Source organism: Alteromonas sp. G4i13 (assembly GCF_054960505.1).
On the sequence record NZ_JBHNYX010000029.1, the window covers coordinates 1 to 57,671 of the forward strand.

Consider the following 57,671-nt stretch of genomic DNA (forward strand, 5'->3'; position numbering starts at 1 on the left):
ACCATTTCTTCTTCAGACAGCGCTTGGTTGGCAACGATCATATAAATGGCTGCTTTTTCTTGCGCTTGCTGCAGCGTTTTCTCTTTATGAGCCGCAAATAGCGCGTTAATAGTGGCAACATCTTCATTTAACGCTTTATCGTTTGCTTTTGTACCGCTTCGATTAAACCCAAGGGCTGTAGCGCCTGCCGCTGAAATAACGGTGGTATCGATGTCGGGCAAACTTAATAAATATTCCACCGCGGGAATATTTCTGTGCCACACGGCCAATAGCAGTGGCGTTCCGCCCAGGCGTACTGACTGCAAGTTTACGAATGCTCCCTCTTTCACAAGCAGTTTAACAAGGTCTAAGTTTCTTCCTTGAACAGCCAGATGAAGCGGCGCTACCCCCATTAATCTATCGAGTCCGTTAACATCTGCGCCGCTGTCTATAAGTGCCTTAACACGCTGTATATTGTTATCCAACACTGCTTTGTGCAGCGGTGTTAGGTTCTGATTTATGTTGCTTTCAAACTTACTTGTATAGAGCGCCCCTATTGCTTCGTTTGCCACGGCTTCGCTAAACGAGGTGGTAATGCCCATGCCAGAGAGCACAATTAACGCCAGAGACTGACACGCTTTTCTGTAAACGGGATAGGTTTATTCATTGTCTCGCCTAACTTTTTAAATGCTTTTTGCCTTGGTTTTAAATTCTGGTTTTGAGTTTTTAGCACGTTGTTAATCCCTACAAAGGACTAACAACGTAACTGTCGATGGTTACTTTACCTTCGGTATCAATATGCACATGCCAGCGCTCTTTTACCTGTACCTCAACCGATTCCCCTTTAAAGTCAGACGATTCAAATGTGTCAGCGCGAAGGTTAATTCGAAGGTCTACTATAAACCCATTGGGCTTCGCTGAATCAGCATCGGGTTTGATATCAATTTGATCTACGCGGTGCTCACAGTTAGGTTTAAACGTCTTGCGTGCCCACGCGTACCAGTCGTTGAATCCAGCATGGCCTTGAAATCGTCCCTCTGGCGCTTGCCAGACAACCTCCTCGCTGAGATTCGGTAGAAACGCTTCACTTGACGCCGGTAATTGATCGAACTGCCCAAACCACGTCGTTACAAACTGTTTGATACGCAATTCTGGAGAGTTCATCAAAACATCAATAGCATCGGCTACCCGCTTACCATGTTGATCACCACGGGCCTGAACGTCTGAAAGCGTGTTGTAAACACCTTCAATGTACACCATGCGATGGCTGTAAATTGGCTTGTGGTACTGCATTTTTGCAAGGTAAGCGAGCTGTTCTAGCGGGCGTAAGAATTCTTCCACACTGAAATGGTTATAGCCTAGCGGTCTATAAGACTCTTTTGGGCCACCTACCGAAATGGACAGTAAAAAGTGCTTATTCGCCAGCTTGTCTCCTTCAGGGCCAAACGCAAAATTATAAGTAAATACTTGGTCAATCCAGCGCTTAAGTAAAGCTGGTACAGAATACCAGTAGAAAGGAAACTGCAGTACAATCACCTCAGCGTCAAGCAAGGCTTTTTGCTCTGCCTCTACATCAATTGGGTTGTTAGAATAAAGGGTGTCCAAGCGTCTAACTTCAATGTCATTTATGCGCTTAGTCAGGCTTTGCAAAATAGCGCTATTAGCATTGGACTGGTCTAAATTAGGATGGCCGGAGATAACTAATACTTTACTCATTACTTCTACCTTTGCGTGATAATTTTATGGTTGGTTCAAAGTGAACAGATAGAAGTTTATGCTTGAATGACCTTTAGTTTTATATGATGATTAACTCAAAGATTATTAGTTTAAAACTAACAATTAAATTCTAGATATAATTTTGGGCTTGAAACCCCTCGACCAATTTGTCACTTAGACTTTCAAGAGGCGCTACAAGTGAACGGCACCACATTTCAACAACTTATTGTTTTTCATGCTATTGCCGATGAAGGCAGTATTAGTGGCGCAGCTCGCCAGTTAGAAATGGCACCGCCGTCTGTAAGCCACGCGCTTAAATCTCTAGAAGCAAGTGTGGGCGTTCCTTTGTTCAATCGAACCACGCGTAGAGTTGAATTAACCGATGCGGGAAAGTTACTTAAGCAGCAAACTCATCATGCTATCGACACGTTAGATATTGCATTTGAAGAGGTCAACGCCCTTAGCTATACCCCTAGGGGCACGGTTCGTATTACCACTCCTCGCTTCGCCTTCCAACAGCTTTTGGCGCCTTATTACCAAGAGTTTTGCGAGCGCTATCCAGACTTAAAGCTTGAGGTATCGATAAACGATGCAGCCGTAAATTTGATTACCGATGGGATGGATGTGGGTATTCGCTTTGGTGATAGGATAGAAGAAGGTATGGTGGCAAAGCGATTAACTAATGCCACTAAAGAATGTTTGTTCTGCTCACCTCACTACGCTAAAAAGTATGGCCTTCCCTCGTCTATTGATAGCCTTCAGCAACACAAGCTCATTCAATATCGTTTTATTACCTCTAACAAACTTGCGCCACTTCATCTGTGGCAAAACCAGCAAGCTGTGAGTGTTTCAATGCCGATTGCTATGGTAGTCAACGATACAGATTTGATGATTGATGCTGCCAAAAAAGGGTTAGGTATAGGAAGAATTGTTGAACCTATGGTGGATGAATTATTTGAAACTGGCGAGCTTGTTCCCGTACTTAAAGAGAACTGGTTTCCTTATTCAGGGCTATTTATGTATTTTCAGCAACATAGTCAAAAGGCCCAAAGAATTAGGGCCTTAATCGACTTTCTTGAAGAAAAACACGCAGTTTTACGCTAGCGCCTGTTGGTTTTTACTGTGCATCAAATCTCAACAGGCGTTAGTAACTTGTTTGCTTTCAGTGCGCTAGGGTATCGTTTTTAACTTTCTGCAGATCCGCCAAGCGGTCTTTCGCATTTTCTGGCGCAATCGCTAAAATATCGCGACTGCCCGCCTCCTCTGTTTTTTCTAATGTCACTGAAGTAATCAGCCATTGCCCTTCTATCTTTCTAAAAGTGAAGTGGTAGATGCCCGAAACTTGCCAAAAACCATCATGCCCTAGCCAATGACTGGCAGTAAATGGCACGTTAGCAAACGCTATATCTTCTTTTCGATTAATACTTGGGTTTCCCAAGTTGTGGAATGTTTTTGTCAAAGCCAGGCAAGAAAGCCGCCCAGTTTTGCATTAAGATCTCACGTTTTTGGGTTACCGCTTCGCCCCCAAACAAACTGGTGTAGTCTGTTGTTACATGTGGGGCAAACAGTAAGGTTAAGTATTCATAAGCATTGTTGTCAGCTAATGCTGAAAAGCTATTCAGGTTGCTGTGAATACTTGCAATGTCTTTATCACGGTTCGAATGGGATATGGCGGCATGGCCCATAGTAAAAACTCCAACTAACATGACACAAATTATGGCTTTAAATTTCATTTCTGAGCCTTTAATAGGTAAACACTCGCCCTACAATGCGCTGTCGAAGTGAGAAACTGCGGCGTTAACGGCTTTTTCAACGGCTTCAGGTTGGTCGTAGAAGTCAAATTGATTGATGTTATCTAGCCAAATTGCATTTACCGAATCAGTCGCGTTTTCCAAATACTGATGTGCACCTTGTGGCAGCGCCATCGCTTCTGATGCAACCATTAAAACCGGTATAGTCTGTTTTGATGCACTTAACTGCGCATTATAATTAAGCCAACCGCTCCATGACGTCACGTTGAATTTGTTGTCGTAGGCAGGCAACAAACCTCGTGATTGCTCAGTGTAGTAAGGTGCGTTATACATCAAGGCGTTTTCATTGGTTAAACTTGCCGCTTCAATAACTAATGGCTTGGATTTGTCTTTCTCTGCCGCTGCTAACGCAAGTAATTGATTGCGATTTTCTTCACCGCCATAAATGGCTGTTGCCATTGCTTCATCATGTAACCAGGGGGCCACTACTGCCACCGCGCCTAACCGTGTATTTTGGCTTAATTGAGTATTTTGAACCGCAGCATCAAGCATATAGCCCGCTGAGGCACAAATGGCCAAGCCAGCAATACGGCTGTTGTCCACCTGCGCGACGTTTGATAGCGCTTTGATAACAGCCTGTATATCTTGCGTTTTACGAACAGGATCTTCAAGGTACGCGGTTTGGTTGTCATCGGTATCTCTTGACGCTCCCCAACCTCTAAAATCAAATGTAACAGCAGCGTAGCCTCGCTCGGCTAGTGCCTTTGCATAAACAGCTGGCATTTGCTCTTTTACTGATGTCCATGCACCTGTAACAACGACCACTGGTGGATTAGCAATACCTTTTGGAAGGTATAAATTTGCAGCCAAGTTGCCCACTTCTGTGTTTAACGTGATATTTTCCATTTGAAATCCTTGCTGGTTGTATTGACGATGACTATTTTTGTTTTCACTGCTTAACTGCGCATGATTAGCGCTTAGTTGTTCAATGCTTGTTCGGGCTTGGTTTAGCGCGTCTGTTTGCGATGGTTGTTGAGCGTGTGATATGCCCGGTTGTAATATGACCAGTGGCGATATCAAAAGTGACTGTGCAATTACTGTTATGGTAGTTTTAAGCATTTGGCTGTGCTCTTTAAGTGGGTAATCAATGAGCACAGGATATGAAATAGTGCGCCTTAGTTATTGCACATTAATGCTAATTATTTGTAGGTTATTGCTAAAGGAAACATAAAGCTTGAAGTCACGTTTAGCCTTTTTTGATCATGCGACACATCAACCTTCATCGTGCAAAGACGTACTAGATATTGCTTTTTCAAACGACGGTCTCGATTGGAAAGGCATCATTTTAGAGAAAGGAAAGTCGCCTCACTTTTACCCTCAAAATGTGTATACCCCTTATTTCTATTTCGCACTCGCTCTTGAAAGCGACCTGAATTGGAACATAGAAGCGAATGGAAGTATGGTTTCTTTAAAAACCAGTCCGGGAAACATTTGGATTAATCCACCTAAAACGCCGTTTACACACGACATATCCGAGCCTTGTTATTTTGTTATTTTAGCGGTTGAAGAGCGTGTATTTTTAGACGCATGTCCGTTTAAGGTAGAACAAGAACAGCTGCAGTTTCTGAACAACTACAATGTGGAAGACGAGACCATAAAGGGGCTAATTGAGCTTCTGTTATTAGAGACACAAGCAAAGGGTCGTAATGGGAAAGCCTATTTAAGTAACTTATTGTCTGCACTTTCTGCTCATTATATCCAAAATTATTCAAATTACCGCGACCTTCAAGATTCCTCAGCAAAGAGTGTCAAAATAGGCAAGTCACAGATAGATAAGATTGAGCAATACATTAAAGAAAATATAGGCAGTACCATTAGCGTAGATGCGCTGGCCGAACTCGTTTTTTGCAGCAAGTTCCACTTTTTAAGAGAGTTTAAAAAGAGTGTTGGGGAAACACCGTACCAATTTATTACCCAATACCGTGTTGAGCAAAGTAAAAAATACTTACTCGCGTATACTCATTCCATGAGCGACATCGCGTTATTACTGGGATTCAATGACCAATCTCACTTCAGTCGTGTTTTCAAAAATCACGAAGGCATTACCCCAAGCCAATTCATTAAACAATACAGCGCGTAGAATAAACTATTTTGGACATTACCTACTCAATAAAGCCCTTGCTAAGACTTTATGGGTAATTGCCCTAATGCCGCTGCGCATGCCAAGCCAATGGCAAACGTCATCGCCACACTGGTGAAGGTGCCCAAAAGTACATATTCAGTTAATTTTCTGTCTTGGTGTTTAGTAAGATCACCGAAGCGAAATATAGATTTCGCCGCAATAAGAAAACCTATGGCAGAAAACTGATTTAACAACACAAACGTTAACATGAGTACACGTTCTAAATAGCCAATTCGTTGACCTGCCAGTGATAAAGTTTGCTGTGCCTCTGTACTTATTGTGGGCGGATCATTGGGGTGAGAAGACGGCATTTTGTTAGCTAATACTTCATCGCTCCAAGGCGACAGCAGCTGTTTAATAATAACTGAACTGGGCTTGAGTACCGCCAAATAGGCCAAGACCACTAATAGATGCGATGTACCTATCTGCTGAAGTAGTCCCACTGCCTCGCGCCACTGATTAGTGGCATACAAAAATACGCCTAAGATCACGACAATGTGCGCTATTTGATCGATAACAAAAGACGTGGTGTTTTGCTTACAATACGATTTAATCACGTCAATTTTGAAGTGAGAAACGGCGACTACAATTGCCCCAATACCTATACTTGCGATACTTATCGTTGATGAAAACAAGAACATTGCTGCTGCCGCGAGTATACCGTGTATGATTGCGTGTAGGTATAAGGGCAAAGCCAGTGCGTGTCGTTCGTTTCTTTGCTGTACCCAGGTAAACGGTTGAAAATAAAAGTCTGCTAATAGATGCGCTAACACAAGTGCCACCAGCAGTTGAGGTTCAGCAAGCATTTGGTTCTCCTGTCACAAGCATTATGTTTTTTGCATAACCCGTCATCACGTTAGTCTTCCTTGGTCAATTGTTCCGTTTTTAATGAGGTTCCACCTTGAACCCATAACGTGAGCGCTCTCTCCATATAGTCGAGATATTCTGCTATCAGTTTATAGTTACTGGCATTGAGAATTCGACTTACATTACTGCGATTTTTATCTAGTATGGCCGCTACACTTTCATGGCTCTTATCCGTGGCTTCAAGATACGCGAGTAAGGTTTGCGACTGGGTTTGTGTCAGTCCATTGATATGCGCGTCGGCAAAACGTGTTAAGAGCTGCGTTTTGTCGTCGAGTGTTTGTTCACCGCTACAAAAAGTAAGATGGTGCGGCTTTATGTTATCTAACCCTCGTCCTGACAACACAAATGCGTCTCCAGTGCCAGTTTTTACTTCTGAAGGGCGAAATTGCGCTTCTCCCACAGCAACACTCATTCGCACGTCCACACCTGAAGCGTGCGCCTTAAGAGCTAGCCGCAATCCAACTGCGGCTGCAATGCTATGCTGTGGTTGTGCAACAACTAGCTGGAATGCGTCTCCTCGATAAATATCAAAGTCTCCACCGTAGTACTCGGCGTAGTATGTTAAACGCTCTCTCAGCGTAGCAATTATCTCTCTGAATTCAGCATCAGAATAAGACTGAGAGTTGGAGACGTCACCGGTAATCACACCAGCGCGCTTTTTTGTATTGCTTGTTAAAGCACTCTTTCTTGTCATTTCACTATGCGCCGCGTTGTCTTTTCTGCTTTCAATAGACACTTTTTTCCGTTCAGGGGTCAACTATGACACGCTACCACCTCAAATTCAAAAACAATCACACAGCAAAATGTGATTATTATTAATCACAAATTCACATGTGACTAAATTTCGTAACGGAAAGCAAAATATAATAAAGAACGTATAGCGGCTGTTGATTAAGTAGAATACTTATTCTACCCTAGAGTAGAATATTCATTCTACTTAACATCTGTTTAATTGGTTAACAAGCGATGTGCCAAGCAGACGAAAATAACAACCGTTTTCGAGGAGACCCGGTATGACCGCGCCCAAACAATTTGAGTTAGCTTCGAAACTAGAGCAAGCTTTTGCCCTTTACGGATTCGCAGAGCCTAATGTGGCTAAACTCAAGGACTACACCGGCACCACACTAAAAACCTTGTACAAATACTTCCCTTCAAAAGAAGACATGATTATTGGCGCGCTTGACTATCGTCACAGCCGTTACATCGCGTTTCTGGAAGAAAACTGTCCCTCGACGCGTAACGAAGCAATTAACCACATATTTGAACGCTTGTCGGTGTGGCTAACGACATTCGCTCCCAGAGGTTGCATGTCATTGCAGGCTTTGGCGAGTTACCCCAATAATCTTCAAATTGAAACCGCTGTGAACAACCACAAACACGCGGTGCTAACGTGGCTGAATGAAAAGCTCGAAGACCCAGCCCTTTCAAACAGCGTGTTCCTGCTACATGAGGGCATGTCATCAGCATGGCCAACGATTGGTGATAAAGCGTTAACCGCAGCGAAAGGCGCACTAACAGTGCTACTTGATTAGCCCTTCTTAGCACTTGCATCAACCATTACCTTTCTCGTCTAAAGCAAAAATTCTGGAGGACAATATGAAATCATTGCCAAATGAAATGTACGGCGTGCAGTTAACTAAACATGGCGATCTCGACGCGCTTACATTTAACGAAAACATACCTTTGCCTACACTCAGCGACAACGATGTACTTATTGAAGTACGCGCTGCGGGGGTAAACAACACCGACTTAAATACGCGAAAAGGTTGGTATTCCAAAGGCGACAACAATGCAGAAGATGCTGGATGGGCCGGCAATGCGTTAAACCTACCTCTAATTCAAGGCGCCGACGTATGTGGCTATATTACCGCTGTGGGTAATAACGTGAGCAAAGAACGTATTGGTGAACGCGTCATCATTGAGCCTTGTTTGGTAGAAGTTGACAGTAAACCGCTAAGTACCCCTTGGTACTTCGGCTCGGAATGCAATGGAGGTTTCGCACAGTTTACTAAAGTCGCATCGCGCCACGCCCATGCAATAGATTCAACGATGACAGATGTGGAACTAGCCTCGTTCCCGTGCTCTTACTCTACAGCCGAAAACATGCTGCACAGAGCTAACGTAAAAAAAGGTGAGCGAGTATTTATAACCGGTGCCTCGGGCGGCGTAGGCTCAGCTGCCGTACAACTCGCTAAAGCACGTGGCGCCTATGTTGTTGCAGTAACCAGCGAACAAAAGCAATCAGCCATACAAGCATTAGGCGCCGACAAGACCGTTTTGCGTGATGAAGATTGGCAACACATGGCAGAAAGCGAGCCGTTCGACGTTGTTATCGACCTTGTTGCTGGCCCACGATGGCCTGAGCTACTTGAGATCCTAAAACCGTTTGGTCGCTACGCGACGTCGGGCGCAATTGCTGGTCACGACGTCTCTTTGGATGTACGGACTCTGTATTTGAAAGATTTAACTCTATTAGGCTGCACTATTTTAGGACATGATGTATTTGCCAACTTAGTAAAACACATCGAAGCAGGCAATATTAAACCACTTGTATCGAGCACATTCCCACTAAGTGAAATACACCAAGCGCAGCAAGAATTTGAGAAGAAAAAACACATTGGTAAGATGGTATTGACGTTACAGCCCAAATAACGTCGATATGCCCGAGAGAACGTAAACCAAAGTCCTTTAACGACGGGCGCTCCTATGAGCTTCGCCGAGTAAATGCTTGGCGAAGCTCTTAACACTAATTCTTACACAACTGAGCATAATTTTCTGCCAGCATATCTTGCGCGATAACGTGCTTCGTCGGCTCGTTCAACAAGCCAGGGCATTATAAGAAAAGCCACTGCTAATCGCGTTTTCAAACATAGGTATTTGTTTTTGTACTCTTTGTAACATTAGGTACTATTTCCTGACATTTTAGACCTGTACTTTGGTACAGCCTGTAAAACGCAGGCGTCTAAAAACAAAAGGAAATATAATGAAAAAGCTCATCGCGTTCACACTAATAATTTGCGCATTTAATGCGTTTGCTGATAACTGTGTTTACAACTGCCCCACCGGTCAATCTGGACAAACCATTACCCGTTCCATTTACACCCTCAACAATAATGCACAAACAAAGTTCGCCAACTGGGTGGCCTATCATGTAACCCCAAGCACTATTGACGGCCCATCAAGAAGTCGTAATTGGAAAGCTGATCCTTCAATTAACTCTGCGAATACTTTAGAGCCGAACGATTACAGCGGAGCATGGGCTACAATTGGTACTGACCGCGGCCATCAAGTTCCTCTTGCTTCGTTCAGCAACACAGCCGATTGGCAAATGCTAAATTATTTATCAAACATTACACCTCAAGATTCAGACCTAAACCAAGGTCCTTGGGTGGACCTAGAAAATGCGGTGCGTGATGTAGTGAGAACTGGGCAAGACGTCTATGTGGTTTCTGGACCGTTATATGAGTGGTATTTCGCTACTCTGCCAGAGGCAGATGAGTCGCACAGCATTCCTAGTGGATATTTTAAAGTCGTCATTACCGATGTTAACGGCTGGGTGGAAGCCTCTGCTTTCATCCTAGAGCAAAACGCAGCTCGCAGTGATAACTTTTGCGCAACTGAGGTAACGGTTAATGAAGTTGAATCCAGAACAGGTCTAAACATTATGCCGTCACTACCAAGCTATAAAGAAAATGCTGTTGAAGGGGGATTAGGAGGCTTAACCGCTGCGCTCGGCTGTTAATAACCCATCTAAAAAGGCAGGGATGCCTACCTCTTTTTAAATGGCTGCTGTAAAAGCGCAATGATACTTGCGTTCTTCTTAGTGGCTGGCACGTCTTTTTGACCAATGGGCAATGTTTCGTCGCTAAACGCAGCGCGAGGCGTAAAACTATGAAACAGCCTATCCCACCACGATACGCTAAAGCCATAGTTAGAATTAGATTCATTTTTAGCCTGGCTATGGTGAATGCGATGTAAGCGCTGTGTGATTAGCACAAGCCCAATTCTATCATCCCACTTTTGTGGCAACCTAATATTGGCATGATTAAAAAGGGCAAAGCCATTTAGCGCTACTTCAAAGATAACAATAGCAATAGCTGGCACGCCTAGTATCACTACCGCCGCGGCTTTAATCCCCAAGCTCATAGCAATTTCAACTGGATGAAAGCGAAGGCCTGTAGTGGTGTCGACATGACTATCGGCATGATGCATTTTATGAAAGCGCCACAACATAGGCACGGTATGAAAAAGTCGGTGCTGCCAATAGATAAGCATATCAAGTAGTAAAACACTTAAGGTTACGATGGCTATATGAACAAGATACGTTGAAGAATTACTGAGAGGCTCACCACTGTTTAGCAGTTGATTGGAGCTTGAAGCATCAGCCGGCACGGCATCCAGTAAAACGTTGAACACACCTATGCCTTTCTGCTGCGCCCATAAAGACACACCAACGAGTGTGGCCGGAAGCAAAATACGCGATACCAACGCCCCCATTACCACCATGGACAAGTTACCCAACCAGCGTGTTTTCCTACTAAGCACGGCTTCTCGCGCTGGCAACAGTGCTTCAAGTACTGCCATAAGCACAAAAACGCCAAGAAATACGCTTAAGCGAATAATCGCGGTATTATCCAAAGCAAATTACCTTTATCACGTTAATTACTTCCAAAATTCAGATTACTTTTACTGCAACGAGAACTTTCACCATCATTCATAACCTGAAGAAGGCACTGTGCGTTCTGACTTTGCAGCGTCGCGCTCTACCCTGTGAAGCGTAGAAAAGCCCCCTGCTATGCGAGTAATGACTGTTACGGCACAAGCTGCAGCGAACACATAGGCAAGCGTTGCAAAATACTGCGGCCAAATACAGAACGCCAAAAACACCAAAATGGTTTCAGTGCCTTCGGTTAACCCCTGCATATAATAAAAGCTTTTGTTAGCAAACTGGGGCCTATCTATTTGAAACTTCTCTGCTGCAATGGCAAAGGCTAAAAAACTGCTGCCAGTGCCAATAAAAGTAGCTAACAGCACCATAGCTGGCATGCCCCACTCTTGAGGGTTAGCAATGCCAAACGCCAAAGGAATAGAAGCGTAGAATAGAAAATCTAAGCAAATATCCAAAAAACCACCCGCACTGCTGCTGCTTTGCTGATAGCGCGCCAGTTCACCGTCAATTCCATCAAAAACACGATTCAATATGATGCAACCTAGCGCCATATTCCACCAGTTAAGAATAATAAAGGGAAACGCAAGAATACCGACGACAAACCCGGCAAGCGTAACCTGATTTGGGGTAACACCCTTGCTGTCTAGCGCTTTTATCAACGGTTTTAAAAGTGGCTTTATAAAAGGGGTAACTTTGGCATCTAACATGACATGTCTCTTTACTCGCTCTGCAGTATTTTTTTACTATTTCAGTACTACCTTCGGCAGCACCTATGTAATACCGCTATAAAATTTCTATGACGTTGCCGCCTGCGGCTAGCGCATCATCTTTATCGTGTGTCACTAATACTGCGGGAATATTACGTGCTTTTAGCTGCGAAAACGTCCAGCTGCGAATTTGACTTCGAAGGGCTACATCTAGTTTGCTGAACGGCTCGTCAAGCAATACCACATCAGGCTCAGAAGCTAACGTTCTGATAAGGCTTACTCTGGCCTGCTGACCACCAGAGAGCGTATTCACAGTCCGGTCAGCGATGCCGTCAAGTTCGACGGCCACTAATAACGCGTTTATGGCGTCGTGTTTCAATTGCTTGTTTTTATATGCCTTATCAGGCATAGCGAACGCAATGTTTTCGCCCACGGTCATGTGTTCAAATAAAAGCGCATCTTGAAACATAATGCCCACTTTGCGAAGGTGCGCATCGATATCGTTTATCACCACGTGGTTAATTTTAATTTGTCCAGTAACGCTAAAGGGGGCCTGAAGCTGTCCGGCGATGGCTTGAAGTAAAGTAGACTTACCTGCGCCGCTAGGTCCCATAATGGTCAGCACTTCTCCCTTTGCTACCTCAGCACTTAACTGAAGCAGCGGCTTGTCATCGCGATAAATAACGATGTTTTCTAAACTAAGCACTATAAATTACGCCCTTGTAGTTTTTGTTCTTATGTTAGCCATGCGCTTTTACTGCACCGGGTCTGCGGAACGATTGCTGTGAGTATCTGATACCAGCATTTGCCTACTTCGTCTTCTCGTTGCAATTGCAGGCATGTACCAAGCGATCATAAAGCCAATTAACGGCATTACCGCTTGAATAATGACATACACCGCAGTAAGTCGCGTACTGCTCCCCGATACCGACGCTACAGCCTCGGTAGTAACAGTAGGGAGCGTCCCGCCAGACGCCAGCAAGGTAGGTAAATACTGGCTAAAACTAATCGCCAGCCCCAACGCCCATGCCACCATAATGGCGCTGAACAACGAAGGCAGCTTAACATGATAAAACACCTGCCACGGCGTTTTGCCCAAGCTCTGCGCCACCATGGCGTATCGGTTGTCGAACTTCCTATACGCCACAGCCATCGATAAAAACACGTAAGGCACAACATAAACCATGTGCGCTATATAGGTGTGAAACCATACGGCGTTTTGAAAAACAAGCTGCTGGAACCAGACCAGACCATATAGAAAAGCAACGCCAGGTACCAATAGTGGCAAAAATAGAGAGACAGAAAATGCATTCGAAGCAACAACACGCGCTGGCTTTAACTGCTCGCTTTCCAGGGTAAATAAAACAAGTACCAATGAATTTGTACTCACCAGCACGCCAAGTAATAAGGTATTAATAAGCGGTGTTGTCAGCGCACTTGTTGCCGTACTCCAGTGCAGTAGTGTTAGCCCCTCTGGCAATAACAGCGGGAAATGCCATTGCTTAGCAAAGGAGTACACAACAACCGTGTATACCACCGCGCAGATCAAGATGATGTAAACTGCCATAACGGTAAAACCACATGCGCGTAGCGCAGTATCTGCAAAATATCGATTTCCACCTGAAAGGCTGCGCTTACCGGTGTATGCCACTAATCGCTCTATCCCCAAAAACAATACTACCGCCACCGCTGATACTGCCACTTGAACCACAGCAGCGCTACTTGCAAGCAGTCGCATGGACAAATCAATATGATTAAACCAGTGCATAATGGCGACAGCCAAAGTGCTCGGGTTATTTGGGCCTAGAATAAGTGGAATTTCTACATTTGAAGTGGCGAAAACTAGTACTGCTAAAAGCGGTAACTTTATCTGGGAAAAAATTGTCGGCAGCACCAGTTTAAAAAAGCTCGCAGTAGGCGAATAACCTAACGCTGTCCCCACCTTTACATACCCTGTGAGTTTCTTTTTCACCAGCGGCTGAGACATAACGCTTAGCGTCATTAACAAAATAAACGGCAGCTCTTTCAGGCTAAGCGCGATAAGTATACTTAGTCCTAGACCGTCATAAAGTAGCGTTCCATCATTCGCAGCGGGCAATGCCATTTCGCTGATTTCATTAACAAAGGGGGTTGTGAAAGCATGACTAAAATACGCATTCAAGCGCGTGGTAGTTGCTGCAAATATACCAGAAGGGCTAACTACAAATAAAAGGGAAATGGCCGCAGCCGCGTGGGGAAACACCAGAAACGGGCTTAACACACCCTGAATTTTTCCTAGCAGGGAAGATTGGTAAAACGTGGCGAGAATACAAAACGCTGCTATTACGGCTAAAAGGGTTGAGCCTACGCCCGTAAAAAGCGACAACCACATCATTTGCCAAATATCTGGGAGGTCGAATAGCGTAGCAAACACTTGCGTTGAAAAGGCGTTTGCGCCGATAGCTGGGAAATAACCTAACGCAGGAAATATTACCCCTACCAGCCCTGCCAATACGGGAATACAAAGTAAAAGCAGCAAGCACCAGCGTGCAACAAGTGTAATGTGAGTAAACATTAGTAGCGTGCCCCGTAACGTTCATACCAGGCTTCGCGCAATTTATCAGTCCAGCTTGCATGGGGTTCTGCTAACAGCACCGCTGACTGTGATTTGTCGAGGGCAGATTTGTGCACAGACTCGTCTTTAAACAGCATCGCTTGTGCTTGTGTCAGCGATGCCATATCAAGAACCGTATCATCGCCCCACACCGTCAGCTTTTGCTTCTCGGCCTGAGCTTCTGGCGAAAGCAAAAAATTTACTACTGGCTTTGCTGCTGTTTTGTTTTTCGAATTGTAGGTCAGCCCCACAAAATGGACATTAGCAAGGCTACCGTCTTGCATGGCATAGGTGCGAACATCGTCGGGTAGATCAAAGCGATTTACCGCTGATGGAATTTCAGCGGCGGTAAATGAAAACGCGAGTGTTAACTCACCTGTGCCAACCAAGCGTTGAAGTTGTGAGGCTTGGCGAAGCATATACTCACCTTGCTGCCACATAGTGGGATGCAATTGGTCCAAATAAGCCCAAAGTGCGGGCAATACAGCCTGAAGAGACGATTCGGTAACAGGTAGGTAAAACAAAGACTGCTTATCGCCGTTAAGTGCAATTGCTGCGTATTTTATAAAGCTAATGCCTAAATAATCGCTCGGCACTGGATAAGTGAAGCGTCCTGGCGCTTTTTGAGAGAACCGAAGCAGTTCATTAATGGTTTGCGGAGGTGCAGTGCCTAACGCTTTCATGTGCGCGCTACGATAATAAAACACCATCGACGCCTTACCCCACGGCGCTTCCATACCAAGCGTGGGTTCGCCAAAATCGGTTACCATGGCAGAGTTCTTTTCCGGGCGGGTTAGCGCGAAATAATCAAGTTCTTTAACCCAGTCTTTAGAGAGCAAGCCATGCTTTTTCATTGCCGCAAAGTTTTCGCCATTTATCCATATTAAATCTACGCTGCCGTTATCGTGATTACCGGCCGCTTTTTCTGCTAATACGCGTGACACGGCGTCACTGGTATCAGCAAGCTTAACGTGCTGCAGTTCAATGTTAAAACGCTGGCTAACTTGCGCCGCTACCCATTGCAAATAACCATTCACTTGAGCGCTTCCCCCCCATGCATGAAAACGTACCAGAGGTTTGCTTTGTGTGTCGTCTTTAGGCGATTGCGCTGAGGTGCGCTTGAGCACCGTTGACGCACGTGTTGGCGATTGATGCTGGCTCTGTATTTCATTGCCAGAAACATCAACAATAGAACCATCAACACTGGCAATATCAAACGGCACCGCAAATGAATGCGAAGCCGTAATTAGCTGAGAACTGAAAACAGCTGACGCCAGTGCCAGCCCCTTAATGAGGCGACTAAACTTGCCAAAGCGGCGTAAACAAGCCGCTTTCGTGCTAACTGAAGCGCTATTGCGTGGCATTGAGTGCCCAGTCGTAATCTAAGAATTCTAACTCTGCGTTATCTTGCTCAAGCACTGAAATCTGCTGACTCGATAGGTTTAATGCATCCTTGTATAACAGCAAAAATTGGCTGAGATTTTCCGTGTTTACGTTTTTAATGTCTTGCCAACTTTCACTTTTCCGATTGGTGTTTTTTTCAAAATCTTCGCTGTACCAGTCGAGTATTTTTGAAAGCTTCAAGGTGTTACCGTCCATTCTGTTGCGAGACGTATCGGCTAAAAAACGCTTGGTTTGTGCGTCAAGCTGGCTATCTAGCCTTGCGCCAACATACGCTTCTTCTCGCAGCGCAGGGCAACCAATACTGGCACAGTTTACGGCAAAATGAATTCGAGGCTCGTTATATCCTTCCGTGGTTTTGTTTTGTCCACGAATAAGTTCGTGCTCTATTTCATCCAGCGTACGGGTTTTACCAAGTAGCGGCGCAATTTCTTTTTTCCATGGCGACGAGAAGAAACCGCCTAAATCGCGAATAGACTCAATCTTAGGGTATTCGGTAAGAATAAGGTCAACGGTGTAGGCATTGTAAGCATTTATGAGAAATGCCAGTTGGTCGGCCCTGCTCCAGCCGTCAAAGGTACTTTTTTCTACCTTAGCTAAGCTATTTAAATACTGAGTTAAACGTTCCCTATCTTGTTTAAACCCATGGTAATCAACTTGCGTGCTGGCACCATTGTCTATGGTTTTCACATGCTCGCTTAGCAACGCACTAAACGGTTCGTGTATCCTGTTCAATTGCTTTGGCACCGCTTCATCAGAGAGAGCAGAAAAGCTTACGCTTGCAGCAAGCAGCATGATGCTGCTTACTGCCAATCGACCAAATTTTCTAATAGTGATTCGTCTGGACATCGCGATTACTCTTGTCATTACTTGTTCGCTCGCCATCACCAATGCGTTTTTCACCGCAACTGCTTTTGTCACCGCTAATGCTTTTTTCACATTAACTATCCTCTGCGCCACGTGTGGAATTTCTCTACATAGCTGAGCAATTTTTCAGGCGCGTTTGCGCGCTTCCAATTCCCTGCTGCATACTTTGCGCCTTCAGCCCATGTTGGGTAAGCGTGGATAGTGCCAAGGATCTTGTTTAACCCTAGATCGTGCTTTATCGCAATAACAAACTCAGCCAGTAAGTCTCCTGCGTGTTCCGAAACGATAGTAACGCCCAGTATCTTGTCTTTACCCGGTGGCGTGAGTACTTTAATAAACCCTTTTCTGGCACTTTCCGCAACAGCACGATCTAACTCTGCAAACTCGTATCGCGTTACTTCAACGTCAATGTCTTGCTCGCCAGCGTCACGCTCGTTAATGCCCACGCGCGCTACTTCCGGATCGATGAAGGTTGTCCATGGGATAACGCGATAATCAACTTTGAATTTTTTAAACGTGCCGAAAAGTGCGTTGACTGCAGCGTACCATGCCTGGTGGGCGGCCACGTGGGTAAATTGATAAGGCCCTACTACATCGCCAGCGGCAAAGATATTAGGCATCAGGGTTTGCAAGTATTCGTCTGTTTCAATTGTTCTATCAAATTGAATACCTAGGTCTTCCAGACCAAAACCATGTAAACGGGCTTTTCGTCCCACAGCCACAATGACTTCGTCGTAGGCTATAGTAGATTCAACACCCTCTTTCGCTACAACCAGTACTTTTTCACCGTCTTGTTGTTCAAAGCGAAGCGCATCATGGGACGTCAATACGTTTACGCCGCTCTCTCTAAGCACAGACTCAGCATACTCCGCCACATCCGCATCTTCTCGGCCCATTAAACGCGGAGCACGCTCAACTTGCGTTACGTCACTGCCAAGGCGTGAAAAGGCTTGGGCGAGCTCACAACCAATAGGTCCGCCACCTAATACGATTAAACGTTTTGGCGCGTCTTCAAGTTCAGCAAACTTGGTCCACAAGGTATCAGAGGTGACATAGCCGCTTTGCTCAATGCCTGGTAATTCGGGAATAAATGGTGCTGCACCTGTAGCAACCACAATATTTTTTGTGGTTAGTGTTTGGGTACCGCCATCGTTCTTTTTTATTTCAACTGTCCAAGGGTCGATAATTTTCGCATAGCCTTTTACAACATCAACACCCAAGCTAGTGTAACGCTCTACACTGTCATTAGGCGCGATTGCCGCAATCACTTCGTGCACACGTGCCATCACCCTTTTAAACGACATAGCGGGTGTTACCGGCTCTAAACCATAGTTATCAGCATGACGCATTTGATTGGCCACTTTTGCCGTTTTTATAATGGCTTTGCTCGGTACGCAGCCGTAGTTGAGACAGTCGCCGCCCATTTCGCCGGCTTCTACCAGCGTGACTTTTGCTTTCACCGCAGCAGCAATATAGCTGGTAACCAAACCACCTGCACCCGCTCCAATAACCACTAAGTTGCGATCAAACTTCTTTGGCTTGCTGTAGCCTTTGTAGACGCGACGGCGATTGACCACTGCTACGATAGCTTTAGCTATCCAAGGGAATATGCCTAAAAGTACAAATGAAAAGATAAGCCCAGGTGAGACAATGCCAGACAAACTGTCTATTTGGGCAAGTTGAGTACCCGCATTTACATATACCGCGGTGCCCGCAAGCATGCCCACTTGGCTTACCCAGTAGAATGTCCAGGTTTTAAGCGACGTTAACCCCATCAACAGGTTGATTAGGAAGAACGGGAATACTGGCACTAGGCGCAGGGTAAATAAGTAAAACGCACCTTGCTTTTCCACGCCCTCATCAATCTTTTTAAGCTTTTCTTTAAACTTATTTCGCACGGTGTCGCGCAATATGAAGCGTGAAACTAAGAACGCCAGCGTTGCCCCTACGCTCGAGGCAAACGATACAATAACTAAGCCTTGAACCAGGCCAAACAAAGCCCCTGCTGCCAGGGTCAAAATAGCCGCACCCGGCAAAGAAAGTGCAGTTACGGCAACATAAATGGCAAAGAACACACCTATACTTAATACCGGGTTTTGAGCAATCTGCGATTGAAACGTATCGAGTGAATCCTTCATACCTTGAAGGGTTAGATAGCTATTTAAATCAAAATAAAAAAAGCTAAATATGGCGGCAACAATAACCCCTAAAAGCGCTATTTTCTTAAACATAAATATCCTTAGCGCTTAAAACGCGTATTGCATGGTAACTTGAGCGTGACGAGGTACGTTTGGCATGACAAGTGTCGCACCGAAATACCCACCTTCAAACAGCGGCTGCCAGTTTTCTTCATCGGTCACATTAATGATATCTAAACGCAATCGAAGGTCATCTGTTACTTGATAGTCTGCATTTACATCAACCGTATATTGGTCGCGAATATGCACCGTTTGCAGAAAGTCTAGTGGGAATGACTTGGTATAGAGCGCACTTGCCCCCACTTGCAGGTCATCCGTAATTTGCCAGCCAGCGTTAATAGAAGCAATTTGTGGCGGGATCCCCTGAACGCGACTGTCTGATGCAGGGAACGCGGCAAAAGAAGGTGATCCTACTCCTGTACCTTCAATAATATCAGGACGACTATTATCAAACGCATCAATAACCTGCGCCGTACCTTGAAACGCCGCTGAATCATCAAAACGCGCGTCTAAGTAGCTATACGCGGCATTGATCCAAACATCGTCTGCTTGATAGAACATTTGTAGTTCGAAACCTTGCGTTTTCACACCACTGTTACTGCCATCACGGTTACGTAGGCTTCGGGTCTGGTCAAACACAGCGGCCTCTGCATACCAGCTGCTGTTTGGCGCATATTTTACACCCACTTCGTACAGCGTATTTTCAGTAGCAAAGTTAAGCGGGTTAATCTCGTTATTACCGCCTAACACCGTTCCACCCGCCATGCTGTTCGATGTTGCGTCGTTTTCTGAAAACGCCGCGTAAACATTTACATCACCCGTTAATTTGTACACTGCACTTAACTGGTAGCTGGTTAATGTATCGCTGTACGAATCTGAAGCTGCTTCAACACCAATCGGCGCTAGTGGGTCACGCGCGTCTACGTCATAGTAATCAACACGTACGCCAGCAATCGTTGAAAATTTATCGGTCCACGTCGAGCGCTGCTGAAGCGCCAGGCCTGTTTGCCATGCGGTAGAGTCGGTGGTGTCTGATAAATTAAAATCGCCGTTACCATCGCCGTCTACGTCGTACTGCGCCCCCGGTGAAACATATACGCCAGGACGCAGCTCAACTAATCGGGCTTTTTGGGCATCGGTAAGCGGAATAACGCGGTTTGAGATAGGCCCGGTTAAATCAATCGGATTATCGGCCTCAGTGGTAAACTGGCTATAGCCCAACACGTCGTTGTAACGTAGCGCTAACCCTACAGTCGTGGTTTGGCTGTCGTTCCACTTATAATCTAGCTCAGTGCGGTTTTCGAACGTGTCAGCCCCGTCAATGATCTCAACAAAGCTATTTTGCGCTATTTCTTCACGTTCAAGATATTGATAATATGTAATGTTGCGAAGCGCCACGTTATCAGTCATTTTGTATTCGACACTGCTTCGAATAACCGTAGTTTCAGCACCGTTAATGTCGTCAGGATTTGTGAATACGCGGTTGCGAGGAATAACCACTTCTCCGGTAGGAGAAATGATAGCACCTGCCCCCGGTACTGTACTGCCATTCGGCTGAGTGCCTTGCCCAGTAATATAAATACCGTTATCGATAAGGTCTTGCGTTGGGCGGTTGATACCTGCGTTGTCTGGATAGTCTGTGTCATAATACTCCGCGCTGATATCCCACGTCAGTACATCGCTTGGCGTATAGCGATAGGCTACAAAAAGGTTCGTGCTATCGCGCTCGGCAAAATCGTAGAAACTGCCATGGTCTAAGTACTCTGCACTAAAGCGAATACCACTTTTACCTTCTTCTATAGCTGTGCCGTAATCCACTTGCGCTGAATACTGATCCCAGCGCCCGGCGCGAAGGGTGACTTTCCCCTTGCTTTCTGTAGTAGGCGCAACCTTTGTTTGAAGGTTTACAAAGCCACCGTTGCGCTGCGTACTACCAAACAACACTGGCGACGGCCCTTTCACCACGTCAATTTGCTCAACGCTATTGAACGACAAAGGCAAACCAAAGCCATTGTTGCCCGCTTGACGTCTAATACCATCTTGAAAAAGCTCACCTAATTGGCCGCGTATACTGGGCAGGCTTGGCGTGCCAAAGCCGCTAGAGGCGTACGCGTTGGGCGCCGCTTTTACGATGTCGTGTAAATCGTTAATGTTAAGTGCCTCTATCGCTTGTGCCGACAGTGACGTCACCGCTCTAGGTGTCTCAGCTGCACTTAAACCGCTACCGAAAATGCCTTTAAGTGTATTATCACCAGGATTTAGCGTATCTAAACTCTGCTGGTTTCCGGTTACCTCAACCACTTCAATATCTGCCGCTTGCTGGGCATAGAGCGATTGACTGATTGCAAGTGCGAGTGTGCTAACGGCTAGGCCGATTACTTTTTTCATTAACAGATCCGTATTTTTAATTCTTGTTCGACAAGACCGATACGCGTCACAAAAAATTTCAGTACATTTAATTTTCAAAAAAATATTAAAAAACACAAAATTAATTGAAATTTTTATTTTGAACGGTCGTTCTAGTATGCTTGCACTATTATACTTTTGGAGCATGTATGCAAAACAACACCGATATTCAAAACCGACTACAATGGTCGCTACTTTCTCTTCGCGTAACAATATTTATCGTTATGTTCGTATGGACACTCGATAAGTTTGTTAACCCAGCCCACGGCATGGCCATTTTTGAAAAGTTCTATGGTATCGGCGGCGTGCCTGAAATGGCCGTTTACGTTATGGGCGCACTGCAGCTTGCGCTGGTTTTGGCATTCTTAGCGGGACTTGCGAAAAAATACACCTACGGTCTTATTTTTATCCTTCACGGTGGGTCTACCCTGTCTTCATTCCCGCAGTATCTAGATGCCTTTAATCACCTACTGTTTTTTGCTGCATGGCCAATGTGGGGCGCGTGCTTTGCACTTTTCCTATTGCGCGATGCCGATACTAAATTTGCCTTTGGCAAGTAGCAGCTATTCGTTAGCTAATCACGCTAGATAATACCGCTAGATACACCGCACGCTAGAAAGTTAGCGCATAGCGATAGTCCTTATATTTATTCTTTAGCAAGCTAACAAGATATGACGGCTACGCTTTTTAGCATTTAACTTACTGTTTGGCAGCAGCATACAGTTGCTGCCATTCAGCCTCTTCTACAGGCATGATTGACAGTCTTCCACCTTTTTTGACCAATGGCAGTTCATTAATACCGTCCATCGTTTTAATCACTGAAAGCGGCAGAACGCTTGAAAATTTCTCTACAAATTTCACGTCAACGCGATACCAGCGGGGGTTATCCTGACTTGATTTAGGATCGTAGTATTTTGATTCAGGGTTAAACTGCGTAGTGTCCGGGTAGCCGTCTCTTACCACTTCAGCAACACCTGCAATGCCGACCAGCTTGCAACTTGAATGATAGATAAATACTTTGTCACCCCGTTTAACGCCGTCTCGTAAAAAGTTACGCGCCTGGTAATTTCTTACGCCGTCCCACGGTTCCGTTTGTTCTGGGCGATTTGCCAAGTCATCGATTGAAAATGCATCAGGTTCTGTTTTAAATAGCCAATACGCCATAGTCGTCGTTAATTCTCTTCGTTGTAAATAGACAAGCCTGTCATTCGCTAAATGCGGGCATTTGAAGCGCTTATAAAAAAATGCGCTCATGGCTAGCTTTACAGCTTGTTGATTTAAGTGAGTATACAAAGCTCTTTAATTTAATGACAGTGCTATACCTTAGCTTGGCCAACACTGTTATAATTACGCACTTATTCTGAGCTTTAGCTTAATTTAAGCTCAGCAACTCTCTGATTTATCTAGATGTGATTACTATGCAAGCCACCATTAAGGCCGATCGCGGTCTGTTTTCTTACCCTAAATATTGGCCACACTGCCTGGGTACTGCGCCATTTCTTCCCATGTCGAAGGAAGAAATGGATGCCCTTGGCTGGGACAGCTGTGACGTTATTTTGGTAACGGGCGATGCGTATGTAGATCACCCTAGTTTTGGTATGGCGGTGATTGGCAGAGTACTTGAAGCGCACGGTTTTCGCGTGGGTATTATTTCTCAGCCAGACTGGACCAGCAAAGACGATTTCATGAAGTTGGGTAAACCCAACCTGTATTTCGGCGTAACAGCCGGCAATATGGACTCTATGATCAACCGTTACACGTCTGACAAAAAGCTTCGTCACGATGACGCTTACACGCCAGGCAATGTAGGTGGCAAGCGCCCTGATCGTGCGGTTACCGTGTATTCACAGCGCTGCCGTGAAGCGTTTAAAGGTGTGCCTGTTATTGTTGGTGGCATAGAAGCCAGCTTACGTCGCATTGCGCACTACGACTATTGGAGTGAAAAAGTACGCCGCTCTGTACTGTTCGATTCCAAAGCGGATATGCTCTTTTTCGGTAACGCCGAACGTCCTCTTGTTGAAGTCACTCATCGCTTAGCGGCAGGTGAAGATATTGCCGATTTGCGAGACATTCGCGGTACTGCGATTATCGTTAAAGAAGCCTTACCAGAGTGGCAAGGTGTTGACTCGACCTCTCTAGACAGGCCGGGCAAGATAGACGCCATTCCAAGCCCCTACCAGATGGAGCCCGAGTGCGATTCGCAGGATAAAGACGCCAAAAGCAGTGAAGCGCCAGAAGCCGCCCCCATTGTGATTCAGCCTGCGCAAAAAGAGAAAGAAAAGCGTAAGCCTTGGGAAAACGTGTACGTTAAGCTACCTGCGTACGAGACGGTGAAAGACAACAAGGTGTTATACGCACATACCTCTCGTATTTTGCACCAAGAAACCAATCCAGGTTGTGCGCGTGCGCTAATGCAGCGCCACGGCGACAGACACATTTGGATTAACCCACCGGCCATGCCGCTTGAAACCGAAGAGATGGACGCGGTATTCGATTTACCCTATCAGCGTGTGCCTCACCCTGTGTATGGCGATGCAAAAATTCCTGCATACGATATGATCCGCTTCAGTATTAATATTATGCGCGGATGCTACGGCGGCTGTACCTTCTGCTCTATTACTGAACACGAAGGGCGTATTATTCAAAGCCGTTCTGAAGACTCTATTATTCGAGAAATAGAACAAATACGCGATACTGTACCGGGCTTCACTGGTGTTATTTCAGACTTAGGCGGCCCGACGGCGAACATGTATCGCCTGCGTTGTAAGAGCCCTAAAGCAGAAGCAACATGTCGTCGCCCTTCTTGTGTGTACCCTAGCATTTGTGCGCACATGGACACGGACCATAAGCCAACTATCGATTTATACCGCCGTGCTCGTGAGTTGCCTGGAATTAAAAAGATATTGATTGCTTCAGGCGTGCGTTACGACCTAGCGGTAGAAGACCCGGAATACGTGAAAGAACTGGCTCTTCACCACGTAGGCGGCTACTTAAAGATCGCTCCAGAACACACCGAAGATGGCCCACTTTCAAAAATGATGAAACCGGGCATGGGCAGCTACTACCGCTTCAAAGAGCTATTTGATAAGTACTCACAAGAAGCAGGTAAAAAGCAGTACTTAATTCCTTACTTTATTGCATCGCACCCGGGTACCACCGACGAAGACATGCTAAGCCTTGCGATTTGGCTTAAAGAAAACAAATTTAAGCTCGATCAGGTACAAAACTTCTATCCGTCGCCAATGGCAACGGCTACCACCATGTACCATACCGAGGTAAATTCCCTTCGCAAAGTCACTAAAGACAGTGAAGAGGTGCCTTCTGCAAAAGGTGAAATTCACCGTCGATTACACAAGGCGATGCTGCGTTATCACGACCCGAAAAACTTTGCGCAAATTCGCGAAGCCCTTACGCGTATGGGGCGTGAAGACTTAATAGGCCGTGGTCCTCAGCACCTTGTTCCGCCAGAAACGGCAGATGAAAAACGCCAAAAAGCGCAAAAAGGCCGTCGTGGTGAACGCGCACTGACCAAACATACTGGGCTTCCTCCTACCTTTCAGGGCAAGAGCAGCAAAGGCGGTAACGGCGTAAATAAGAGCCGACGTAATTCCAACGCTAACAAGCAAGCTCGTGGTAACACAGCACAGCAGCGTAACGACACCGGCGGGAATAAGAACAGAGGCAACGCTTCGAAAGGAAATAATAGTAGTGGCAACAGCCGCGGCCGTACGCAAAAGCAGCCAAGTATGCACAAACGATAGCAGCACAAACGATAGAAACAAAAACGCCCAGAGCTTGTAGACTCTGGGCGTTTTTTTAAGGCCTATTGTCAACGATGACATTGCGCTTTCGTCGATTTATCCCGACTTATGCCTCGTCCACTATATAACAGGTCACATTTTCAAGCTTGGTAAGTTCCCCACTTTGGTCGTTACGCAACACGCACTGTTCACCATCACTTAGCAGCGTAAAGCTATAAACAGGGTTGTCGTGCCTTCCGTCAAAAGGTAATCCCCTGCCATCTACCTTTGCTTTACGCTCAATCGTAATGCTCGCGGTTTTACTGAATGCATCCTCGGCTATCGTTATGTTTAGACCACCAAACCAGTTGCTGATCTTACTTTCAATAGCTTGCTTTTGACTCACACTAATGGATTTGGTTACTGCCTCGTGTAACTCAGCCTCCTGCGTTGTCGCGCATCCGCTCGCCGAGAGCAAAAGTATGGCGAGAGGTGCTGCTAGCAGTCTTCCTTTTAGCAGTTTTCCTTTTTTATTAAGAAGCGACATTACTTGCGCTCCTGAATAACAGGCTGATTTATTTTGTTGTGTAAAATAAAGTTCTCTTTGCGTTGTTCAGGCTTGTCGATAGGAATGAGCTTTTCGTCCCCTAACGCACTTTGGTTACTGCGCAGTGCTTTGACATCCGCCACGCCGTTTGACGTGACAACTTCGGGACATGAGCCTGTAGCAGCATATTCCAATGCAGCTGACAGCATCCCTTCATTTGGATCACCCAAGCTTGCGGTAAAGTCATCTTCAACTTCACACCCCGGCAACTCAAAATCGAAATTAGGCGTGGTGGTAGGCATGAAACCATCAGCATAATCACCAAACCCTTTGTTATTCACCCCTTGGAACTGGATAGTAAAGTAAGTCTCACCACAATTGTCTGTTGGGTAGAACCCATACGGCTTACCACAAGTAGTAGAGCCAATTTGCACTACTTCTACATCAATACCACGAAGTGCATTCATTACCGCTTCACTTGCTGAACATGTCGCGCCCGTGGCTAAAACGTAAACCTTCGTCAGCGAAAGGCTAGGCAGAAGCGTGTCGGTAAGTTGCCCTGCGTTATAGTCAATAACATTGCGGTAAAACGGTGTTGGACGAATGGTCTCTCCGGTGACAGGGTTGGTGTTTGGGTTTTTATCGTTAAAACGCAATGTTTCAAAGGTTGCGTTATTGGTTTGGTTCGGACCCGCTATCATATAGGAAAGCTGTGAAGCTAGCGCCAAACGTCCTCCGCCGTTGTAGCGAAGGTCAATAACGAGCTCGGTCACATTTTCTTCAACAAACATATCGAACGCATCAATTAATCCTTCTTGCGCGGTAACGATAAAGGTATTGAATTGGAAGTAGCCCGTTTTGCCGTTTTCGGTATCGAGTACCTTTGCGTTTTGAACCGGCGTTACGCTGATATCGCCGGAGGTGATGTCTACTGAGAGAGTTGAACCATCAACCTGCACAAACTCAAAGCTTGTAACCGTACCTGCGTCTTCCGGAAACAGCGCAGCATTAATCGCGTTGACGCCCTGCTGCGTGTTGTCATTGACAAAGTCGACGCCGTTTATACGCGAAAGGGTCGCACCGCGAGGCACGCCAGCAGTAGCTGCAGGTGAACCCGGCTCAGTGAATCGCACTGTTAGTTCTCTCGGCACGGTTGTTGAACCAAATTCCCAATCAAACCCATAGCCCGATGAAATCCCCGATTGAGACAGTTCGTTATATTCGGCAGTGTCCTGTGAAAAGTGGAAGTTATCTTTTGGCGTACCGCTTGGCGTTAGCTCATTGGTTTTAAGCTGATCAAAATATCCCAACACTGAGAAATTTGCAGGGTCATTGTCATCTACATCGTCGTACCACAAGTAAGTGTCATTAGTCCAAGTACGTAGCCACAGCTTTTCATCCATGGCGGTACCTTGTGTATCTGGGTAAGCCCTATTAGTAAAAGGATCAATACCGCTTCTAGGAGTCTCACATTTCGCTAGATATTGAGATTGCGGTTCATACACCCCCGCTTCCCATTCTGGCTCTGTTGTTACAGGTGTCGTTGGCGTGGTAGGCGTTGTCACCACAGGAGGGGTATTAGACGAGCCTGAGCCGCCTCCACATCCAGCTAGAAGAGAAATCGTGACTGCAAGTGCAACAGAAGAATACGTATACGCTTTCATGATTTAGAAAATATCCTTTTAAAACGGCTAGCCCAAAACTACTAAACTTGTGCTAAAAACAACTTTTATTAGCATAGCCGATAGTGACATATCCTTCTAAGCGTAACTACATAACAAAAGTTTAAAATGTTTCGAAATGTAAGAAAACGTGTTGCAGAGTTGATGAGTAAGTTTCATTCGTGACGCGTATCGCTCTATCGCGGTAGAAAAGAAAACTACTTATTCTGCCGTAACAATATGCTTATTATCGTCTCTAGTTTAACTGCAACACACCTACCGACCGTGCAGTTAAGCTACTCACATATACACCTTCATCTGTCTGTATTGCGCCTGTAACAAAGGGAAATGCACCACTAGGGTCTTGATAACTTTGTAAAACCTCTCCGCTTTCGCTTATTTTAACAAGGTGCCCGTATGCTTGACCTTGTGGGCGCATGAACTGTGGCAGACGCTGTACAATTTTACGAATGAAAGGCTTGTCAGATAGAGCGTCAACGGGAGCGGAGCGAGGCGAAGCAAGACCCAGAAAGTACGCGCCGCTATTTGCCTGACTGATGTTGTCTGGGAATCCCGGCAAATTATCAATCACGACCTCTACTTGACCCTGTTTTGGCCCAACTAGCCAATAGCGCAACACGCGATATTTACCGGTTTCGTTGACCAACACTGAATTTTGATCATGGCTTATTGCGACACCATTCGCAAAAACCAAACCATCCATCAGTACATTACTCGTTCTACGTACTGGGTCGTACTCTATAAGCCTGCCATTGCCTCTATGTTCCAAAATTTCTAGCAGGCTCGCTTGCAGCGTTCCCCCATACTCTTTGGCGGAGAACTTGGTGGTTGCGTCAGTGAAGTAAATATTGCCGTTGTCGGCAACATCCACATCGTCCGCATATACAACTTTAGTGTTTTCTACTTGGTTAACCAATACCGTTAGCTCACCTTCAGGGTCTGCAATTAGCAATCCGCGATGTGCATCGGCGATTAATAAGTTGCCGTTGGTATCAAACTCGATACCGAGCGGGCGTCCACCAGTGTTAATCCATGGAGTAAATGCTGCCTCACCTTTTTTCTTGAGTAATACCGCACCAGAATGAGTAGCGGTTGCAATAGTTCCCGCAACGTTTATCGCAAAATCCTCCGGCCCTTTATCTGCGCCTAATTCAATAAGCGAAAGATCTGCCAGACGGTTGTTTTCCGCAAACTCCCCCGAAAATCCGCTACTGCTCGGTGCTTGCCAGCCTATTGGCGCAATGGGAACTGGCCACAATAGTAAATACCCTATGACAAGAATGACAACGCCACCGAATACCTTCATTTATGCTCTCCTGCAAGCAACGCATGTTGTGTATCTATCAAGCATAGCAAGCAACCCTCCGATACTCTGCTTTCGTTTATAAATAGAACACTATCATCCAGAGCTTTCTAAATAGCGCATATTTGAATATGCATTACAAATTCGTTAGGTAGCATCCATTCCCCCCTTCAGATCGTTTGTTTATAAAATGCTACAGAGGTACGTCATGCCATTTTATGCAAAAACACTCGGAGATAATCACGCTAAGCAAGTAGACAAAGAACTACGTGCGAGCCACGCGGGAGAGACGGGAGCCGTTTGGATATACCGTGGTGCTCTATTTGCCGAATGTGTTTTAAAACTGGTTAATTTTTCTGGCACAAACAACGAGGCACAACCCTTCATACATGAGCACCTTAAAACGGAAAGACGACACCTCGCCGTCTTTGAAAACGAAATGCCGCTTTTCAGGGGAAGTTTTATTTTACCTGTATGGATAGCTTCTGGGTTTATCACCGGCTTTATTCCAAGACTTTGCGGTATAAGTTGCTTTTACTACACCATTTACCGAGTAGAGCAGTTCGTAGATTCGCATTACGAAGAACAATGTAAGCGCATTTCTGCGTTAGCCATCCCCCCTTCAAACGTTATAAATCGGTTTAGACAATGCCAAGCAGATGAACAACATCACAGAGATGAAGCGCTGTTCCTAATGACAAAAAGGCCGTCGTTATTAATGAAATTATGGGGCGCAGCCGTTGAAAAAGGCTCTTCTATTGCCGTTGCAATCGCAAAAGTGATTTAAGTTTTCGAGCTTATGCGCAGTGACCTGTGATAAAAAATAGGCATCAGAGAATTTATTAATTGAAAAAAAAGAGACGCTTTTAGAGTGGGAAAAAAGGACAGAGTTCGGCTACCAAAACCCTGTGACAACTGCGGTATCAATGCCAACACACAGTTTCGTATTCGATGTGGTGATGAAGACACGTGGCGTATAGTATGCAAAGCTTGTCAAGAACGAGCAAAGGCCAGCAATGGCTATATGTATGGCGGTACGTGGAAAAGAAAGAAGCGTAACTAAGGGGCTTCCTGTGAGCCCCTAATAGTTACGATAAGATTTACGCATTCACTCTTTTTTCTTGCGCTGATTGAGGCGCGCTGTTACTCGCGTCGGCTTCAATCTGTGTTTCTGCATTTTTAGCTCGCTTAATCAGCGTATTAGCACGATAAACACTCCACACCACGTACACCACCATAGGTATATTAAGCTGAAGTGACGCAACCGATAGCGTCGCGCTTTGGTGCACAGCCGCATAGGCTATGAGTAACACCATTACGCTTAGGCCTGATATAAGCAACCATATCGGCTTTGTGAGTGATTTAACTCCCACTGTAATACCGGTATTAAGTAGCATAAGGCACCAAAAAACGGCGATGAGCGAGCCTGTAAAAAACATATCTGCTACAGCAGTTAATGCGAGTGCACTCACACTACCCCACACCGTGCTGTACCAAAGCCTGCTTGCTAACGGCGGATGCGCCTTCTTAGACAGCCAAATCTCCATACCCGACACGCAAAGCATGGTCAGCATTACACCAAGAACAAAGTACAGCCATTTGCTGGTAAGGCCGGCGAAGTCACCGAAGTGCAAACGGTACATCGCCCATACCAACTGCTTACCCCATTCACCGAATTCATAGCCGGCCACACCGATAAAGTTACCCGCCGTATCGAATCGATAGCCTTCTGCGTAGATCATTCTATTGGGTGCCTTGGCATATATTTCGATGAACTGCTCTGGTTCACCGACTTCGTGTACCGTTAAAAATATTGGCGACTTTTCTGGCGCTAGCGTTTCCATTTGTGCAAACGCCCTACCAATAGCCGGTTTACCTTCCTGTGGCGCTAATACAGGGTCTGGCGTAAAGATTTTCTGGATAACCGCGTCGCGATCGCCTTCGTAATTTAGTGAGGCAACAACCACCAAAATGATCCCTGCCATACCAAAATATGCGCCTGTTATACCTATAACTAAATGAAAAGGCGCTGCCCATAGTCCAAAACGGTTGTGCAAATCAATTTGTGCTTGCTGACCGTTGCCACCCCGTCGAAGTTTAAAAGCATCTTTTGCTATTCGTTTGTGAGCAATAATTCCAGTGACGACAAGAGTACAGATGATAGCGCCCAAAGCGCTGACCAAAATCATTCCCCAACTTTGTGGCAAATTGAGATACAAGTGCAAGTTCACGAGCATTTCGGTAAAAGACACGCTTTCTTGCTCTAATAAGTTACCTTCACTGTCGGCAAAGTAAGCAGCATGATCGTTTTCTACCACCAACCGAGGGATATCTGATGTAGGGAAAACCACATAAAGATGGTGAGACTCCTGCGTATTCTGAGCCAAAAAGGTGTCCATCGCCTTTTCAACAACATCAGGAGAAACATTCTTCATTTCTTCAATATGCGGCTGTTCCCACCTTTCAAACTCTAAGTGAAAAACCGCAACGGTCCCAGATAAGCACACCAAAAAGAGAAGTACACTTAGAAAAACGCCTACCCAAGTATGTGCATTTAATGCATTTTGTTTTGTTATTTTATCCATCGATATTCACCTACATGGGGAAGAAAATAAGTATTGGTAGGCAAAGCGCAGCCAAAACTGCGTAAGCAACAACAACTTTAATTTTGTGGGCGGTAGCAAGGTAGTGATAAACAATAAGACCCCAAAAAATTGGCAACAGCACGATACCTGTAGCCAACTTCCCTGCTATTGAGAATGGAAGTAGCGCACATAGTCCTAGCGTCAATAACACGCTCACAACCAATAAAACAACCAGCACCACGATGTAGTTTGCGATGTTCCCTAGAACTGTACGTCGCGAGAAATCAAAGCTCCTCGGCTGAGGTACATTTTTTGGCTGAGGCAAATGCGTTTGGTTAAACGCAATAAAAGGCCACACTAAAATGGAAGGGATACACAGCACATACAGCACGCCAAACTCCCACCCCTGAGCATAAGACCAGCACACTGCTGCAACTAGCCATACGACAAGACCCAAATAAAGATACGTTGACGCTTGAGCGCGCCAACTTTTATAAATAACACCTAAGGCTGCAAGTGTTAAACCACCCGCTGCAACTGAAAGCATGATAAATCCTTAAAACGAATAGGTTAGCGACGCGTTCACTGTTCTGCGTACACCAGGGAAACAGTCACCTCTGAATAAGCAAGACGTGAGATATTTTTTATCGGTCACATTTCTTACATTCAGCTGCAAATTCAAATTATCTGCTAGCTCGTACGACACCATCAGGTCACCAAGGGTGTAGCTAGGCGTGTCGTATCTGATGATACCATTCTCAGAAACTGATTCTCCCACGTAGCGAATACCAGCTCCTACCGTCAGCGCTTCAAGCTCAAGTGGAGAATAATTTACCCATAGGGATGAATTGCTGTCTGGCTGTGCTGACAACGAAAAACCGTTAGGATCTTCTGCATCCAAGACCGACGCCGCAAACTGCGCTGTTATCTGGCCAAAGTCTACGCGCCCTTCAAGCTCAATCCCTTCAATGGTCGTTACGCCTTGCTGTTGCGCCGCTTCGTCTGGTAATCCGTTAGGATTAGGAAGGTTTGAAACTTCAATATCGTAATACGCCAGCGTGATAAAACCAGGTACTGACGAGAGTTCATACTTAATCCCTGCCTCGTATTGACGACCTTCTTCAGGCTTAAGCTGGTTGTTATTGTTATCTAGTCCCACTACCGTCTCGAACGACTCAGCGTAACTAAGGTAGGGAGAAATGCCGTTGTCAAAACGATACAAAATTCCAGCTGAGTATGATGTTTGCGTGTCATCCTGCTCAGTTACGCCCGTATCATTATCAACGCGGTCGTGACGTAGGCCTAGCGTTACCCGCCAGTTTTCATAGGAAATTTGATCAGACAGGTATAACCCCGTGTCCGTGACTGTCTGTTCAGGCGCATCGTTGTAGATTGTGTCGAAAATGGCTTGCTCTGGTGCGCCTGTGTACTCAGGGTTAGCCAAGTCCAGAATGTACCTAAAATCACCTTGTAATACCCCACCACCAGCATAGTAAGCAGAGTTGGCGTCAGTCTTAACATGTTGATATTGTACACCCGCTAATAATTCATGTTCGAAAGCGCCTGTTACAAAGCCCTTGTTTACACGAATATCAAAAGCGTGTTGATTAAACGTATTGTCTGCTTGATAAAACGTTCTTGGCACAAAGGTATCGGTAGGCGCGACCGGTGCCCCTACAAAAGCGTTTAGATAGCGAGTACCGCCCGTAAAAGTGGGCCACGCTTGGTGGTAGTCTGCCTCACCATCTCGCCATAAGGCAGTAAATGAAAGTGACGTTGTATCGTTAATCAAGTGCTCGCCAAGCAAAGTAACTTGGTCCGACTTAGTATCAAATTTATTAAACCCTGGTTCACCTGCGTAAACATCTTGGTCGGGTAAATAAGTGCCGTCAGCCAAAGGCAATAATGTGCCTTCCACAGGAATAAACTGCGCTGCTGTATCGCTATCAGTATCTTGGAATAACCCGATAAGCGTTAGCGTTGTATCGTCAGAAGGCATGAAGGACAGTGACGGCATGAATACTTGGGTGTCATCGCTAACATAATCAACCTGAGAGTCAGCATTACGATATATACCAACAAAACGCCCCATCCACTTATCATCTTCAGACAGGCTGCCGTTTACATCCACCCCAACTTGCGCGCGGTCGAAGTTTCCGTAGGACAACACCACTTCGCTTCCTTTGCCTAACGTCGGCGTTTTTGACACATAGTTCATTATGCCACCGGGAGAGCCCTGACCGTAAAGTACAGAGGCAGGCCCCTTAAGCAGCTCAACCTGTTCCATTGTGTAAATTTCAGCTCGCGTAGAATTATAGCTGCCAAACAACTCTTGAATTGAGTCGCGATAGCGCGGAATACTTAATCCTCTGGAAGAGATTGAATCGACTCGGGTGGCGTATCCGTAAGACTCCCCCGTCACACCCGCCATATAGGTGGCAGACTGAGAAAGATTTAACACACCTTTTTGCTTTAAATCTAATGCGGTTTCAATGGAAATTGTACGGGCGAGTTCGACAATGGGTGTATTTGTTTTTGTTGCGCCAAACGGAGAACGCATGCCCACTACTTCAATCTTTTCTACTGCATTCGCTTCTGCTTTTTCCGCTGTTGCTTCTCGCTTATCTATAGCTGAGCCAGCGCCACTTTCATCTTCCTGAGCATGTGCGTGAGACACTAAGATAGCCGCTACCGCCAAGCTGAGTAATTTCTTATTCATGTTGAGTGTTTTCTGTTATTAATTTTTAAGACCCATCAATTCACCTATTACAAGAATGAAGTGAACTGAAGGCTGCATTAGTACTTTCGTCTAATTTAGCAAAAATTTACACAAATGATAACCAGTATCATTCACATTAACATTAATAAGTAACAGAAAACGCGTTAACCGAGGTTGTTAAGTAACATAAAGATACGCGCATACAAAAAAGCCGAACTAACAGCGTTAGCTCGGCTTTAACTCTCATGAGAAGTGAAAGGCTAATGACTATGCCGCTTCACTTTCCTGTTCAGACTCAACTACTTCATGGCTTAATAAGTATTCAAATGCAGCAAGCGATGCTTTCGCGCCCTCGCCCATCGAAATAACAATTTGCTTATACGGTACTGTTGTTACGTCACCGGCTGCAAATATACCCGGCTCAGATGTATGACACTTAGTATCAACAATAATTTCGCCATACTGCGTCATGTCTACCGTGCCCTTCATAAACTGACTGTTTGGTACAAGTCCAATTTGAACAAATACACCTGCAAGTTCACGGGTGTGCACTTCGTTAGTTGAGCGATCTTGGTATTCAATTGCGTTTACTTTGCCATTTTCAGCAGTAATTTGGCGCGTTGCCGCGTTCTTGATAATGGTAATATTATCGCGCTTTTGAGCTTGATCGATAAGTACCTTATCCGCTTTTAGTTCTGGCATAAATTCAAATACCGTCACCGATTTTACAATGCCTGCAAGGTCAAGTGCTGCTTCAATACCTGAGTTACCACCGCCAATGACCGCTACGTCTTTACCTTTGAAGAAAGGGCCGTCGCAGTGTGGGCAGTACGCAACACCATTACCGATGTTCTCTTTTTCGCCCGGAACACCAAGTTCTCTCCAGCGTGCGCCTGTCGCAACAATAACCGTACGAGTGCGGATCTGTTCGCCAGAAGAAAGCGTAATGGTTTTAATGTTGCCTTTCTCAATGCTATCAACACGTACGTGCTCTTTAAGCGTTATGTCGTAATCGCGTACGTGCTCCATCAAGTTACCAACAAGCTCAGGGCCCGTTGTTTTAGGTACTGAGATAAGGTTCTCGATACCCATGGTATCTTTAACTTGGCCGCCAAAAGTTTCAGCAACAATGGCAACTTTAAGGCCTTTACGGGCACTGTAAATCGCCGAAGCAACGCCTGCTGGACCACCACCGATAACCGTTACGTCTTGAAGTGGTAACGCATCGCCTTTGTTTGCTTCTTTAAGGCTAGGGTCGCGTTCAATTAACTTGTTGATAAGCACAGAGGCATCAACTTTACCATTCGCGAATAGCTCGCCATTAAGGTATACGCTAGGAACACCTTGGATGTCGCGCTCTTGAATTAGATTTTGATATAACCCGCCGTCGATCATTTCGGTCTTGATGTTAGGATTAATCAAAGCAAATTGATTAAGTGCCTGTACGACTTCAGGGCAGTTGTGACAGCTTAAGCTAATGAACACTTCAAAATTAAGTGGTTCATTCACCGCTTTCACCATCGACTTAACGCTATCGTCTAGCTTAAGTTCAGTACCCGCTGCATGCAGCATGGCAAGTACAAGCGAGTTAAACTCGTGACCGCCAGGGATACCAGAAAAACGAATTCCCGTATCTTCGCCGTCAGCTTCCAACAAAAAGCTGATTGCACTGCGCAACTCATCATTTGTGTCACGCTCTTCTACGTTTAATTTTTCGCTTACTGAAGCAATGTCGGACAGAAACGTCACAAGCTCTTCACGCTTGCTATGTTCACCGGTCTGTACGACAAAGGTTACGTTTTTTTGCATTGACTCTGCATATGATTTCAATGCTTGTAAAATTTCTTTAGTTAACACGGTTATTCTGCCTTATTTTCGACACGCCGATCCCCGCCAACCTTTTGAAGGGTCAACAACATAAGCGGAAATTGGAAATTAATATCAGGGAGTGGAGACCCACTCCCTACAAATTATTTGCTTAATACTGTGCAATGCACGAAGCGCTAAGCGTGCTGCTTAGATTTTGCCTACTAGGTCAAGTGAAGGTGCTAGAGTTGCTTCGCCTTCTTTCCACTTAGCTGGGCAAACTTCACCTGGGTTGTTTGCAACGTACTGAGCGGCTTTAACTTTGCGTACTAGGTCATCTGCGTCACGGCCGATACCTTCAGAAGTGATTTCCATCGCTTGGATGATGCCTTCTGGGTCAACAACAAATGTAGCGCGGTCAGCAAGACCCATAGTTTCACGCATACAATCGAAGTTACGAGTGATTTCGCCTGTTGGGTCGCCAATCATTGCAAATTTGATCTTGTTGATCGTGTCAGAAGAATCGTGCCATGCTTTGTGAGTGAAGTGAGTGTCAGTAGATACTGAAAATACTTCTACGCCACGTGACTGAAGTTCTTCGTACTTGTCAGCGATGTCGCCAAGCTCAGTTGGACAAACAAATGTGAAGTCAGCTGGGTAAAATACGAAAACTGCCCATTTACCTTTGATGTCTTCGCTGCTTACGTCTACGAATTCGCCGTCTTTAAATGCAGTTGCTTTGAAAGGTTTGATAGCAGTATTAATCAATGCCATGTTTAATTCTCCATTTGGTTTAAATTACTTTCGCACGTTAAACACATGCGAATACAAACTTTACGTTTATTGTGTCGACATGGTTTTGCAGTTTTGTGAAGATAATCACGTAACGCGAAATTCATGTCTCTCGAAACTGGTGATAAGAATAGCGCGCACAATCACAAAAAACTAATTGGTAAAAATGAATCGCTTAATCAGGTTATTGAATTGAACGATGAAAATTGAGCCAAAATAGATTGATTGTTTTGCAATACGGTTTCACCGGCTAAACTCTGCTGAATGAGAAAACTATGACCCATTCCCGACTACAGCGCATCTCCCACGAAATAATGCTAATCGATGGACACGCGCCATCTCGCACTTTGGCAAAGCATGCAAAAATGGAGGCCAGCCCCTTTGTTTTCTACAGAGGCAGTGCGCAGTTGTTTTACGCTGATATAAAAGCTGGCCTTATCAATTTTCCTAGAGAATGCGAGACAGTTCCCCTCACCAGCGTGATGGGAGACTGTCATACTTCCAATTTTGGCTTTCTCACAGAAGAAGGGTCTCACGGAGATACAGTGATCTTCTCACCCAACGACTTTGATGATGCGTGTGTCGGCAAAGCACATTGGGATGTGCTTCGTTATCTCACTTCATTGCACCTTGCCCAGATACATTGCCTAGGCACCGTTGATGGAAAGTATGCGTGCGATAACATCGACATCACTAAACCTGTTGTCAGCCACCAGCAGGTTATTAATGCGCAATACGCATTTATTGAGCGTTATGTAGAAATCTGTAGCCAAGTAGTAGAAAACGCCATGGTGATCAATGAAGCCATAGACTACTGTCCAGATGCCGTGCCAAGCAAGCTGACCAAACTATATAAAAAAGCCAAAGCTCGCAGCGCAGGAGGAGAAGACTTCACGGTTAAAAGTGCGCTGGCTAAAGCCGTTCATTTTGATGGCAAGACCTTGGGGTTTAAGGCCAACAGTGAAAAATTTTCTACCCTAAGCCCACAAGAATACGCCACGCTACTAGAAGCTTTTGCTCCCTACATGGACGATGCGGTAGTCGATATAGTGAAACGCCTGGACGCGGGCACCGGGTCGGTAAATATGGCGCGCTACTACTTTTTAGTAGGACCAGCAAAACCACATAATTCAGCAAGCTTTGCGCATTGTCATATTGTCGAGGTTAAGCAACAACGTGTTGCGGCGCCTATTTATTACTTTCCAGATTTTAACGGGTATACGGATTTAATGGTTGATGGGGCACCTTCACCCCATCAATCTGATACCACCCTCAGATGGTTGATAGATCGACTCCGTAGTTGAGTTCCTCTGCGAAGTCCGGCAGTCCGTAACCGATGGTTTTCTTGTAGAAAGGAGAGACCTTCGCAGTCGGTGCCTTCTTCTTGTGCTTCGTGGTGTAGAGCATTCGTGCCCGCATCACCTCGAAGGAGTAACCGCGCCCTTCACGGTTCTTGTCCTTGGCCAGTCGGTTGATGGACTCCGTGTAAGCGTTGGTGACGGGCATGTCCGTCTCGAAGTAGGTCATGGTCTCTTCGCGCCAGTTTCCCACTGCCCTGACCAGATCGCTCCAGACTTCCTTTTGGCCCTTCGGGATGGTGGCTATCCACTCGTCCAGGGCGGCTTCTGCCTGGAGCCGTGTGGTGGCGTCCCAGATGCCGTAGAAGCGCTCCTTGTGCTCGTAGGCGGCCAGCAGTTGCGGGAACGCGCCTGTCCAGGTCTCCATGATGAGGCGCTCCCGGTCTGAGACTTCGTGAGCGCGTTTCAGCAGGATTTTCCGGTCTCCCTTGAGAGTCCGACTCTGGGACGGTTTCAGCTCCTTTCTGAGGCCCTTGCGCACTCTCTCTAGGGCATCGTTGGCCATGCGCACCACATGGAACTTATCGACCACGATACGGGCCTGGGGCAGCACAGCCTTGACCGCTGCCCGGTAGGGGTTCCACATGTCCATGCTGACGATCTCGACCTTCTGCCGGTCTTTCAGCTTCATCAGGTAGTTGGTCACCACGTCCTGGCGGCGGGTGGCCAGCAGGTCGAGCAGGGTTCGCTCCTCAATGTTGGTCAGAATGCAGCGGTAGCGCTTGTTCAGGTATAGCTCGTCAATGCCCAGGATGCGGGGCGTCTCGAAGCGGTGCCAGCGCCCCAGGAACTCGGCGCGGGCGTTGAAGATGTCGCGCACCGTCTTCTCGTCCAGGCCGGTCTGTGCCGCCACAAAGGTGTAGGGGTGGTTGAAGGATTCCTTCTCCACGTACTCATGCAGCCGCAGTGTCATACGGAATCCGTCCACCATCTCCGGTAGCTGGGGCCTGAATGTTGTCTTGCAGGCCCGGCAGGTGTATCGGCGGCGGACCACCCAGAGAGTGACCCGCTTGCCGTGGATGGGCAGATCACGATAGGGAACGTCACGCTTGCCGAACCGTACGAACTCACCCTGCACGCCGCATTCCTCGCAGGCGATGGGATCGGGCACGTCCACCTGGAAGTGCATTTCGTCGTCGGTTGATTTGCAGCCCAGTACTTGGTATTGCGGCAGGTGAAGGATGTTGTCGGGAAGTTCGGTCATGGTGTTGTATAGGCGTAGGTGTCAGTCAGATCCATCCGACTCGGCATTGGTGTTTGCTTTTTTACCCAACAAGCTGCTGGAAACGAAAAGTAAGGCACCGAGGACAATTGCACTATCAGCCAGGTTGAAGGCCGGCCAATGCCAGTCTCGCCAATAGAAATCAAAGGAATCCACAACATAGCCGCGAAAGACCCGGTCAATCAGGTTACCCATGGCGCCACCGAGGATAAGACTGTAAGCGATGGCTTCTCCTTTATGACGATTTTCAAGGATCAGCTTGATCAGAAAAATCGAGACCACTACCGCGATTCCGATAAAAAAGTAGCGCTGCCAGCCTCCACCATTCGCAAAAAGACTGAATGCGGCACCGGTGTTCCATAGGTGCACCCAGTTAAAGAACGGGGTCACCGAAACATACTCGCCATAGGCCATTGATTGCTGCACCAGCCACTTTACAGCCTGATCAGACGCTGCCAGCAGGCCCGATATGGACAATAGGGCATACGGCGAGAGCTTTTTGCCAATAATGAGCATTATTTAACCCTTCAACGCCAAAATGCGTCTGGCACCGTTAAGTACAATGCCCCCCGCGATGGTGCCGATAATCAGATCCGGATAATTGGAACCGGTCCACGCGACCAGGGCGCCGGCGGTGATGACCCCCAGGTTGATCACCACGTCGTTGGCCGAGAATATCCAGCTTGCCTTCATGTGCGCCCCGCCTTCCCGATGTTTGGATATGAGCAGCAGACAACTGGTATTGGCAATCAATGCGACGAATGCGATAGCCATCATCACCAGCGATTCAGGCTCACTACCGAATACAAAGCGTCTCACCACCTCTACGAGCACGCCCACAGCCAAGATCAGTTGCAGTACACCAGCAAGATGCGCGGCACGTACCTGCATTTTCACGCTATGTCCAACCGCATAAAGGGCAAGCCCGTACACCGCCGCATCGGCAAAATTGTCCAGGGATTCTCCAATCAGGCCGGTGGACCGGGCGATCAGACCGGCAGTCATTTCCACCACGAACAGAAGTGCATTGATGCCGAGCAACCAGCGCAGGGTCCCGGATTCTTGCTTAGCAGAAGCTGCCGAAAACTCGGCGGCCTTGATGGTCTCCGGATTTGCAGCGACGGTTTCCTGAAGCGAGGCGCCTAGCCCCAAGGTCTTCAGTTTCGAGGTGACGGGCTCGACCTCGCCGTCATGCACGACCTTCAGCCGGCGGTTCGACAAGTCGAAGGACAGCGCCCGAATCTCCTCAAAGCCGTTCAGGGCTAGGCGAATCATTCGTTCTTCTGATGGACAGTCCATCTTCGGCACGGCATAAACACTGACCCATCTCCCTGGCGCCTCGGAGGAGGCCTGTATATCGGTATCCGCTGCGGACGTTGCATCAGCGCCACAGGCGCCACCACAGGATTTGCTCATAATACGACTCCACTTGAACAATGTTGTGGTACCATTTTAAACTATAAAGCTACTATAAGGTCAATAGAGTAAAGAATCCGTTGGGGAGGAGGCTGATGCGCATTGGTCAGTTGGCGCAGTTGGTAGGGGTCGAAACACAGACGATCCGCTTCTATGAACAGCAGGGCTTGTTGCCGCCGCCTGATCGGCAGGACAACGGTTACCGTGTCTATACCGAGAAGCATGGTGAGGGGCTGGCCTTCATCCGCCGCTGCAGAATCCTGGGCCTGTCACTGGCTGAGATTCACGAACTACAGAGCTATCAGGACGACCCTCATCAGCCTTGTACCGCCGTCAACACCTTGCTCGATGATCACATCTCTCATGTGCGGTCGCAGATAACCGCTCTGCAAGCGCTTGAGAAACAACTCGTTTCACTGAGAGCGAGTTGCAACGATGACCGGGAAGTTGAGGCGTGTGGGGTTCTTGCTGGAATTAGCGAAGGAAACATGCACCAGCAGTAGGTGAAGCATCAACCAGATAATCCGATGAGATGCCGGTCTGTCTCACTCTCATGCAAAGGTAAGATCAACCATTTAATCCGCTTACCCATTTTAACCCGGTTAATCGCCTAAATGCGGCACACCTTACAGCTCGATGCCAACGAAGAATGCAAAGAAAACCCGACTTAGTGCTTGATGAAGTTAAGTTTGAAAATGCGCATTACCTGATTCGCTCCCGACATCACGCTAAAGTGGGAATCGACCCACAAGATATTGCAATGGGAAATAAAGCGATAAATGGTGGCTTTGAGTATAATACCAATGCACACAGATAATCGCCCACTCAGAAGGCGCTGGCAAGTTTCCTAGCGAAGCGTGGGAATGCAGGAATGGCTGTTCCCTTTCAAATTCCCAGAATGAAGCTAGGAAGCTTGCCAGACCTTCCCGAAGGGCGAGTTTAAAATGTCCGTACTCTTTGTTGTGTTACCTTGATGTAGAGCCACTATACCTGCGGCAACACGCCGCGATTACGAACATTTTAAATCTCGCTGCGTGGGTGATTATCTGTGCGGATTGGTATCTTGCCGAATTGTGCGGGTATAGCCTTGCGCTAGCTCACTGCCGAGGCGATAGAAGAAGTACACGATTCGCGTCGTCAGCATCAACATCTTTTTCTCAAGTAAAAAGCCTGCTCGTAAAAATAGCAAATCTTTATACAGAACAAGTAGTTGATGATCATGCGCTGTTCACTCGTGCGCTGAAATAAAGATATCAATAAAAAGCGTATTTTTTACCAGGCGAACTGTTGTCATAGTCGTGTCGTTAGCATTACTTAACACCTATATTAGCTTTTGGTTAAGAGTTAAAGGTATGAGTAAACTTACCTGTAGATGATAAGAACTTGATATTTAAGCAATATTTTAAAAACAGCTTGAATAAGGTTAAGTCATTCCTATCCTTTACAAATGCCCTTAGTGTAGTTCAAGCAATAAGAAAATTGCGCTTCACATATCACTCTGTTTTTTCTATTTCGGCAAAAGCAGAAACAGTAATTATGTGAATTAAAAATAATGAAAACTACAAAGGGAAAATGACGTGAAAACATCATTAACTTTACTATCTGCAGGAATCATTTCTGCACTTTCTTCAACCGCCATCCAAGCTAACGATTTAGTCATTAGCGGTGTTATTGATGGACCGTTAAGCGGTGGTGTTCCAAAAGCAGTTGAACTTTTCGTAGTCAATGACATAGCAGATTTGTCTACCTATGCCCTTGGAACTGCAAACAACGGCGGCGGTACTGATGGCGAAGAGTTTACGTTTCCAGCTGGTGCGTCTGCAAGCGCTGGTACTTATATCTACGTAGCATCAGAAATTGATGGATTTACTGCGTTTTTCGGTTCTGCACCAGACTACGATACTTCATCAATGGGTATTAATGGTGACGACGCTATTGAGCTTTTTAAAGATGGCAGCGTTATTGACACGTTTGGCGATATCAACACCGACGGTAGTGGCACCGCGTGGGAGTACCTAGACGGTTGGGCATACCGGACGTCAGGTCAAACAGCAAATGGCGGCAGTTTCGAAGCATCTAACTGGACTTACAGTGGTGTTGACGCGCTTGATGGCTCGACCACTAACACTGACGCTGCAACGCCGTTTCCAGCGGGTACATTTACCACTGAAGGTGGCGGTGACGTTGTAGAAGTTCCAGAAGAGCCTGCTGTTGAGCTAGGTATTTGCGGTGCAGACGCGACACTTATTAGTGCTATACAGGGCAGTGAAAGCAGCTCTGCTGAAGTTGGCAATAACGTTATAATTGAAGCTATTGTAACTGGCACACGTGCTGGCGGCTTCTTTGTCCAAGAAGAAGCGTCTGATTACGACGCTGACGACGCCACGTCTGAAGGCTTATTTGTAGAAGGTTCTGTTGACGTTGAAACAGGTAACCTGGTTCGCCTTTACGGTGAAGTAGAAGAAAACTACGGTATGACCACACTTGCTATGGATAGTGATGTGGCTGCACTTGATTGTGGTACAGCGGATGCTGTAGCAGCGGTAGAACTTTCTATGCCGTACGAACTTGACCTTGAAACCGTTGAAGGTATGGTTGTTAGCGTGACTGATGCAACAGTGACAAGTACAAACAACCTGTGGCGTTTTGGTGAAATCGTTGTTAGCGACACAGTTAAACGCCAACCAAGCGACGTAGCTGCGCCTCTGTCAGAAGCTTATACTGCGGCAGAAGAAGCGAGCGAGACAAGCCTTCTTACAATCGAAGATAACAGCAGCTCGCAGTACCCAGATGCTCTTAATTACTTCCCTACTTTCAGCTACGTTAATGCCATTCGCATTGGTGATTCGGTTTCTGCTGCTGGCCCACTAAACTACAGTTTTGGCACTTACAGAATTAATCCAAGCGACGTTATCGGAGTAACGTCTTCTCGCGAAGCAAACCCAGTGGTTACAGAAGGCAACCTATCTATTGCTACGTTCAACGTGCTTAACTACTTTAATGGTGAAGTAGATGCAAATGGCGACGTAACTTTCGATTATGACGAAAACCGCGGCGCAGACGATGAAGTGGCGTTTGAATTGCAACAGGGTCGTATCGTTGAAGCTATCGTTAACCTTAACGCAGACGTTGTCGGTTTGATGGAAATCGAAAACGATGGTTTTGGTGAAAATAGCGCTATCCAATCTCTAGTTAATGCTATTAACGCCGAACTTGGTGAAACCGAGCAATACTCATTCATCGCAACCAGTGATGGCAGTGAAATTGGTACGGATGCGATTACTGTAGGCTTGTTATACAAAGCTACAGTAGTGACGCCAGAAAATGATGCCATGGTAGTTGCTATGCCAGAGCAACAAATTGATGAAGATAGCCTGGCACGCATGCGCCCAAGCCTTCTTCAATCGTTTGTACACACTGAAAGCAGCAAATCGTTCCTTGTTGCCGTGAATCACTTTAAATCAAAAGGTTCACAGTGTGCAGAAGATGTGGCAGAAGCGCCTTCTGAAATCACCTCGATTCAGGGTAGCTGTAACGCACTTCGAGTATCGGCAGCTATCACATTAGGCAACGCATTAAGTGATGAGAGCCTGCCTGAGCGCAAGGTAATCTTAGGCGACTTAAACGCTTATAGCGCTGAAGATCCAGTAGCTGTACTTACCGATTACACACCTGAGTCTCGTGGATACACTATTACGACTGCGGTCAATACAGGTATGGATGAAGGCTCGTCAGTGGACGTAGAGTCTAGCTTCGGCTATCACAACTTGGCTGAAGAGTTTGATGCAGAAGGCTTCTCATATTGGTTCTACGGAACTGAACAGGTAGGTAGTTTAGATCACGTACTAGCAAGTGATGCCATGCTTGCAGACGCCATTGACGGTGCTCACTGGAACATCAACTCAGTTGAAGCTTACCAGTTGCAGTACGATCAAGCGCTTCGTTATTACCCAGATGAAGACGGTTACGCCTTTACTGATGTTGGTCCATTTAGAAGCTCAGATCACGACCCATTCATCGCAACCTTTGACCTACAAGCAGACGTAGTTGAAGAGGAAGAAGAAGAAAGCAATGATAGCTCAGGTGGAGCAATGGGAGGAATTCTTGCCCTGCTAGCTGCAGCGGTTGGCTTTCGTCGTCGTTCGACTACTGCTAAGAAATAAAAAGTGAAAGAATGAAGTCCACGCTTAACGGGTGTGCTTCATTCACATAAAAAAAGCTGCCTCAATGGAGGCAGCTTTTTTGTTGGTACTCTTTTCAATAACAGTCTGTGCAGTAACCGTTATGCTTTAACGGCTACCACACCGACTAAGTCAGCAGCGTTACTGTCATCCACCTCAATGCCGATTCGGCTTATATACTGATCGCGCTTTTCAGCCTGGGTTGGCGACAAGTCACTACTTAAAAGAAGCTTCGCCGCTTTATGGGCCGCTTCCATCTGCTCGTCTGTTAAATTATCCCCTAAGTGGATTTGAGTAATAACTTTTAACAAGCTCAGTGCAACTTGTTTGTCTTTCGGCGACAGTGTTAGTGCCTGGCGTAAATTGTTGAAAGCTGGCGACAACCGATTCTCTTTGTAGTTAACCGCAGCCATTTGCTTAAGCTCTTTTGTGGTAAATTGAATTTCAGTACGTTCAATCGACTCTTGATTCAGGTATTCATTTACCACTTGAGAAGTAAACGTGTCCCCTTCAATTTGCTTTCTAAGCTTATCTAAAATACTCACACAGTGTTCACGCATTCCTAACTCGTGAAATGCTTTCATTTTATCGAGGCTATCTTCCATCGAGAGTCCGTCGGTAGATGCCGAACGATCCTTCATCAACTTTTCAGCCCCTTTTTTGTCGTCTCGCAAGCACAAGACACGCGCTTTTACGACGTCAATCTGCTCGCCAAGCTGAGACTGCATGCCCTTTTGTTGTTTCAATTCTTCCAGTTCAGATTCTGCGCGTTTCATATAGCGTTCGCCTTCTGTACTGCCAAGACTTGTGGCTAAATCAATGGTTGAACGAATAACATTGAGCGTTAGCTGAGGTGAGTCATGGATAGAATTTTTAGCAAATTTTGCCATATTTTGAACGGCTGAAAGTTGCCCTGCCTTATCGTGGTTCAATCGAGCAAGATCCCATAACCGTTTGTTACGCTCAATATTGCGAGGTGCTAGCCTACTCGCCTCTTTCATTTGTTCGTAGGCAATATCGAACTGCTCTTTCTCAATAAAATACTGAGCAAGCAAGTCAAAGGTTAAGAATCGCGTGTCGTGGCGCTGCAATAAGTCATCAACCAGTAGCTGGGCTTCTTCTAATTCATCTTGTCGAAGCAACGACCGGGTTAAACCAATGTGAACCCACGCATGATCCATGCTCTGCAATAAGCTTCTAAAGTAGTCTTCCGCAGTTTGATAATCGCGAAGCTGCAATAAGCAATCACCAATTAAGCGTTTAATTCTGGTGTGATACTCCGATAGCGAAGGATCTTTTAACTGGCGCTCTGCATAGTACATAGCGGTGGAATAGTCCCCCACCTGCATACAATGAAGCATTTTATGTAGCTTTAACCTTATTTGGATAAGGTATTCCAAACGCAGCTCAATTTTGTTGCGCTGAAGAGGTTTGACCCAAAAGTCATCCGGTTGCAATTCAACAATACAATTAACCAATTCAGGCGATGTCTCTGCACTGAGAAAAATGACCGTGGTGGTGTCGTTGATGTGATTGAGGTGTTTTAATTCTTCAAAAAGGTGAAAGCCATCCTTGTCGTGACTGACGTTAAACGCCAGTAAAACAAAGTCGTATTGTCTTGCAGCACACAACCTTTTCGCGTGAAAGGCATTAAAAGCACTGCTTACGTTTTTTATTCCAATTTCATGCAAAGCTGATGACACTACATCATGTACAAGCCCCTGGTTATCGATAACCAGCACATGTAATTCTTCTCTTGGGGTTGGGGCAGGTATTTTTTCCAGCATTTACCAATCACTTCTAACGTCTTTTCCCTAAGCGTCGTAATAGAATACTTGCTATTGCGACGGCACAATGTTGCGCGAGCTGTGCGCGAGAGGAGCTGGCCCATAATTCAAACCAGTTTTGTAATAATAGCGCGCATACAGCCTAAACTTATTATACATAAGTCTTAGTTTTTAGATACACGCGCGTTTCACAACGTGATTAGTGCTTTTATCGAGGCGGATCAATCGCGTCGTTAACGCTTCCGTTAACCCTAAACCAACCTGCAACCGAGTGACGGCTGCGGGCAGCAGGTAATACTTCATGAGGGAATTGTTCGCTCAAAAAAACAACGAAAGTACCTTTCGTTGGCAGCACCCTTGTTCCAATTAGATCACTATCATCAGCGTAGAGCACGAGTTCTCCCCCATCTTCTGAAGTCCAGTCGTCATTCAAATAGGCGACTAAAGACAACACGCGATTGCCCTGACCTTTAAACGCATCTACATGGCGTTTGTAAAATTTACCCGGCTCATAGCAGGCAAAATGACTTTCAAAAGAAAAAAGCCCCATAAAAAGCGAACGATTTACATACTGCTGCAAGGCTTCACACCATGAAAGCCACAAAGCGCCTTCACTAGATGAACCTGTAATCCAGCAAATCTCGTCCCCTCTAACTTTTTCAGCCTTTTGATAACTCTCTGCGCGACCAATACCTGCCGCTTGATATTCAGCTTCAGAGATTGAACGCTGGCAGGCCAAAAGTGCTTGTGTAATGAAATCAGGTAAACCATGCTCTTGAATAGAAAAGCCTTTCGTGACTAAGTCATCGACGATATTTTCAAATATGGCTTCATCGAAAACGTGAAGAGGCTGATACGACGCAAGTTGTTCTCTATTCATCAGAGCAATTCTACCTTTGAGCGGTTAACTAATCGTGTAGTTAGGAGCGGGTTGTGTACGTTAAAAAACTAGCGAACTTATACGCGGGGTTGAATCCTATAGCAATTGCATCACCACGCATTTTCCGCGCTATTTTTTTATCGATAAAAGAAAAATTATTTGTCGTTAAGAAGTCGCACGCTTCTTGCTTATTTAATATCAATTTTAAAGTGAGCAAATGACGGTAAAGGTAAACTAAATCAATAAGTAAACCGAAGTGTATATTTTAAGAGGGTTGATTGAGAGACTTTTCTTCTGCCCTTGTTTCCGTTGCCATTACGTCTGCACATACGGATTGTAATTAACAGTTGAAAAACGCATGGCAAGGCGGTTTAGTAAAGATATACGCAATGTACGTATTAAAATTTTTAGCAAAAAGAGTAACCCATGAGTCAAGATCAAACACAAATAGAAGAAACGGAACATCATCTAGACTTAAGAAATTTGAGACTGGACGACTACAACGATGTTAAAGCGTTAATGGATGAGGTATACGCCAACGTTGGAGGCGCATGGCCTTACTCTAACTATAAAGCCCAAGTTACTACATTTCCCGATGGGCAAATATGTATTGAAGATAAAGGCAAAGTGGTCGCTTTCGCCATTTCAGTGATTGTAGATTATGACCAGTTTGGGGATAAACACAGCTACGATGAAATTACGGGTGATGCTTATTTGACCACACACGATCCTAACGGTGATGTGCTTTATGGTGTTGAGGTAATTGTTTCACCCGAGTATCGAGGTCTACGCCTTGGTCGTCGTCTCTACGAAGCGCGTAAAGAGCTCTGTCGTAACTTGAATCTAAAATCCATTATGGCGGGCGGTCGAATCCCGAACTATAAAAACCATGCGCATGAGCTGTCGCCTTATGAATACATTGAGCAAGTCAAGCTCAAAGACATCTACGACCCCATTTTAACTTTTCAACTTTCAAATGGATTTGAAGTCAAGCAAGTCATGTCGGCTTACCTTCCAGAGGATGAAGCCTCACAGGGTTATGCGACGCTACTTCAGTGGCACAATATTTATTATGAACCGGGCACGCCTTCGCTCATCGCCAGCAGGAAGACCAGCGCACGAATCGGATGTATTCAATGGCAAATGCGTTACTTCAATAATGTAGAAGAGCTTTTACAACAAGTAGAGTACTTCGTCGATGCCTTGTCTGACTATTCTTGCGACGTTGCCCTGTTCCCTGAGTTTTTTAACGCGCCGTTAATGGGCCTGAGCCCGTCAGATTCATCAATTGATGCAATTTGGCATTTAGCGACCTATACCGATGAGATTTTAACTGCCGTGTCTCATTTGGCCGTATCGTACAATATTACGATTATCGCAGGTTCTATGCCTGTGGTAGAAGAGGAAGAGCTCTATAACGTCAGCTACATTTGCAAACGCGACGGCACGATTGAAAGCCAGTATAAGCTTCATCCAACACCTCACGAAAAAGAAGATTGGATAATGAAAGGCGGAAACAGCCTTAAGACATTTGATACCGACTTCGGCAAAATCGGCGTTTTGATCTGCTATGACGTGGAGTTTCCAGAGCTTGCGCGTATTCTTGCCGATCAGGAAATGCAAATTTTGTTTGTCCCCTTCTGGACAGATACCAAAAACGGTTATTTGCGCGTGCGACGCTGTGCGCAGGCCCGCGCTATTGAAAACGAATGCTACGTGGCAATTGCAGGTAGCGTAGGTAACTTACCCAAAGTGGACAACGTAGATATTCAATATGGGCAAACCGCGGTTTTCTCGCCAAGTGATTTCGCGTTCCCACATGACGCAATTGTCTCTGAGACCACGCCAAACACAGAAATGACGCTCATTGTTGATTTGGATTTGGATAAACTCACTAAGCTTCAAAATGAAGGCTCTGTGCGGAATTATCTTGATAGAAGACGAGATTTGTATCGCGTTGAATGGATCGGCGATAAGCAGTAGCGCTACGCTTTAAGGAAATTCTCGGATTTTATGGCTTATGTATAATTGACATTGAGCATAAGCCGTAGAATTTCCTTTAATTTAGCGATAACATGCTTTAGCGCGCAAATATAAATGTGCTGTCTTCTTATTGACTTAAAGCATCTAAATGCGATGAAGTTAGCACTACATAACGAGATTATAAATTTACTATGGCAAATAATTCGAAAAACGATGAGTTCCCAACCATTAGATTGGATGAAGAAGACCGTCGTGATTACCAAACAAAACGTCAGGCGGCGCCAACAAAAGCAACGCCTCCACCTTCATCTGCCCCATCAGCAAACCGCCAACCCTCTGGTGGTGGAAACGGTAATGGAATCTGGGTTGTATTCGTTGCCGTCATCGCCTTGGCCGCCTGTGGTGGTTGCTATTACCTGTACACCATGCTTGAGCAACAGAAAGCGGTTGCTGAGCAAGCGGAGCAGCGCATTTTGCAGTTAGAAAACAAGTTATCTGCTACAGGTGAAGAAATTGGTGAATCTACTGTTGCCCTGCAAGTTAAAGTTACTGAGCTAACCAACAAGACAAACGAGCTTTGGGAACAAATGGATAAGTTGTGGGCGTCAGCTTGGCGTCGTAATCAACAAGAGATTGCTGATCTTGGCGACCGCGTAGGTAACGTTCAAAACGCCTTGAATAAGAACATCAACTCAGTTTCAGAAAATGTAAAATCGCAAGCAGCGGCCATTGGCTCGGTTAAGAATCAACTTGCTTCGTTAGCTGATGAACTGCTCGCTGTTAATGTTCAACTTGAGCAAGCAGCAAGCGATAAACAAAGCGCTCAGCAAAGCGTACGCAATTTAACCGACAAATTGTCTGTGTTAGAGCAACGCAATACGACCTTATCTGGCCGCATTACCAGTTTGGAAAACGAAATTCGCGATATAGCAACCAAAGTAGTATCTAGCGGTGGTTCAACGGGTGGAAGTGGTTCGGCTCCTTCAGCTGCAGGTAACCAGTAAACCAGATTAAATCTGTTGTAATAGTATACAACCGAGAATAAAAACCACGGTTTAACGCATAAAAAAGAAAGGGGCGAATCGCCCCTTTCTTTTTGCCGTGATAATATTGCCCTCTTTTGAAATATATAGGACCTAATGCGCAATGAGTGAGCAAGCGCCCAAACGTTTAAATAAATATATTAGCGACACTGGCCTGTGTTCTCGCCGTGAAGCGGATAAACTCATTGAGCAAAATCGCGTTACCGTTAATAACCAACCACCTGAACTGGGTACGAAAGTGGGGCCTGGTGACACTGTAAAGGTAGACGGTAAAGTTGTAGGCGCAGTTGCCTCAGACAAGTCAGATCGCGTATATATTGTCTATAACAAACCCATTGGTATCACCTGTACAACTGAGCGTCATGTCAAAGGCAACATTATTGACGCTATCGGTCACAAGGAACGTATTTTCCCCGTAGGAAGGTTAGACAAACCATCGGAAGGCTTAATCATTTTAACCAGCGATGGGGACATCGTGAACAAGATCCTGCGCGCTGAAAATGCTCATGACAAAGAATACGAAGTTACGGTTAACCAACCAATCAGTGAGCGCTTCGTCAACCGTATGTCTCGCGGAGTACCAATTTTAGGGACGGTGACGAAGCCTTGTGTGGTTAAACCCACGGGCAAAAATACATTTACCATTATTCTAACTCAGGGTCTTAATCGACAAATCCGCAGAATGTGTGAGTTTTTAGGGTACGAGGTCACCAAACTAAAACGAACCCGAATCATGCACCTTGAACTCGGCTCACTAAAACCTGGCCAGTGGCGTAACCTAACAAGCCGTGAACTAACTATTATGCAAAATGCAGTTCGCTCTTCTACAAAAACAGCGAGCAAAGTTGAGTTGCGTAAATAAATGAAACTACTACATTTAGTAGTAGTTTATTGATAAGACAATTTAAGACTTTGAAAAACGGACATTATCATTTTTTTTCGGTAAAGGATTTTCCCCCTAGTGCTGAAATATTGGCTAACTACGATGTATTTTTCGTGGTGGCTTCTGTTGTTATTGCAATATCTGCTTCCCTTATCTCTTTCGTTCTTTCTGCGAAGATGTCGCAAACAGAGTTACAAAATGAGCGAGCATTTTGGTCGCTGGCATCAGCGTGCTTTCTTGGTTTTGGCATTTGGGCGATGCATTTTGTTGGGATGCTTGCCTATCAGCTCCCTCTTGAGGTTTCGTACGACCCTTTCATAACCCTACTATCTGTGTTACCGGCGATTCTTGCGAGTATTGTTGTGATGAGTAAACTGCCACATAAAGCTAACTCGCTTTTGCTTCGAAGTTTATATATGGGGCTTGGCATTGGCAGCATGCACTACATCGGCATGATGGCAATGCAGATGAATGCCATTATGGCGTACGATGGCTGGTACTTCTCTTTGTCTATTGTGGTTGCCGTCGGTCTAGCAGGTATTGCTTTAAAAACCCATGAATATGTCACCACGTCGCAACTGCGAATACTTAAACAAATTGTTCCCGCCATTATAATGGGCAGTGCTATATCCGGTATGCATTACACCGGTATGCTGTCTATGCACGTATATGCACTGCCCTCCACGCAAATACTACAAGAGCCGGAAACCAAAAACCTCGCTTATTTGGTCATGCTAATGGTGATGCTTTTCGCGTTTACTATTCTTATTTTTATTGAGCTGCGAGCACGTACGTTACTGCTAGAGCGCTATAACGCGGTGTTAAATACAGTACAAGAAGGCGTATTGACCTTCGACAGTGCCGGCATGGTTGAATTTGCCAACCCTGTCGCGTTAAGCATGTTTGGTTTAGACAGTTTTTCTCCTCAGACCATTCACATACGCGAGCTTGTGAGCCCTTCTGAGCATGCCCATGAGCCACTCCTGATAGGATTAAAAAAAGCGGCAAAGAATAGCGCAGCGCACAACGTGCCTTTAACTTTGGACGGTATTCGGAAAAGCGGAAAGGTTTTTCCTTTGACACTTCGCATTAATTTGCTGCCGGGAAACCATATTTCATATGTGTGTACGGTAAAAGATTTGTCTGACGTCAAGAACCAAGAAGTTTTTGCACAAACGGTGTTTGACGCACTGCCCAATATGTTGATTGTAAAGCGTGCCGACAGCCTTTCGATTACCCATGTAAATGATGCAGGAAGTAAAATATTGGGCACCGACAAAGCGTCACTCGTGGGGCTATCTGACTTTGATATATTCGACGAGGCGGAGGCCAAGAAATTTATATCTGACGATAAGCAATTACTTTCAAGTTCTGAAAAGCAAATCGTTAACGAATTCAAACTCAATATAGGTGGTGTGACGCGCTTTTTTGAGACCAAAAAGATTGTCATTGATGACAACTATGGCACCCCTCAATACATATTGGCACTGTCTGAAGACGTAACAAAATGGCGGGAAGCTCAACAGACGCTTAAAACGTTAAACCGCCGCATGTCTATGGCCGCTGACGCAGCTCACATAGGTGTATGGGAGTGGGACATCGCTACTAACGAGCTCATTTGGGATGAGTGGATGCATAAAATCTACAATGTCTCCAAAGCTGGTTTTAGTGGTCAATTTAGTGACTGGGAATACACAGTTCACGATGACGATATTGCCAATGTGAAGCAAAAGATAGAGCAATCAATAAAAGATAGCTCAGGATTTCACGCAATTTTTAGAGTGAAAGCCGCTGGCGACAAATACCGTCATGTTAGCGGTTATGGTCGCATTGAAGGCAACAAGATGTTTGGAATTAATGTTGATATCACCGAGCAAGTCGAAGCAGAACAGAAAATTAGAAAACTGGCAAATAGCGATACGCTAACAGGTTTAGCTAATAGGCTTGCCCTATCTACCTATATGCGAAATGAGCTTCCTCGATTAGAGAGAAACAATAAGGTGTGTACGCTACTTTATCTGGATCTCAATCGATTTAAGCCCATTAATGACGAATACGGCCATACAATCGGTGACGAAGTTCTTGTTGAGCTTGCACAAAGGCTTCAATCCATGTGTCGCGCGTACGATATTGCATCACGGGTTGGTGGTGATGAGTTTATCGTAGTAATCACCGAGCTAAGCACTGAATACAATGTAGAGACACTTAAAGCCCGACTTGCTAAAAAGCTTACACAGCCTATTACTACCACACAAGGCGCGTTCAGCGTTGGCGTTAGCATAGGTCACGCGAGCTATCCAGAAGAAGGCAAGACGCTAGAAGAGTTAATTTACATTGCAGATGAGCGGATGTTTGAAGATAAAAAGCAAAACATACCGTCGAACTAACGCGTAGTACAAACACAAGGTTAATTGGCCGGCTTCATACATGTACTAGGGCGTATTGCACTTTGCTGTACATTTTTGCAAAAAAAAAGCGCCCATTGGGCGCTTTTCTTGAAACCTAGTCTTATCGACGTAGACCTAGACGCTTGATAAGGTCAAGGTAACGCTCTGCGTTCTTGCCTTTAAGGTAGTCTAGAAGCTTACGACGTTGGCTAACCATACGTAGAAGACCACGACGTGAGTGGTGATCTTTCTTGTGATCAGCAAAGTGACCTTGAAGCTTGTTGATGTTGTGAGTAAGCAAAGCAACTTGAACTTCTGGTGAACCAGTGTCGCCTTCTTTAACGCCGTACTCAGCAATGATTTTTGCGGTTTCTGCTTTAGTTAGTGACATATCATTCTCCTAATATTAATGCTTCGCCGATCACTAATTCAGCAAAGCGGAATGAGCGCCGTATTATAATGACGTTTACAGACTTAGCAAGCCATAAACCGTCTTTATTTACCGGCGCAGCTACAATGGATAAACAACTCGACGTTTTGGGTTAACAAACACTTCTTGTTTAGGGATACCTTGGTCTTTCGGGTCAAGAACCCCTTCCCCTACGCCTAAGAAAATACCACTGGTATCGTCGCCATGGTAAACGCGGTAAGACACGCCTTCACCCAGCGCTTCGCTACAAATCCCTTTTACAGATTGACCGTTATCAAAACGGTTTCTTTCAGCATCGTTAATGGTCACAAATGGCAACCGACTTACGGCGGTATCCATAGGAATTAATAAGTCATCCAGCGCTTCAAAGTCACTGTCTTCCAGTGATTTCTGAATTTCAATTAACTTATCAAGCGAGACCATTTTATCTGTGGGATAGTCTGCTACTTCCGTACGGTGTAAGCGAGTCACGTAGGCGCCACAGCCAAGGTTCTGACCTAAATCATCTACGATAGAGCGAATATAAGTGCCCTTGCTGCATTTAATGCGCATTTCTACAAACGGCAGTTCAATACGCAGTACATCTAATTCATACACTTCAATATCACGAGGTTCACGCTCAATCTCTATACCTTGACGTGCATAGTGATAAAGTGGCTTACCTTGATGTTTAAGCGCTGAAAACATGGACGGGATTTGTTTACTCTTACCTAGAAACGCCAAGCACGCATCACGTACTTGTTCTTCGCTTACATCAACAGGCTTTTCTTCAACCACTTCGCCATCGGAGTCAGACGTGGTGGTGCGAACACCTAGTTGAGCAGTTACCTCGTAGGTCTTTTCTGCATCCAGAAGAAACTGAGAAAACTTCGTAGCTTCCCCCAAGCAAAGGGGCAACATGCCACTGGCAAGTGGATCAAGTGCGCCTGTATGCCCAGCCTTCGCAGCTTTGTACAGCCAGCGCACTTTTTGAAGCAGTTGGTTAGATGACCCACCAAGCGGTTTATCAAGCAATACTATGCCGTTAATCTCACGGCCTTTACGACGTCTTGCCATTTACTCCTGCTCTTGTGGATCATCTTTATCGCGCTTTGACTCATCTTTTGCGATGGTCTGAGACACAAGATTAGAGATACGCATACCTTCAACAATCGACTTATCTTCAAAGAAGTGAAGATCAGGCACTGAGCGCATGCGAATACGTTTAGCTAGAATACTGCGAATAAACTTTTTGTATTCTGCCAGTTGTTTTATTTGCGCTTTACCTTCTTCTTCGGTGCTGTTGTAGATAGTCACAAAGATCTTTGCATGCGCTAAGTCGCGCGATACATCTACGTCAGAAACCGTGATCAAAGGCATGTCGCCAACGCGGTGCTTGTATTCATTTTGCAGAATGCTCGCCACTTCTTTATGAACTTGCTGAGCAACTCTGTCGGTACGTGAAAATTCACGGGCCATTATACTCTCCTTTCCTTATTTAACGCAGGGCATGCGTGAAGCCTGTTTACTGTATACAGACAAAAACGGGAGCACTCGGCCCCCGTTTTTCACATGCCGAATTAACTAAGGCAATTAAATTTCGCGCTGAACCTCAACGATTTCGAAGACCTCGATTTGGTCGCCTACTTTCACGTCGTTGTAGTTCTTAACGCCGATACCACATTCCATACCGTTACGTACTTCTTGAACGTCGTCTTTAAAGCGACGCAGTGATTCTAGTTCACCTTCGTAAATTACTACGTTGTCGCGAAGTACACGGATTGGGTTGCTACGCTTAACATTACCTTCAGTAACCATACAACCCGCAATTGCGCCCAGTTTCGGTGACTTAAATACGTCACGTACTTCTGCAAGACCAATGATTTCCTGCTTGAATTCCGGTGCAAGCATACCGCTCATGGCCGCTTTCACTTCGTCAATTAGGTTATAGATAACGCTGTAGTAACGTAAATCAATTTCTTCAGCTTCTAGTACGCGACGCGCTGTTGCATCGGCACGAACGTTAAAGCCTAGTACGATAGCGCCAGATGCAGCCGCAAGGGTTGCGTCAGTCTCAGTGATACCACCTACACCACTACCTACAATATTCACTTTTACTTCAGAAGTAGAAAGCTTAACAAGTGATTCAGAAATTGCTTCTACAGAACCCTGTACGTCAGCTTTAAGTACGATGTTAAGTTCGCTAACGTCACCTGATTCCATGTTCGCAAACATGTTTTCAAGTTTCGCTTTTTGCTGACGAGCAAGTTTAAGTTCACGTTTCTTCTGATGACGCTTAGCTGCTACTTCACGCGCTTTACGCTCGTCTTTAACAACGGCTGCGTCTTCACCCGCTACCGGAACACCAGACAGACCAAGTACTTCTACAGGTGTAGAAGGGCCTGCAACTTTAATTTCATTACCGTTTTCATCGCGCATTGCACGAACACGGCCGTACTCTTCACCACAAAGTAGAATGTCACCAGCGCGTAATTGGCCTTCTTGAACCAATACAGATGCTACTGGACCACGGCCTTTATCAAGGCGAGATTCAATAACAATACCGCGACCTGGGCCTTCAGCTACTGCTTTAAGGTCTAGAACTTCAGCTTGTAGAACGATAGCTTCAAGCAGTTCGTCTACGCCCATACCTGTTTTCGCAGAAACGTTACAGAACTGGTGCTCACCGCCCCACTCTTCTGAGATAACTTCTAGTTGAGATAGCTCAGTTTTAACGCGATCAGGGTCAGCTGTTTCTTTATCCATTTTGTTCACTGCAACGATAAGAGGTACGCCAGCAGCGCGAGCGTGCTGTACCGCTTCTTTCGTTTGAGGCATTACGCCGTCATCTGCAGCAACAACAAGAATAACGATATCCGTCGCCGTAGCACCACGAGCACGCATTGCGGTAAATGCGGCGTGTCCAGGTGTATCTAGGAACGTGATTTCGCCATTTTCTGTTTCTACTTTATATGCACCAATGTGCTGGGTAATACCACCGGCCTCACCGTCTGCAACTTTCGCGCGACGAATGTAGTCAAGCAATGACGTTTTACCGTGGTCAACGTGACCCATGATAGTTACAACAGGTGCACGTGTGGTTTTTTCACCGCCAGTGCCATCTGCCAACAACTCATCTTCAAGTGCGTTGTCGTTAACAAGCTCGTACTTATGACCCATTTCTTCAATTACTAGTACCGCTGTATCTTGGTCTAGTACTTGGTTAATGGTTGCCATTTCGCCCATCTTCATCATCGTTTTGATAACTTCGTTAGACTTAATTGCAAGTTTACTTGCAAGTTCGCCAACTGTGATGGTTGCGCCAAGCTTAACTACACGCTCTACAGGTGCAGCTGGCTTGTTAAAGCCTTGCTTAAGATGCTCACCCGCATTTTTCTTCGACTTACGACGACGGCGCGATGAACGCTCAACCTGCATGTCTTCTTCGTCTTCAGCTTCTTGAGCATAACGGTTAGAGTGCAAGTGAACTTCTTCAGCTTCTTCTTTCTTACGACGCTCTTCTTCTTCCTTCCAGCGACGCTCGTTCTCTTCAGCAAGTTTGCGCGCTTCATCAGCCGCTTTCTTCGCGTCTTCTTCAAGCTTCTTCTGCGC

At 45.7% G+C, this 57,671-nt stretch carries 50 protein-coding genes (1 of these 50 running past the window's edge); 17 read left to right on the plus strand and 33 right to left on the minus strand.

The genetic code is table 11. The features are described from left to right. Both ACFI6J_RS14305 and ACFI6J_RS14310 read right to left on the minus strand, forming a co-directional pair. A partial coding sequence (locus tag ACFI6J_RS14305) for an ankyrin repeat domain-containing protein (RefSeq protein WP_462586237.1) occupies positions 1–593 on the minus strand: 593 nt, incomplete at its 3' end. 130 nt (positions 594–723) lie between these two features. After that, the gene (locus ACFI6J_RS14310) at positions 724–1,695 is read right to left on the minus strand and encodes an NAD(P)H-dependent oxidoreductase (RefSeq protein ID WP_342317563.1); all 972 of its coding nucleotides are present in this window, start codon (positions 1,693–1,695) and stop codon (positions 724–726) included. A gap of 198 nt (positions 1,696–1,893) precedes the next feature. Between ACFI6J_RS14310 and ACFI6J_RS14315 the strand changes: the two genes are divergently transcribed. Then, positions 1,894–2,799, plus strand: a complete 906-nt coding sequence (locus ACFI6J_RS14315; RefSeq protein ID WP_338358415.1) for a LysR family transcriptional regulator — start codon at positions 1,894–1,896, stop codon at positions 2,797–2,799. A 58-nt stretch (positions 2,800–2,857) separates the two neighbouring features. Here ACFI6J_RS14315 and ACFI6J_RS14320 read toward each other — a convergent pair whose 3' ends face one another. The 3 genes from ACFI6J_RS14320 to ACFI6J_RS14330 are packed head-to-tail and all read right to left on the minus strand — an operon-like array spanning position 2,858 to position 4,565. Beyond that, on the minus strand, positions 2,858–3,133 hold the full coding sequence (locus ACFI6J_RS14320; RefSeq protein ID WP_348671017.1) for a hypothetical protein: 276 nt from the start codon (positions 3,131–3,133) through the stop codon (positions 2,858–2,860). Further along, a complete protein-coding gene (locus ACFI6J_RS14325) occupies positions 3,114–3,428 on the minus strand; it encodes a hypothetical protein (RefSeq protein WP_348671015.1) in 315 nt (104 codons plus the stop codon). The genes ACFI6J_RS14320 and ACFI6J_RS14325 overlap by 20 nt, the downstream gene beginning before the upstream one ends. Before the next feature lie 30 nt (positions 3,429–3,458). After that, positions 3,459–4,565: an alpha/beta hydrolase gene (locus ACFI6J_RS14330; RefSeq protein WP_348671014.1), complete on the minus strand. Its 1,107-nt coding sequence runs from the start codon at positions 4,563–4,565 to the stop codon at positions 3,459–3,461. Between the two features lie 115 nt (positions 4,566–4,680). Here ACFI6J_RS14330 and ACFI6J_RS14335 point away from each other — a divergent pair, with 115 nt between their 5' ends. Then, on the plus strand, positions 4,681–5,586 hold the full coding sequence (locus ACFI6J_RS14335) for a helix-turn-helix transcriptional regulator (protein WP_156086355.1): 906 nt from the start codon (positions 4,681–4,683) through the stop codon (positions 5,584–5,586). A 41-nt stretch (positions 5,587–5,627) separates the two neighbouring features. Here ACFI6J_RS14335 and ACFI6J_RS14340 read toward each other — a convergent pair whose 3' ends face one another. Together ACFI6J_RS14340 and ACFI6J_RS14345 are read right to left on the minus strand one after the other, a co-directional pair. Next, positions 5,628–6,434, minus strand: a complete 807-nt coding sequence (locus tag ACFI6J_RS14340) for a DUF3307 domain-containing protein (protein ID WP_156086354.1) — start codon at positions 6,432–6,434, stop codon at positions 5,628–5,630. 50 nt (positions 6,435–6,484) lie between these two features. After that, the gene (locus ACFI6J_RS14345) at positions 6,485–7,231 is read right to left on the minus strand and encodes a hypothetical protein (RefSeq protein WP_156086353.1); all 747 of its coding nucleotides are present in this window, start codon (positions 7,229–7,231) and stop codon (positions 6,485–6,487) included. Positions 7,232–7,508: 277 nt separating this feature from the next. Here ACFI6J_RS14345 and ACFI6J_RS14350 point away from each other — a divergent pair, with 277 nt between their 5' ends. From ACFI6J_RS14350 to ACFI6J_RS14360, 3 genes are all read left to right on the plus strand, one after another. Continuing rightward, entirely contained in the window at positions 7,509–8,027 is a 519-nt protein-coding gene (locus ACFI6J_RS14350) for a TetR/AcrR family transcriptional regulator (RefSeq protein WP_462586238.1), read from the plus strand. A 64-nt stretch (positions 8,028–8,091) separates the two neighbouring features. Further along, complete coding sequence (locus tag ACFI6J_RS14355; protein WP_462586239.1) at positions 8,092–9,147, plus strand: alcohol dehydrogenase family protein; 1,056 nt, start codon at positions 8,092–8,094, stop codon at positions 9,145–9,147. Positions 9,148–9,478: 331 nt separating this feature from the next. After that, on the plus strand, positions 9,479–10,237 hold the full coding sequence (locus ACFI6J_RS14360; protein WP_462586240.1) for a DNA/RNA non-specific endonuclease: 759 nt from the start codon (positions 9,479–9,481) through the stop codon (positions 10,235–10,237). Between the two features lie 26 nt (positions 10,238–10,263). Here the strand turns inward: ACFI6J_RS14360 and ACFI6J_RS14365 are convergent, their stop codons facing one another. The 8 genes from ACFI6J_RS14365 to ACFI6J_RS14400 all read right to left on the minus strand — a co-directional run bounded on the left by ACFI6J_RS14365 (position 10,264) and on the right by ACFI6J_RS14400 (position 21,318). Continuing rightward, a complete protein-coding gene (locus ACFI6J_RS14365; protein ID WP_462586241.1) occupies positions 10,264–11,133 on the minus strand; it encodes a sterol desaturase family protein in 870 nt (289 codons plus the stop codon). A 72-nt stretch (positions 11,134–11,205) separates the two neighbouring features. After that, positions 11,206–11,871 carry a CDP-alcohol phosphatidyltransferase family protein gene (locus tag ACFI6J_RS14370; protein WP_462586242.1) on the minus strand — a complete coding sequence of 222 codons (666 nt, stop codon included), beginning with the start codon at positions 11,869–11,871 and terminating at the stop codon, positions 11,206–11,208. 76 nt (positions 11,872–11,947) lie between these two features. Continuing rightward, the gene (locus ACFI6J_RS14375; RefSeq protein WP_462586243.1) at positions 11,948–12,577 is read right to left on the minus strand and encodes an ATP-binding cassette domain-containing protein; all 630 of its coding nucleotides are present in this window, start codon (positions 12,575–12,577) and stop codon (positions 11,948–11,950) included. Between the two features lie 48 nt (positions 12,578–12,625). Continuing rightward, entirely contained in the window at positions 12,626–14,425 is a 1,800-nt protein-coding gene (locus ACFI6J_RS14380; protein WP_462586244.1) for an ABC transporter permease, read from the minus strand. After that, a complete protein-coding gene (locus ACFI6J_RS14385) occupies positions 14,425–15,828 on the minus strand; it encodes an ABC transporter substrate-binding protein (RefSeq protein WP_462586245.1) in 1,404 nt (467 codons plus the stop codon). The genes ACFI6J_RS14380 and ACFI6J_RS14385 overlap by 1 nt, the downstream gene beginning before the upstream one ends. Continuing rightward, the gene (locus tag ACFI6J_RS14390; RefSeq protein WP_014979161.1) at positions 15,815–16,804 is read right to left on the minus strand and encodes a DUF547 domain-containing protein; all 990 of its coding nucleotides are present in this window, start codon (positions 16,802–16,804) and stop codon (positions 15,815–15,817) included. The genes ACFI6J_RS14385 and ACFI6J_RS14390 overlap by 14 nt, the downstream gene beginning before the upstream one ends. A 5-nt stretch (positions 16,805–16,809) precedes the next feature. Next, on the minus strand, positions 16,810–18,963 hold the full coding sequence (locus tag ACFI6J_RS14395; protein ID WP_014979160.1) for an FAD-dependent oxidoreductase: 2,154 nt from the start codon (positions 18,961–18,963) through the stop codon (positions 16,810–16,812). A gap of 15 nt (positions 18,964–18,978) precedes the next feature. Then, positions 18,979–21,318 carry a TonB-dependent receptor gene (locus ACFI6J_RS14400; RefSeq protein ID WP_014979159.1) on the minus strand — a complete coding sequence of 780 codons (2,340 nt, stop codon included), beginning with the start codon at positions 21,316–21,318 and terminating at the stop codon, positions 18,979–18,981. Positions 21,319–21,485: 167 nt separating this feature from the next. On the opposite strand from ACFI6J_RS14400, the gene ACFI6J_RS14405 reads away from it, so the two are divergent. Beyond that, positions 21,486–21,896 (plus strand): hypothetical protein, encoded by a 411-nt coding sequence (locus ACFI6J_RS14405; RefSeq protein ID WP_014976366.1) that lies wholly within the window; start codon positions 21,486–21,488, stop codon positions 21,894–21,896. 139 nt (positions 21,897–22,035) lie between these two features. On the opposite strand, the gene ACFI6J_RS14410 is transcribed toward ACFI6J_RS14405, so the two are convergent. Beyond that, positions 22,036–22,500 (minus strand): EVE domain-containing protein, encoded by a 465-nt coding sequence (locus tag ACFI6J_RS14410; RefSeq protein WP_101566579.1) that lies wholly within the window; start codon positions 22,498–22,500, stop codon positions 22,036–22,038. Positions 22,501–22,754: 254 nt separating this feature from the next. Between ACFI6J_RS14410 and ACFI6J_RS14415 the strand changes: the two genes are divergently transcribed. Next, positions 22,755–25,097, plus strand: coding sequence for a YgiQ family radical SAM protein (locus tag ACFI6J_RS14415; RefSeq protein WP_462586246.1), 2,343 nt, complete (start codon positions 22,755–22,757; stop codon positions 25,095–25,097). A 106-nt stretch (positions 25,098–25,203) separates the two neighbouring features. Here ACFI6J_RS14415 and ACFI6J_RS14420 read toward each other — a convergent pair whose 3' ends face one another. From ACFI6J_RS14420 to ACFI6J_RS14430, 3 genes are all read right to left on the minus strand, one after another. After that, positions 25,204–25,623 (minus strand): hypothetical protein, encoded by a 420-nt coding sequence (locus ACFI6J_RS14420; RefSeq protein WP_462586247.1) that lies wholly within the window; start codon positions 25,621–25,623, stop codon positions 25,204–25,206. Continuing rightward, positions 25,623–27,287: a S41 family peptidase gene (locus ACFI6J_RS14425; RefSeq protein WP_462586248.1), complete on the minus strand. Its 1,665-nt coding sequence runs from the start codon at positions 27,285–27,287 to the stop codon at positions 25,623–25,625. The genes ACFI6J_RS14420 and ACFI6J_RS14425 overlap by 1 nt, the downstream gene beginning before the upstream one ends. Positions 27,288–27,540: 253 nt before the next feature. Then, positions 27,541–28,611: an SMP-30/gluconolactonase/LRE family protein gene (locus ACFI6J_RS14430; RefSeq protein ID WP_239257637.1), complete on the minus strand. Its 1,071-nt coding sequence runs from the start codon at positions 28,609–28,611 to the stop codon at positions 27,541–27,543. A gap of 205 nt (positions 28,612–28,816) precedes the next feature. Here ACFI6J_RS14430 and ACFI6J_RS14435 point away from each other — a divergent pair, with 205 nt between their 5' ends. Next, positions 28,817–29,395: a demethoxyubiquinone hydroxylase family protein gene (locus ACFI6J_RS14435; RefSeq protein WP_462586249.1), complete on the plus strand. Its 579-nt coding sequence runs from the start codon at positions 28,817–28,819 to the stop codon at positions 29,393–29,395. 313 nt (positions 29,396–29,708) lie between these two features. On the opposite strand, the gene ACFI6J_RS14440 is transcribed toward ACFI6J_RS14435, so the two are convergent. The 5 genes from ACFI6J_RS14440 to ahpC all read right to left on the minus strand — a co-directional run bounded on the left by ACFI6J_RS14440 (position 29,709) and on the right by ahpC (position 36,486). Beyond that, complete coding sequence (locus ACFI6J_RS14440) at positions 29,709–31,193, minus strand: PepSY-associated TM helix domain-containing protein (RefSeq protein ID WP_342341118.1); 1,485 nt, start codon at positions 31,191–31,193, stop codon at positions 29,709–29,711. A gap of 10 nt (positions 31,194–31,203) precedes the next feature. After that, on the minus strand, positions 31,204–31,740 hold the full coding sequence (locus tag ACFI6J_RS14445; RefSeq protein ID WP_342341117.1) for a hypothetical protein: 537 nt from the start codon (positions 31,738–31,740) through the stop codon (positions 31,204–31,206). 9 nt (positions 31,741–31,749) lie between these two features. After that, positions 31,750–33,912 carry a TonB-dependent siderophore receptor gene (locus ACFI6J_RS14450; protein WP_462586250.1) on the minus strand — a complete coding sequence of 721 codons (2,163 nt, stop codon included), beginning with the start codon at positions 33,910–33,912 and terminating at the stop codon, positions 31,750–31,752. A 267-nt stretch (positions 33,913–34,179) separates the two neighbouring features. Beyond that, complete coding sequence (gene ahpF, locus ACFI6J_RS14455) at positions 34,180–35,769, minus strand: alkyl hydroperoxide reductase subunit F (protein WP_462586251.1); 1,590 nt, start codon at positions 35,767–35,769, stop codon at positions 34,180–34,182. 159 nt (positions 35,770–35,928) lie between these two features. Beyond that, complete coding sequence (ahpC, locus tag ACFI6J_RS14460; RefSeq protein ID WP_425291745.1) at positions 35,929–36,486, minus strand: alkyl hydroperoxide reductase subunit C; 558 nt, start codon at positions 36,484–36,486, stop codon at positions 35,929–35,931. A gap of 299 nt (positions 36,487–36,785) precedes the next feature. Between ahpC and ACFI6J_RS14465 the strand changes: the two genes are divergently transcribed. Continuing rightward, positions 36,786–37,814 carry a DUF2252 family protein gene (locus tag ACFI6J_RS14465; RefSeq protein WP_462586252.1) on the plus strand — a complete coding sequence of 343 codons (1,029 nt, stop codon included), beginning with the start codon at positions 36,786–36,788 and terminating at the stop codon, positions 37,812–37,814. On the opposite strand, the gene ACFI6J_RS14470 is transcribed toward ACFI6J_RS14465, so the two are convergent. Genes ACFI6J_RS14470 through ACFI6J_RS14480 form a run of 3 tightly spaced genes read right to left on the minus strand, consistent with a single transcriptional unit; the run spans position 37,783 to position 40,506 of the window. Continuing rightward, positions 37,783–39,072 carry an ISL3-like element ISPpu12 family transposase gene (locus ACFI6J_RS14470; protein WP_004574636.1) on the minus strand — a complete coding sequence of 430 codons (1,290 nt, stop codon included), beginning with the start codon at positions 39,070–39,072 and terminating at the stop codon, positions 37,783–37,785. The two genes, ACFI6J_RS14465 and ACFI6J_RS14470, sit on opposite strands and share 32 nt — an antisense overlap. Positions 39,073–39,093: 21 nt before the next feature. Then, on the minus strand, positions 39,094–39,606 hold the full coding sequence (gene lspA / locus ACFI6J_RS14475; RefSeq protein WP_462586253.1) for a signal peptidase II: 513 nt from the start codon (positions 39,604–39,606) through the stop codon (positions 39,094–39,096). A gap of 3 nt (positions 39,607–39,609) precedes the next feature. After that, positions 39,610–40,506, minus strand: coding sequence for a cation efflux transmembrane domain-containing protein (locus tag ACFI6J_RS14480; protein WP_020744994.1), 897 nt, complete (start codon positions 40,504–40,506; stop codon positions 39,610–39,612). A gap of 95 nt (positions 40,507–40,601) precedes the next feature. On the opposite strand from ACFI6J_RS14480, the gene cadR reads away from it, so the two are divergent. The 4 genes from cadR to ACFI6J_RS14500 all read left to right on the plus strand — a co-directional run bounded on the left by cadR (position 40,602) and on the right by ACFI6J_RS14500 (position 44,669). After that, positions 40,602–41,009 carry a Cd(II)/Pb(II)-responsive transcriptional regulator gene (gene cadR / locus ACFI6J_RS14485; protein WP_007148576.1) on the plus strand — a complete coding sequence of 136 codons (408 nt, stop codon included), beginning with the start codon at positions 40,602–40,604 and terminating at the stop codon, positions 41,007–41,009. Between the two features lie 146 nt (positions 41,010–41,155). Next, complete coding sequence (locus ACFI6J_RS14490; RefSeq protein ID WP_462586254.1) at positions 41,156–41,323, plus strand: hypothetical protein; 168 nt, start codon at positions 41,156–41,158, stop codon at positions 41,321–41,323. A 143-nt stretch (positions 41,324–41,466) separates the two neighbouring features. Beyond that, a complete protein-coding gene (locus ACFI6J_RS14495; protein WP_258312660.1) occupies positions 41,467–41,754 on the plus strand; it encodes a DUF2252 domain-containing protein in 288 nt (95 codons plus the stop codon). Between the two features lie 329 nt (positions 41,755–42,083). Then, positions 42,084–44,669: an ExeM/NucH family extracellular endonuclease gene (locus ACFI6J_RS14500; RefSeq protein ID WP_156086338.1), complete on the plus strand. Its 2,586-nt coding sequence runs from the start codon at positions 42,084–42,086 to the stop codon at positions 44,667–44,669. A 119-nt stretch (positions 44,670–44,788) separates the two neighbouring features. On the opposite strand, the gene ACFI6J_RS14505 is transcribed toward ACFI6J_RS14500, so the two are convergent. Further along, positions 44,789–46,474, minus strand: a complete 1,686-nt coding sequence (locus ACFI6J_RS14505; RefSeq protein WP_039229600.1) for a response regulator — start codon at positions 46,472–46,474, stop codon at positions 44,789–44,791. Between the two features lie 208 nt (positions 46,475–46,682). Beyond that, positions 46,683–47,354 carry a 2OG-Fe(II) oxygenase gene (locus tag ACFI6J_RS14510; RefSeq protein ID WP_156086337.1) on the minus strand — a complete coding sequence of 224 codons (672 nt, stop codon included), beginning with the start codon at positions 47,352–47,354 and terminating at the stop codon, positions 46,683–46,685. A 426-nt stretch (positions 47,355–47,780) separates the two neighbouring features. On the opposite strand from ACFI6J_RS14510, the gene ACFI6J_RS14515 reads away from it, so the two are divergent. The 4 genes from ACFI6J_RS14515 to ACFI6J_RS14530 all read left to right on the plus strand — a co-directional run bounded on the left by ACFI6J_RS14515 (position 47,781) and on the right by ACFI6J_RS14530 (position 53,650). Then, on the plus strand, positions 47,781–49,337 hold the full coding sequence (locus ACFI6J_RS14515) for a bifunctional GNAT family N-acetyltransferase/carbon-nitrogen hydrolase family protein (protein ID WP_014949262.1): 1,557 nt from the start codon (positions 47,781–47,783) through the stop codon (positions 49,335–49,337). Positions 49,338–49,528: 191 nt separating this feature from the next. After that, a complete protein-coding gene (locus ACFI6J_RS14520) occupies positions 49,529–50,341 on the plus strand; it encodes an AAA family ATPase (RefSeq protein ID WP_014949261.1) in 813 nt (270 codons plus the stop codon). A gap of 142 nt (positions 50,342–50,483) precedes the next feature. Then, complete coding sequence (rluF, locus tag ACFI6J_RS14525; RefSeq protein WP_014949260.1) at positions 50,484–51,242, plus strand: 23S rRNA pseudouridine(2604) synthase RluF; 759 nt, start codon at positions 50,484–50,486, stop codon at positions 51,240–51,242. Between the two features lie 50 nt (positions 51,243–51,292). Next, a complete protein-coding gene (locus ACFI6J_RS14530; RefSeq protein ID WP_348670957.1) occupies positions 51,293–53,650 on the plus strand; it encodes a diguanylate cyclase domain-containing protein in 2,358 nt (785 codons plus the stop codon). Positions 53,651–53,771: 121 nt separating this feature from the next. On the opposite strand, the gene rpsO is transcribed toward ACFI6J_RS14530, so the two are convergent. The 4 genes from rpsO to infB form a co-directional block, all read right to left on the minus strand. After that, on the minus strand, positions 53,772–54,041 hold the full coding sequence (rpsO, locus tag ACFI6J_RS14535; protein WP_012518257.1) for a 30S ribosomal protein S15: 270 nt from the start codon (positions 54,039–54,041) through the stop codon (positions 53,772–53,774). 120 nt (positions 54,042–54,161) lie between these two features. Continuing rightward, complete coding sequence (gene truB / locus ACFI6J_RS14540) at positions 54,162–55,136, minus strand: tRNA pseudouridine(55) synthase TruB (RefSeq protein WP_348671025.1); 975 nt, start codon at positions 55,134–55,136, stop codon at positions 54,162–54,164. Beyond that, entirely contained in the window at positions 55,137–55,538 is a 402-nt protein-coding gene (gene rbfA, locus ACFI6J_RS14545) for a 30S ribosome-binding factor RbfA (RefSeq protein ID WP_014949257.1), read from the minus strand. A 114-nt stretch (positions 55,539–55,652) separates the two neighbouring features. Further along, on the minus strand, positions 55,653–57,671 hold the 3' portion of the coding sequence (gene infB, locus ACFI6J_RS14550; RefSeq protein ID WP_348671026.1) for a translation initiation factor IF-2. It continues 588 nt past the right edge of the window; 2,019 of the gene's 2,607 nt are visible here — the last part of the coding sequence; its start codon lies beyond the right edge, outside the window; the stop codon is at positions 55,653–55,655.

Coding starts and splice junctions, on each gene's coding strand:
- ACFI6J_RS14435 (WP_462586249.1), top strand. CDS start 28,817: ATGCCATTTTATGCAAAAACACTCGGAGATAATCACGCTAAGCAAGTA.
- rpsO (WP_012518257.1), bottom strand. CDS start 54,041: ATGTCACTAACTAAAGCAGAAACCGCAAAAATCATTGCTGAGTACGGC.
- ACFI6J_RS14350 (WP_462586238.1), top strand. CDS start 7,509: ATGACCGCGCCCAAACAATTTGAGTTAGCTTCGAAACTAGAGCAAGCT.
- ACFI6J_RS14465 (WP_462586252.1), top strand. CDS start 36,786: ATGACCCATTCCCGACTACAGCGCATCTCCCACGAAATAATGCTAATC.
- ACFI6J_RS14400 (WP_014979159.1), bottom strand. CDS start 21,318: ATGAAAAAAGTAATCGGCCTAGCCGTTAGCACACTCGCACTTGCAATC.
- lspA (WP_462586253.1), bottom strand. CDS start 39,606: ATGCTCATTATTGGCAAAAAGCTCTCGCCGTATGCCCTATTGTCCATA.
- rbfA (WP_014949257.1), bottom strand. CDS start 55,538: ATGGCCCGTGAATTTTCACGTACCGACAGAGTTGCTCAGCAAGTTCAT.
- ACFI6J_RS14310 (WP_342317563.1), bottom strand. CDS start 1,695: ATGAGTAAAGTATTAGTTATCTCCGGCCATCCTAATTTAGACCAGTCC.
- ACFI6J_RS14325 (WP_348671015.1), bottom strand. CDS start 3,428: ATGAAATTTAAAGCCATAATTTGTGTCATGTTAGTTGGAGTTTTTACT.
- ACFI6J_RS14510 (WP_156086337.1), bottom strand. CDS start 47,354: ATGAATAGAGAACAACTTGCGTCGTATCAGCCTCTTCACGTTTTCGAT.
- ACFI6J_RS14470 (WP_004574636.1), bottom strand. CDS start 39,072: ATGACCGAACTTCCCGACAACATCCTTCACCTGCCGCAATACCAAGTA.
- rluF (WP_014949260.1), top strand. CDS start 50,484: ATGAGTGAGCAAGCGCCCAAACGTTTAAATAAATATATTAGCGACACT.
- ACFI6J_RS14370 (WP_462586242.1), bottom strand. CDS start 11,871: ATGTTAGATGCCAAAGTTACCCCTTTTATAAAGCCACTTTTAAAACCG.
- ACFI6J_RS14450 (WP_462586250.1), bottom strand. CDS start 33,912: ATGAATAAGAAATTACTCAGCTTGGCGGTAGCGGCTATCTTAGTGTCT.
- ACFI6J_RS14355 (WP_462586239.1), top strand. CDS start 8,092: ATGAAATCATTGCCAAATGAAATGTACGGCGTGCAGTTAACTAAACAT.
- ACFI6J_RS14360 (WP_462586240.1), top strand. CDS start 9,479: ATGAAAAAGCTCATCGCGTTCACACTAATAATTTGCGCATTTAATGCG.
- ACFI6J_RS14330 (WP_348671014.1), bottom strand. CDS start 4,565: ATGCTTAAAACTACCATAACAGTAATTGCACAGTCACTTTTGATATCG.
- ACFI6J_RS14440 (WP_342341118.1), bottom strand. CDS start 31,193: ATGGATAAAATAACAAAACAAAATGCATTAAATGCACATACTTGGGTA.
- ACFI6J_RS14410 (WP_101566579.1), bottom strand. CDS start 22,500: ATGGCGTATTGGCTATTTAAAACAGAACCTGATGCATTTTCAATCGAT.
- ACFI6J_RS14415 (WP_462586246.1), top strand. CDS start 22,755: ATGCAAGCCACCATTAAGGCCGATCGCGGTCTGTTTTCTTACCCTAAA.
- ACFI6J_RS14480 (WP_020744994.1), bottom strand. CDS start 40,506: ATGAGCAAATCCTGTGGTGGCGCCTGTGGCGCTGATGCAACGTCCGCA.
- ACFI6J_RS14385 (WP_462586245.1), bottom strand. CDS start 15,828: ATGCCACGCAATAGCGCTTCAGTTAGCACGAAAGCGGCTTGTTTACGC.
- ACFI6J_RS14445 (WP_342341117.1), bottom strand. CDS start 31,740: ATGCTTTCAGTTGCAGCGGGTGGTTTAACACTTGCAGCCTTAGGTGTT.
- ACFI6J_RS14420 (WP_462586247.1), bottom strand. CDS start 25,623: ATGTCGCTTCTTAATAAAAAAGGAAAACTGCTAAAAGGAAGACTGCTA.
- truB (WP_348671025.1), bottom strand. CDS start 55,136: ATGGCAAGACGTCGTAAAGGCCGTGAGATTAACGGCATAGTATTGCTT.
- ACFI6J_RS14425 (WP_462586248.1), bottom strand. CDS start 27,287: ATGAAAGCGTATACGTATTCTTCTGTTGCACTTGCAGTCACGATTTCT.
- ACFI6J_RS14505 (WP_039229600.1), bottom strand. CDS start 46,474: ATGCTGGAAAAAATACCTGCCCCAACCCCAAGAGAAGAATTACATGTG.
- ACFI6J_RS14380 (WP_462586244.1), bottom strand. CDS start 14,425: ATGTTTACTCACATTACACTTGTTGCACGCTGGTGCTTGCTGCTTTTA.
- cadR (WP_007148576.1), top strand. CDS start 40,602: ATGCGCATTGGTCAGTTGGCGCAGTTGGTAGGGGTCGAAACACAGACG.
- ACFI6J_RS14490 (WP_462586254.1), top strand. CDS start 41,156: ATGCAAAGAAAACCCGACTTAGTGCTTGATGAAGTTAAGTTTGAAAAT.
- ACFI6J_RS14395 (WP_014979160.1), bottom strand. CDS start 18,963: ATGTTTAAGAAAATAGCGCTTTTAGGGGTTATTGTTGCCGCCATATTT.
- ACFI6J_RS14515 (WP_014949262.1), top strand. CDS start 47,781: ATGAGTCAAGATCAAACACAAATAGAAGAAACGGAACATCATCTAGAC.
- ACFI6J_RS14520 (WP_014949261.1), top strand. CDS start 49,529: ATGGCAAATAATTCGAAAAACGATGAGTTCCCAACCATTAGATTGGAT.
- ACFI6J_RS14430 (WP_239257637.1), bottom strand. CDS start 28,611: ATGAAGGTATTCGGTGGCGTTGTCATTCTTGTCATAGGGTATTTACTA.
- ACFI6J_RS14405 (WP_014976366.1), top strand. CDS start 21,486: ATGCAAAACAACACCGATATTCAAAACCGACTACAATGGTCGCTACTT.
- ACFI6J_RS14340 (WP_156086354.1), bottom strand. CDS start 6,434: ATGCTTGCTGAACCTCAACTGCTGGTGGCACTTGTGTTAGCGCATCTA.